This window comes from Fibrobacter sp. (assembly GCF_045112255.1).
Classification (GTDB): domain Bacteria; phylum Fibrobacterota; class Fibrobacteria; order Fibrobacterales; family Fibrobacteraceae; genus Fibrobacter.
The window spans coordinates 1-52,315 of sequence record NZ_JBGUHR010000121.1; the positions used below are offsets into that span (position 1 = coordinate 1).

Sequence of the window (52,315 nt, forward strand, 5' to 3'; positions counted from 1 at the left end):
AGTTGGCGATTTCGGTGTCAACGCTTCGTTTAGTTTCAATGAGGACGGTTCGAAGTCGTTCAATTTAAGTGTGAATGCTAGCATACCGGTATTAAACACGGGTCTGTGGTTTGATGCTGGAATAGGTCTTAACGTGAATACCTATACAGGAGCATCATTCAGCCGCAGTGGCAGCGTGTGTTATGGAGCTTCAAAGGAAGTTACTTGTGCTGGAGTTGAAGTTGGCCAAGGTTTCAGCTGGGATCGCAGCGGCGGATTCAACGGCATGACCGTCTATGCAGAAGCCTACGTGACGTACGCAGGGGTGCGAACATCTGTCGGAGCCGAGGCTGGATTCTTCGGAGCCGAAGGCCGCGGGTTGTATGCTGGAATAGGCGGCTATGGGTTACATGCACAGGTTGCGCAAAACGGTGGATTCAGTTGGGGTGTCAAAGAAAGCATCTATCTTCATGCGGGAAAAATAGGTAAAGTTTCTGAAGATGGAAAAAGTCGTAATGTTGGACTTGAAATATGGATTCCTACATTAGGTGAATATGGACATTTTGGACTTGGTAAAACATATGATGTAAGTCCTGCTGGACTTCAAAAAAAACAACGAGAAGAAATTACCAAATTGTTGTTAGGAGTTGATGACGAACTGCTTGCAAGACTAAATGCAGAATGGGATAGCGATGCTCTTGGTGGTAAACTATCTCATACGAGTGTGGTTCGCTTGAATAAGTGGTTAGTTAATAATGGTTTTGAACGTGTTGACCGTCCTAATTTGTTGCATGGAAAAAACACGCAAAAGCTAACTTGGAGGCATAAAGGGTCAAGTGAATATGGAAATCTTGAAATTATTATGCCAACATGTATTGCAAAGAATCACCCAGAATGGAGTGGTGCTTACTCCAGTTACAATTATGGGAATAACATGATATCGCACTTTTTTATTGATGTATTGTGGTAAAACATGCTGTGTTTTATAAAGTATTCACTGATTCCTATATTACTTGTTGCCTGTGCATCAAGTAACATTGAGCAGTCAAAAGAATTGACAAAAGTCCCCCCGCAAAGTGAATACAGAACGGAGTTAGTTACACCGACTGGTGTGGGCTATTATGTTGATTTTTACGGCCGTATTAGTGACGATGAAATATCGTGGAAAGATAAGGGATTCTATATTCTTTTTGATAAAGATGACCAAAAGAAAATAGGCTTTATCCCATTAGACTCAAATAAAATTCGTATTTATAAGTTCCTTTACTTCCCATCTTGGGATATTGGATATCCAGATATTGGATTATGTGTAGGAGAAAGTTACACTTCCCAGGAATATGAAAATTTTTTCATGGACAAATGTCGTAAAGAATACTCAATAGACTCTATGGATTACAGACTCGTTATGTCTTATTTTTCTGAAAAAAAGATGTCCATTAAAAAAAGAGGAATTCCTCCACGTGAATGTGTTGGTGAAACATTGAATATCATTTACTATGACGGAAAAGAATATCAATATTTCGACATGATAAGTCCCAAGTGCTTTGATAACGCCTTGAGGAAAGACCCTAAATCACTTGAGTATAAACTTTTTTATGAGAAAATAGATGGCATTATGGATGGTGATTTCCAAGAATGCCGATGGGATAAGTTTATAGACCCTGGCGTTGTGGAGAAATGTGTGTCAAAATATAGATGATTCTAAAAGCATCATTGATAATTAGTTGATTCTTACAAAAGTTAATACTTCAACTTACCATACATTTTTCTTACAATTTGCAAATTGCTGATAAAGGCGTCCTGTTTTCAGGACTCCTTTTCTTTTTACTTTATTTTTCTAAATTTGTTCCCATGAATTTTATACGTAAGTACGAGTTGGTTCTTGCTTTGTTGTTTGCTTTGTGCGCAACGGTGTACGCCCAGACAGTTACTCCGCTCCCCATTGCGGATTCCGTTATTGTCAAAAATCTAAATGTCAAGAATACTGAAATTCGTGACTTATTACAAGGAATGGCCGTCCAGTATGGCTTGAATTTGTTCCTTGCGCCAGATGTTCGCGGTCCGGTGACGATCAATTTCAACAATCAGCCGCTCAAGGACGCCTTGCGTTTGCTGTTGCAGTGGAATGGATACGATTATACGGTCGATGGCGGTACAATTCATGTTCGCAAACATGTCGAAAAGGCCCCGGAACCGCCTAAGCCTCCTGAGAAACGTTTCCGCGTCGAAAGTAAAAATGATGCATTGACATTGGATGTCGAAGATGCTCCTCTGGACAAGGTTGTCCGTAAAATTGTCGAGGTAACTGGCAAGAATATTCTTTTGGAACGCGGCGAAAACAAGCGTGTGTCGCTCTTTGTGCAGAATATGCCTTTTGATCGCGCTATTCGCCATGTGGCGGAATCGGCGGAATTGGACTACGAAGAAGATGATGGAGTTATTTCTATCAAGAAGGCTTCGTGGAATTTGGGTAATGGACGCCAGGAGAACAGCGGGCGTTTCAGGGTGCGCCTCGTGAGTGATTCTCTGCTGAACATCGAGGCGATTGATGCTCCGCTTGCTTCTCTCTTGAGTGAAGTCCTGGCACAGACAAAGTTGAATACGATGGTCTATGGTAAAATCGATGGACAGGTGACGGCGCATATTTCTGAAATTCCTGTTCGCGATGCGCTCAAGTTCTTGTTCCGTGGTACGTCTTACACCTTCTGGGAGCGCGATGGCGTTTACTTCATTGGTCCGCACGAAATGCAGACCGCCGATAATTCTCTGTTGATCAAGCTAAAACATTTGCGAGCCGAAGACGTGATAAAGCTTTTGCCCACGACGCTCACAAGGAGTACCCAAATCCAGGTGGTCAAGTCTCAGAACGCTTTGATGGCTGTGGGTAATTACGATGTGCTGGATGCTATTTCGCAGTATGTCGATAAGATGGATTTGCCTGTGGCGCAGATTTTGATTGAAGTTCTTGTAGTCGATATGGATATCGAAAAGGGCCACAGTCATGGGCTGAATTTGCTTTTTGGCAAGGCTTCGCAGCACATGGGGTCTGAAAAGTTATTTCCGAGTATCGACCAGACTTTGAATGCCAAGCAGACTCAGAAAATTTTCAATGGCCTTGGTCTGGGCGAAATTGTCAGCATCCCGAAGGACATGGTGACCAAGATCAATCTCATGGAACAGGAAAAGATTCTGGATGTGAAGGCGCGTTCGCAGATTGCAACGCTGAACGGTGAAACAGCTGTGCTCACGATAGGCCAGACTCAATACTACATGATGTCGTCTGAGGTGGATTACAACCAGGGCGATGCGGTCACGTCCAAGACGACTCAGCGTTTCGAACAAATTGAAGCAAACTCCAATATCACGGTGACGCCTTATGTGACGGGCGAGGGCGAAATCACTTGCGAGATTGTTCCGGATTTTTCGGAACCTGAAGGAAGCTTTAACAGCACTGTTCCGCCAACTCTCAACAAACGCTATGTCAAGTCGTCTGTCCGTTTGCGCGATGGCGAGACGATTGTGCTTGGCGGTATGGTAAAGGAATCGGTGAACGATGTTTATTACCAGGTTCCGTTCCTTGGGTCTATCCCTGTGATTGGCTGGCTTTTCAAGAATGTAGAACGTGTGCATAGCAAGAGTCAGTTGTTGATTTTTGTGACACCGCACATTTATTACGGTCACGAAGGTAGCGTCGATATCGCCGATGAAATTGAAAAGGCAAAACAGCCGCTCGTTCCCAAGAAAGAAAAAGTGAAAAAGGAAGAGCCGGCTAAAGAGCCTGTAGTTGAAGCTCCTGAATTAAAAGCAGAACAGGTCGAAAAGTAGTGGCTACGTCTCTGGGAAAAATGCTCGATGATGTCACCGGACGATTCTGGTGGGTGCTTGTTGTAAGTGATTCTGCTAGTGCGGGCTTGGCTCATATTTTACGTGTGATGCGTGGGCGAGGCGCTGGTCGCTGTTTTGTCGATTTCTCTTTTTCTGGAACATTTGCGGAATGTCGCGAATTCCAGGTGAAAAACGGTGGCGGTGCCGATGGCATTCTGCTTGTCGATTGCAGTACACCTGTAAAAATTGTTTCCGATGAAGTCGGAACGGTCGCGGATTTCCCTGGTTACAAACTCGATAACTTGGATTGCGTGGAATCTATTAGCGGTGATTTTTCTGTAGTTGCGTTGAAGAGTGCCGTTGAAAATTTTGTGGCCGATATAGAAAAGTACGGTTTTAGAATTTTGCGCCATGAGCCGTCGGTTCTGGTTGTGGCTGAATTGCTTGATCTTCCCGGCGATCAGCCGTGCATCTTCACGAATTGCGATGATGGATTTGTGCGCTTGTTGCTTTCTTCGGGCGGAAAAATTGTTGCGGGGTACAAGGTTGCGGGGGAGAATGCTGAGCGCTTATCTAGTTATGTTCGTGAACATTTCTTTTTGAAAGAAACTGTTGAAGAGCATTTTTCGATGGATGCCGAAACACTTGCAAAGGCCGTTGCCGAGGATGCTTGGGCGTTCCGCACCGATGGGGTTCCCGCATTCCACACGTTACCTGATAAGGATGCGCTCAGGCGAATACGCGAGGCTGCTTTTTCACGCCATATTCTAAAATTTTGCCTAGCATTTGTTTCTTTGTCTTTTATGGCTCTGTTTGCGTTCCGCATTGGTGCCTGTATATATATTGACCGTTCGCAATCTAAGATTCAGGGATTCAAGGCGCGGGTGCAAAAACAGAAAGAACTTTCGCAGGTACTTGAACAACTTGAAAGTGATCGTGCGGTTTCTGAATCGTTCTTGAAACATCGAAGCCATATGGCGACTTCTTTGAATAATTTTGTATTAAATGTAACGGATAATGTTTGGGTGACGAATTGGGCAACCTCTCGCGGGAACCATGCTGTGCAAGGGTATGCCATTACGCCTGAAGATCTTTCTGAATTTCTTTCAAAGCTTGAAAAAGAACGCAACTTGGTCAATGTTCGGCTTAAGACGACCGAAAAGACGACATGGAATAAAATGCAAGTTGTCAGGTTTAGCTTGAGTGCGGAGGATGTTCGATGAAAATATTCCTTTCGCAAAAAAAGTATGGGATAATCGCGTTTGCTACAGTCTTGTTTACTTTGTATGCTCTTTTCAGGTTTGTAGTACCGTCTGCAAAGAATGTAGCTGAATCATTTTCTTTGGCTCGTTCCGAAATTAAAATGTCGGAGTCTATGCAGAATGTTGATGCTTCGCCAGATTCTCTAATTGCAGAATACAACAAGGTCTCCGCGCGTATTAAAAAGTACACGGATGTCCAGGTGACTTCTTCGAAGATTCTCTCGTTTGTGCACGAAGTTGCCGGAAAATCGGGAATTGTTCTGAATGATTTGTCCACTGGCGAAATGCGTTATTCTGAAAATGAGACGGAAATACCGGTATCGTTTAGAACAAGAGCTTCGTTTGTTGATGTCCTGAAATTCCTCAAGGAGCTGGAAAACGGAATGTTCTGCATCCGTACCGATGACGTGAACATGGCACGAGAAGAAAAAGGGGTTGTGGCTGCTTCCGTGCGTTTTTCTGTTTTGAGCTTGAATGCGAAAAATACTATGAAAGCGTCCAGTTCAAATAGGGCCGCTTTGAGCCTGGGCGAAATGCTTGCGTTGCTAAAACCGCAAGAAATTACGTTTGAAAATTTGCGCGATCCGTTTAGCTTGCCCAAATCGCTTTTGCCAAAGCCTAAATCCGCTTCTGTTAAGGTTGTAAAGCCTAAAGAACTCCCTCCGCCCAAAGAGCATCCGCCAATCACTCTCGATGCCATTTTGCCTGGGAATAATCCTGTCGCGATCCTCAAATTCCGTGGGGAATCTGCCGTTGTGAGCGTCGGCCAGAAGATTTGGGACGTTACAGTTGTCGCCATCAAGAATGACCGTGTTATTTTGCGCGATGAAATTGGGAAGTTTGAGTTGAAGTACTAGTTTTCAAAACTCCTAAAATTTCACAAACTATCTGTTCATGTAACTTGTTGATTTTCATCAAGTTACATTTTTCTTATGGCAAAAAATTGGCGTTTTTGAACGAATTTCGCCATTTGTGTAAGATTTTGTATGCTTAATGTAAGAAAAATCTTGTCAAGGGATGTTTGAAAAAATACCTGTTGATAACTTGTGCTGATGGTAAGTGATAATTTTGTTACACATGCGTTCGTAAGGGTGGTGTAAATTGGAAAAATATTGACAAAAAATATTTTTTGACGATTTCTGCCTTTTTTGAGCCAAAAACGGACATTTATATTTTTTTTCTATTGGGGTACTTTTTCTTCTGGTATCCTTTCTTATTTTTTGCTTGCTCTTTTATACTCTTGACTGGTTTTTTAGATCGTGGATAATACTGTTTCTTTGTTGGATATTGCGTCGTCGCCCTGGCAACAGGTGCTCGACCGTGTGCGTTCGGAATGTAAGGACTTTTTTGGTGCCGTGATTCTCGACGCTCTTGGTTATGAGGGAATGTGCAATGGCTATGCCTTGCTCACTGTTCCCGACGAGCTTCGCGAGAACTGGGTGAATTCCCACTATGGCGATTTGCTGCGCAAGTCCTTTACGGCTGTATTTGGTAGTGAATTTGTCGATTACCGCATCCGTCAGATTGCTCCGTCGGACCCGATTCCCGAAATCAAGCTCACGATGCCTGTCATTCCGCGTCCCGAGAAGAAGAAGGCCGAAGTCAAGCGCCCGAAGCAGCCGTTGGCTCTTTATGCCCGCTATACTTTTGAAAACTTTGTCGAAGGGGAGTGCAATTCGACCGCTTTCCGCGCTTGCCAGGCGGTTGCTGAAAATCCGGGCGACCCTGCCTTGAATCCGCTTTTTGTCTATGGCGAGAGCGGCCTTGGCAAGACTCACTTGCTGCAGTCCATTGCCGCAAAAATCCAGAAGAGCCGCCCAGAAGCATCCATTGTCTATTGCCACGCTTATGACTTTTTGCGTGATGCGACGGCTATGGCGTCGGCACTCCACAACAAGACGGGCAATGTGCGCGAACTTGCAGAGAAGTTCCGCGAACGCTATGAACTTTGCGATGTGCTTTTGCTCGACGATGTGCAGCTCTTGGAAAAGGGCCTCTGGACGCAGGACCGTCTTGCCATTCTGATTAAGCATTTGCGCGCCGAAGGCAAGCAGGTCGTGATTTCTTGCGACCGCCATCCGAACCTGTTTAGGGTGGTCGATACGGATAACGAATCTCGCGGTTCTTCGAGGTCTTCGATCCCGAGCATTTCCAAGAAGCTCCTTGCTCCGCTGGCCTCTTGTGTGGCTGTGGGCATTGACGAACCGGATCTTGCGACTCGCATGAACTTGATCAGCAAGAAGTCCGAGGACTTGCCGTTTGCAAAGGCTGACCGCGAAGAAATCTGCCGTTACCTCTCGATGCAGCCGCGTAAGAACGTTCGCCTGATTGAAGGTCTCTTGAACTTCCTCGGCGCAATGAACATGTTCTGCAAGGCAGACCTTAACTTGAATGGCGTGAAGCGCCTCGTGGCTCCTTCTGAACATGGCGGCCATGTGGAACTCACGACCAAGAATATTATTGAAGCAGTCGCGCTGGATTACCGTGTCGAAGTTTGTGAACTTTCGTCCAAGCGCCAGTCTGCCGCGATTTCTATGCCCCGCAAGGTGGCGATGTTCCTTTGCCGCGAACTCACGACCGATTCGCTCCAGAATATCGGTGCGATGTTCTGCAGGGACTATGCCACTGTAATCGCCGCCATAAATTCCCTCAAAAAGCAGATGGAAACGGATGCGTCCCTCGCAAGGCGCGTTCAAGATATCCGTTATATGCTGGAAGCCTAGCATGATTGCTCTTTTAACGGGTGGCGCCGGCGTCGTAGGGAAGGCGTTGTGCCGGGAACTAATAGCACGGGGAGTGTGTGTCCGCGTCTTGACGCTTCCGGGCGATTCTTTGGCGAAGTCCTTACCGAGTGAGGTGGACGTTCGTTATGGCAATGTGACCGATTTTGATTCTATCCGGGGGGCGTTCGAGAACGTCGATGTCGTCTATCACCTGGCGGCAATTCTTTTATCGACAAAACGCGGTGCTTTCGAGCACGTGAATACGGACGGCACTCGTAATGTGCTTGAGGCAAGCAGGCTTGCCGGCGTTCGTCGATTCCTCTACGTTTCGAGTATTTCGGTGACTTACCCGGTGCTCACGCCGTATGGCGAAAGCAAAAAGAAGGGGGAAGCTCTAGTGCAGGCCTCCGGGCTTGACTGGACGATTGTGCGCCCGACGCTTGTGATTGGCGATGGGGGCGGTGTCGAGTTCAACATGTTCCGCGATTACGTCAAACGATTCCCGGTCTATTTTATGCCGGGTGGCGGCAAGTGCTTAAAGCGCCCGGTCCGCAGCGTGGACTTGGTCAAGGGTATTGCCGTGGCTGGGCTTATGGCGAGTGCCGTGGGGAAGACTTACGCCCTTGCGGGTTCAACTGTAATGACGATGGCGGAGATGGCGAAGCACGTGTTGACGGATGCCGGAATGCACCACCTGATGGTTCCGCTCCCGTGGTGGATTTCGAAGCGCCTTGCTGTATTGAAAAACTGGATAGGCGGGAAGCGCGTATCTGCCGAACAGGCTTTGGCGGGATTTTTGTATGATGCTGCCCCGTCCATCGAAGATGCCGAACGCGACCTCGACTACCATCCGGGCAGCCCGTTTTGAGTTAAGAGTTCTGAGTTACTAGTTACTAGAGAATTTCTTATTAAGATATTCTATTAACTAATAACTAGTAACTAATAACTAGCTTCTTGATTTTGCTTTACAACACTCTATATAATACATTTCCTCAACAATTTGGCGTTTGGGGACTTTTTCCCAGTGTAAATTGTAAACTTTTATTGGTCTAAATTGGACTAAATAAATTATATTACATACTATGAATAAGAAAAAATTGCTTGCCATTTTGGTCGCCTCCGCATTTTTGTTCTCCGCTTGCGAAGAGGACGACTTCCCGTCTGCCCCGAAAAAAGAAATTTCATCATCTTCTGTAGATGACGATTGCGATTCTGACGAATGCGACGCAAAGTCCTCTTCCTCAAAATCCAATGACAAAAAGTCCTCCGATTCCAAGGACAATCAAAAGAAGTCTTCTGACTCCAAGGACAAGAAGAGTTCTTCAAGCTCCGCTAAGGATGACAAAAAGTCCTCCTCTTCTGTAAAGAATGACGCGAAGTCCTCTTCTAGCGCCGAAGCGCCGAAGTCTTCTTCGTCTTCTGTTGAAGTTCCAAAAGGAACCCGTACGGCAAAGCTTGCGGACCTCGAAAAGAACATGGAACTCAAGCTGTTTGATCAGACTGTCTACCTTTCGACCGGTAGCAAGCAGGGCTTTGTGGCTTTGCGCATCCCGGATGAACTGTGGGTGGTGACCTATACGGATTTTGCAAATGGCGTTGTGTCGTTTAACGATGACAATACAGGCAAGCAATATTCCGAAACTGACGCTGCAAAGAAAATCTTGGGAAAACTCAAGGGTGGTTTCAATATTTCGTTCGTTGTCGATGAAAATGGTACGGTCAAGTACGCTGTCGGCGATTCGAAGGAATATAGCGAAGCTGTAAAGGCAAGCGTTGCTGTTCAGAAGGGCAAGGTCTCCAAGGCCGAAGACATTAAGGACAAGATTTTCGAATGCTCCGATGGCGATACGACAAGGACGTTCACATTCTTTGACAATTCGTTTATCGTTGATGTCTCTGCTGGCAAAAAGCTTGCTTATTGGGTTGCTGGACACTATGATATCCAGCGCAGTACGCTCTTGATGCGCCCGGATTATTTTAGCAAGTCCGCGTATTCTATGTATACCTATTCTGTGGGAACGGATAACTCGATTGCTCCGTCGGATGGCGCGGCTATGAGCTGCAATGCCGAATCCAGCGAATATGAATACGAAAAGGCAAGCGATTTTGTGGGTGAATGGCAGGCATCGAAAGATGGTGTAGATTGGGAGTTCACCTTAAAGGCTGATGGTACATTTGAACTCGCCGCTTTTGAAGGTAACAAGAATGTCGAAGCCAGGGCGGGCTTCTGGGATATTTATGGCTACCATATGATATTGCGTAACAGCGGTTGCCTGCATCCTGAAAAATGCACAAGTGTTCATGGCCAGCTCCAGACGGGGCCTGTCGATCGTGAAACCGGCAAGATCAGTGGCTTCTCGTTTATCCATAATGGCACGGATACGCCAAAGATCCCGACCTCTTTCGATGCTCCGCAGTACGAGTAGGTTGTTTAGTTAAGAGTTCTGAGTTACTAGTTACTAGAGAATTTCGTATTAAGATATTCTAGTAACTATCAACTAATAACTAGTAACTTTAAAAAATGCATCGCTCATGGGCGGTGCATTTTTTTATTTTCTAGTGCAGAGGTTATTCAAATGAAACTTTATGTGGTACAGATGAAAATTTTGCCGGGCAATGTCTCGGCGAATATGCAAACGATGAAGGCCGCTTTTGACCGCGCTAAGGCTGCCGATGTAGATTGCGTTGTGTTTCCACGAAATGCTTTGACGGGGCCTTCGAACAAGGCTCTCCCTGTAGACTGGGCCGAGATCCGCAAGTATGCGGGCAACATGCCGTTCTTCTTGTGCGGAGACGTGCTCGATGATACGCCGCTTTTGAACGTGGCTCATGTGACTCATGGCAGCGACTTTTATGTGGTCGGCCGCCGCGAAGTCGAAAATAAGGAACTGTCGCACTTGGCGAAGGACTGCGCCATGCCGGTCATTTGCCTGAATGGTGTCGGGACTGACAATACTGGTAAGAACATCTATGCGCTTGCAGGCGGCAGCCGCGTGTTTGACTGCGATGGAAGAATCGTCTTTGAAATGCCTCTCTTTAGCGAGGCCGAGGCGGTCGTTGAATTTGTCGATGGCAATGTGCAAGTTTATGCGGAATCATCAAAGCCGTACACGAGTGAAATCGCCGAAATTCACGATGCGCTTGTGTTCATGATTCGCGAGAACTTGAAGATGTTCCATATCTCGCGCATGGTCATTGGCGCAAGTGGCGGTATCGATAGCGCTGTATCTGCAGCACTTTATGCCGAAGCGATTGGACCGCAGAATGTGTATCTCGTGAACATGCCGACGCGATTCAATTCGGACACGACGAAGAATGCGGCCCGAGACTTGGCCGAGAACCTCGGAACGCCGTACATGGTCGCCCCGATTTCTGACATTATTGAATCTGTCTGCCATACGTTGGAGCGCTGCTCCTTTGTGCGCAACGACACTGTAATGAAAATTGCGGGAATCAACCACGAGAACTTGCAGGCGAGGACGCGCTCGGCTTCGATCCTTTCGACGGTGGCATCCGTGGTGGGCGCTGGCGTGACTTGCAATGGCAACAAGAGCGAAGCGATGGTCGGCTACTGCACTTTGTACGGCGACACTTGCGGCGTAATGTGCGCTCTTGGAGACTTGTGGAAAACGCAGGTCTATGCGCTTGCCCGTTACATCAATCGAGATTCCGAAATCATCCCGAAGGCGTCGATCGATATCCCGGCGAGTGCAGAACTCTCCGAAGCGATGAACGTCGATGAAGGCAAGGGCGACCCGATCCTTTACCCGTACCACGACAAGCTCTTTGCCATGTGGGTCGAGAAGGGCGTGAGCCTTGCGCATACCGAAAGGCTTGCGGTGGAGGGTACGCTTTGTGAAACGCTCGGTGTGGATGCTGCCTACTTCAAGGCTCACTTGCCGACGGTCGAAGCGGCTCTCGAGGACATGCGGTTCTGGTACCGTAGGTTCAAGGGACTTGCCTTGGCAAAGCGCATCCAGTTCCCGCCGATTCTTTCGGTGAGTGGACACGCCTTCGGCGGCGAATACCGCGAAAGCCAGGTAAGCTGCTAAGATAATTCGGAATTAGGAAGTAGGAATTATGAATTGTTTAATTTGGCGGCTTTGCCGCGATTATTCTAATTCCGAACTCCGAAATCCTCATTCTTAATTTTTCTACATTTGGGCTTCAAGATTCAACCGCGGGTGCGCTCGCGATTCTAAAGGATATTTATGAAAATTGCAGAAAAAACAGTCGTCCAGATGCATTACACCCTCAAGTCTGACGAAGGTGCTGTCGTCGATTCCTCCGCAGGTCGCGAACCGCTCCAGTACATCCAGGGCATGCACATGATCGTTCCGGGTCTCGAAAAGGCCATGGTCGGTCACGATGTGGGCGACAAGTTTGACGTTGTCGTCATCCCGGCTGAAGGTTACGGCGAATACGATGAACGCATGACTCAGGAAGTTCCGCTGAACGTTTTCCAGGGAGTTGACCATGTCGAAGCTGGCATGATGTTCTATGCCCAGACTCCGAATGGCCCGATGCCGATCCGCATCAAGTCTGTCGGCGAAAAGACGGCTGTCATCGATGCTAACCATGAACTTGCAGGCAAGAACCTCAACTTTGCTATTGAAGTTGTCTCTGTCCGTGAAGCTACCGAAGAAGACCTCAAGCCGTTCGAACACCACTGCTGCTGCGGTGGCCACGATGGCGATCACGAATGCGAATGTGGCGGCCATGGCAACAAGGAAAACTGCGATGGCAATGGCGGTTGCGGCTGCGAACACCATGCCGAACACCACGGCAAGTAACGCCTTGCTTTGGGTCTACGGCCCTCCTTCAAAAAATTTGAAAAAAGACTGGAACCGGACGTACGTTCCGGTCTTTTTTTATTTAATTTAAAGTAAGGAGTTGTAGAATTTTCACTAGAGGTTGGATATGCGCTTTGCAAAAATTTTATCAGTGGCTACTTTGCCAATGTTTTTCTATGCCTGTGGCGGTGACAGTATGCACATTACGCCACCTCCTGGTGACGATAATCCACAGGATCAGCCCAAAGATTCTATTCCTCCAAATATTCCCGATAGCTTGCTGAGTCCCATCACGAGAGACTTTTCTAAAGTTTGGAATGGCGAAGGCACGGCTGAAAATCCTTACCAGATTGCAAGCGAAGAAGACCTTTCGAATCTTTCATTCTATGTGGATGATTCTTCGATGAGCTTTAGGGACAAATTCTTTAAGCAGACGGCGGATATCGTTCTTAAAAAAGCTTGGAAGCCGATTGGCCTTTGGGGCAAGAATCTTGAAGGTCTTTCTAAACGTCCCTTTAGCGGCTCCTTTGATGGTGGTTCCAAGACAATTACAGGCTTGAGCATCTCCGATACGGCAAGCTATAGTGGCTTGTTCGGCTATACTCTTGGTGCGCATATCAGCAATGTTGTTTTAAAGAATGTCAATATGAGCGTGGGAGCCTATGCGGGTTCCGTTGCGGGTAAAGTAGATTCGACAACGATTGAAAATTGTACGTTTGAAAATGTTGAAATTTCTGGAGCTGACCGCGTCGGAGGGCTTGTCGGTGCTGCAGCACATACTAAGATTGTTGGCGTTTCCGGCGCAGGAACCGTTCAAGGTTCAAGTATTGTTGGCGGTCTTGTGGGCTTTGCTCAGGATGGCTCGATTACGGATGCTTCGAATAATTCTAGCGTAACGGGAACATCTACCGTTGGCGGTGTTGTTGGTTCTTTTGCAAGTGTGAGCAGCGAAGGCGTGATTAGTTCTGCATTCAACCATGGCGCTGTCGTTGGATCGAAAGATGTTGGCGGTGTTATCGCCTCGCTTTCTGGCAGCAAATTGGAAAAATCTGGAAACTACGGCACTGTAACCGCAGATGATAATAAGATGAGCAATGTCGGCGGTGTTGTCGCTGTCGCTTCTAACAAGTCCGTCTTGAATGAAATCTTCAATGTTGCTACGGTTACTGCAAAGAAGGCTATGGCCGCTGGTGGCGTTGTTGGCAGCTTGAAATATTCGACCGCTACAAATATGTTCAATATTGGCGAGGTTGCGGGTAGCGTCTATGGAAAAACAATGGGTGGCATTGTTGGGATTGTTGACGGTAGTGATTCCAAGTTGAGTTCTAGCTATAACGCGGGTAAAACGCCTAATGAAAATAATTCTGGAGCTGTTATTGGTAGAGTTTCTGCAACGGAAGACATCAAAGATGTTTATTTTGACAAAACGGTTGGTGCAGGTTGCCTTGAAATCGCCGATCACATGCTGGTAAATGTTCCGAGTGGAATTTCTACCGAAGATATGAAGGCTGCTACGTTTATTGCAACTCTGAATGGTTCTGGAAATGTCTGGAAAGCGGGTTCAGCAACGTTTGGCGGTTATCCTGTCTTTGCTTGGCTTGAGTAATTTCTACATTTAAAACATGGCTAAAAAGAAAAAATTTTGGAAGTCGCCTTCTGCAGAGGCGGCTTTTCGTGGTAAAGAAGACCGTCTTCGCAAGACTCTTTGCGAAATTGTGAACGGACAAAGCCGTTTGTTGCACCGCCCGGACGAATTGTACGAGGCGATTGCGAACGGTCTTGACGATATTGAAAAAATCAAGGATGTGAAGCTCCAGCTTGAACTTTTGGCCTGGACGCTTCGCTGCGACTTCTTGGCGTTCAAGGCTGACGACGAAGAAATGGATACGTGGAACGACTTGTTCTACGATGCCGGAACGTTCTTTGTTGAAGTTGCAAAGACTTATGATGACAAGGATTACATTGCCGACTTGATCCACGATTTGGCTGTGCGCCATGTGGGTGGGGAAGGTCGCGAAGTCGTGTTCCTCTCGATCGAAGACGTGATGCCGGTGGAACGCGCAAAGGCTTTGATTGAAGAACTCCTGGGCGTGATCGATGCGACGGAACTTGAAAATCGCGAAGACGTTCTCGATGCCATTTGCGACATGGCCGATGCCATCAAGGATACTGAAAACTTTGCGAAGGCTTCGCTTTACAAGGATCCGGACAAGAGCAATGCAACGCTCATCGATATCGCAAACTCTTACTTTGTCGCAGGCAACATTTCTATGGCAAAGCAGTGGCTTGGCGATGTGAAAGATCCGGGTGCCGAAGACGAAGAAGCGTTCCTTGATTTGCAGGCCGCCATTGCTGACCGCGAAGGCCGCAAGACGGATTGCCTCAAGTTCGCCACACGCTTGTACGAATGCTATCCGAAGGTGATGAACCTTTCGAGACTCTGCATGCTCAAGGACGATGCTGGCGTCGATAAGCTTTTGTTCGATCACATCAAGTACCGCGATAGCGGTAAGTGCGACACGAGCTTGATGATGCTCCTTGCAAATCTCAAAAAATTCGAATTGCTCGAAAGCTACGTCAAGCACTACGAACGTGATTTGCCGGGCCTTGAGGCCTCTGAGCTGAATGCGATTTCGGATGAGGTGGAACGCGCCGGTGCAACAGAACTTGCAAAGCACATCCGCGAATGGACTGTTGAAGAACCCGAAGACGCCGAACCCCTCGACGATCGGGAATAGGCTGATTTCTTTCGTCTTTCGTCTTTCGTCTTTCGTCTAAAATTCTATTTTTACCTACATGAAAGTCCTTTTATACGATACAACGCTCCGTGACGGTAACCAAGACCGTAAAATAAGTCTCTCCTTAGCTGATAAAGTCCAGATCGCTCGAATTTTGGACCACTTTGGATTTGACTATATTGAAGGCGGTTGGCCGAACCCCAGCAATCCGACCGATGAGGAATTTTTCAAGCTCATCAAGGACGTAAAGCTCAAGCATGCAAAGATTGCCGCTTTTGGCAGTACGCGCCGTCCGGGCATTTTGCCCGAGAACGACCCGCTCTTGCAGGCGCTCATCAAGTCCGAAGCTCCGGTCAAGACGATTTTCGGCAAGAGCTGGGATTTGCATGTGACGGACGTTATCCGCACGACTCTCGAAGAAAACCTCGACATGATCGAGTCTTCTGTCGCTTACCTCAAGGAACATTCCGAAGAGGTGATTTACGATGCGGAGCATTTCTTCGACGGCTACAAGGCTAATCCGGAATACGCGCTTGAAACGCTCAAGGCTGCCGAACTTGGCCATGCCGATTGCATCGTGCTTTGCGATACGAACGGCGGAACGATGCCGTGGGAAATCGAAGAAATTGTAAAGAAGGTTCAGGCTAGAATTTCGACGCCGCTTGGCATCCATGTGCATAACGACAGTGGCCTTGCTGTGGCAAACTCGATTTACGCTGTAAAGGCGGGTTGCGTGATGGTGCAGGGCGTGGTGAATGGCTACGGTGAACGTTGCGGAAACGCAAACCTCACGACGATTGCCGCCGATTTGAAGTTCAAGATGGACTGCGATTTTACGGCTGCAAAGAAGCTCTCGCACTTGCGCCAGCTGAGCAGCAATATCGACCAGATTGTGAACTTGCCGAGCGACGTGCATGCCCCGTACGTGGGCGATGCAGCCTTTGCCCATAAGGGTGGTGCGCACATCGATGGCGTCATGAAGGTCAGCAAGAGCTTTGAACATATCGACCCGCATACCGTAGGTAACGACCGCGTGTTCGTGACAAGCGACCAGGCTGGCGGTTCTCTCGTTGTCGAAAAGCTCAAGGCCATCAAGCCGGGCATCGACAAGAAGGATCCGGTGGTGGCAAGCCTCCTCAAGGAAATCAAGGAACGCGAAAATGCGGGCTGGCATTTCGACTCCGCTGAAGCAAGCTTCAAGCTTTTGGTCTACCGCCACTTGGGAATGGTCAAGGAACCGTTCAAGGTGCTCAACTACCGCGTGATTGAAGACAAGACGCCGCAGGGCGTTTCCGTGTCGCAGGCGACGGTCAAGCTCCAGGTGGGCGACCAGATTAGCCATCAGGTGAGCGAAGGCGATGGCCCGGTGAACGCTCTCGATGCCGCACTCCGCAAGGCACTTTTGCCGTTCTTCCCGTGCATGGGAAGTGTGCGCCTGGACGACTTTAAGGTTCGCGTGCTCGGTTCCAATGTGGCATCCGATGCAACGGTTCGTGTGTGGACAACGTTTGGCGATGAACACGGCTATTGGAACATGGTCGGTGTTTCTAGCAACATCATTGAAGCCTGCTGGACTGCATTTGTCGATGGCCTTACGTACAAGATTTTGCTTGAAGACAACGTTATCCCGAATGCATACAAGCACTTGGATGTGGCGTCTGTGTAAATTCGCTGAACCGCGACAATTTGCCAAACCAAGCCGGGTATAAGAGTTTTAAAAATAGAAGGTCTGTTAAAATGAAAATCGTAAAAGTCACTCCGAAGTCTCAAGAGATTGACAGAATTTGTGGTCGTGAAGTTGCTCCGAGCAAGGAAATTCACGACAAGGTCATGGACATTCTCGCCGACATCAAGAACGGCGGTTATGCCAAGGCTGTGGAATACGCTCAGAAGTTCGATGGCCTCAAGGGTAAGAACCTCCGCGTGTCCGAAGCCGAAATCAAGAAGTCTGCCGCCAAGTGCCCGCCCGAAATGCAGCGCGCACTCAAGCAGGCGATTAAGAATGTTCGCGATTTCCACGTGAACCAGATGGAAGATTCTTGGCTCATGGAAGGTAAGGACGGCGTGGTTCTCGGTCAGCGTATCCGTCCGATGAAGCGCGTGGGCCTTTATGTCCCGGGTGGTGCAGGCATTTATCCGAGTACCGTTATTATGAATGCGGTTCCGGCCATTGTCGCTGGCGTCAAGGACATCGTCGTCGTGACTCCGATTAAGGGCGAAATCAACCGCGCTGTGGCTTTTGTGCTTTGCGAACTCGGCATTACCGAAGTTTATCACATCGGTGGCGCTCAGGCTATCGGCCTCCTCGCTTACGGTGCGAAGGATGGCAAGGGCAAGGTCGTCGTGGAACGCGTTGACAAGATTGTGGGCCCGGGTAACGTTTTTGCCGCAGTCGCCAAGAAGGAAGTCTTTGGCATTGTCGATATCGATATGGTGGCTGGCCCGTCCGAAGTGCTCGTGCTTGCAGACAACACCTGCGATCCGGACTTTGTCGCTGCCGACCTCTTGAGCCAGGCAGAACACGGTTCCGGTTTTGAAGCTGCTATCTGCATTACGGACAACATGGAAACCGCACAGATGATTAGCGAATGTGTGGACATCCAGGTTGAAAACTCTCCGAAGAAGGAACTTTTGACGAAGGTGCTTGACAACTTTGGCCGCATCCTCGTGGTGAAGGATTGGTTCGACGGTGTGGCCATTGCTAACGCCATTGCTCCGGAACACATGGAAATCATGACGGACGAAGCAGAATCTATGGCTGCCCAGATTGAAAATGCAGGTGCTGTGTTTATCGGTCCGTGGTCTTCTGAACCGGTGGGTGACTACTTTGCAGGCCCGAACCACGTTCTCCCCACGAACGGTACGGGTCGTTTCTTCAGCCCGCTCGGCGTCTATGACTTCCTCAAGCGCATGAGCATCATCAAGTACTCTGAAAAGGCTATCAAGAAGAACGCAAAGGCAATCGCTGTCGTGGCTAATGAAGAAGGCTTCATCCACCACGCCGCCGCAGTTCTCAAGAGACTGTAATCGCGATTTGTCACCCCGCACTTGTTGCGGGGTCGCCTTACACAGTTCTATTTACATTTTATGAAACGGCTCCGCATTTTGCGGAGCTTTTTCCGTTTGAAAATATCCTCAAATTGCTATATTTGGGGCGGTAAATATTTAGGCTAAAAGAGGTCAAAATGCTCATTCTTCGTGGTACTCCGGCTCTGTCGGATTTCCGTCTGCAAAAGCTTTCATCTGATTTTAAGGCCGCTGGGATTCCGGTTGCATCTGTGTATGCCGAATTCCTCCATGTGGTGGATCTGTCCGCCGACCTGACCGCTTCCGAAAAGGAAACTCTCGAAAAGGTCCTTCATTACGGCCCGATGCGCGAAGTCAAGGCGCTCGAAGGTGAACTCTTTGTGGTCTGCCCGCGTCCGGGTACGATTAGCCCGTGGAGCTCGAAGGCTACCGATATCGCTCACATTTGCGGCCTCCCTGCAATCAAGCGCATCGAACGCGCCATTGCTTACTATGTGAAGTATGAAGGTGCTGCTCCGGCCGGCGCTCGCGAAAAGATTACGGCCAAGATTCACGACCGCATGACTCAGGCCGTGTTTGCCGACACTGCTTCCCTCGAAGTGCTCTTCAGCAAGGAAGAACCGCGTCCGCTCAATGTGATTCCGGTGCTCACCGAAGGCCGCAACGCCCTCGTGAAGGCTGACAAGGAAATGGGCCTTGCCCTTTCCGCCGACGAAATCGATTACCTCGTCAAGAACTTCACCGAACTCAAGCGCAACCCGACCGACGTTGAACTTTACATGTTCGCTCAGGCCAACTCGGAACACTGCCGCCACAAGGTGTTCGGTGCCGAATGGACCATCGACGGCGTGAAGCAGGACAAGTCCTTGTTCCAGATGATCAAGAACACCTACCAGCTCCACAATTCCAACATCTTCAGCGCTTACAAGGATAACGCCGCTGTGATGAAGGGTGCAACGGCTGGCCGCTTCTACGCTGACCCGCGCAACAACAAGTACGACTTCCACAACGAAGAAGTCGACATCCTCATGAAGGTTGAAACCCACAACCATCCGACTGCAATTTCTCCGTTCCCGGGTGCCGCTACGGGTAGTGGTGGTGAAATCCGTGACGAAGGTGCAACGGGTAAGGGTTCCAAGCCGAAGGCTGGCCTTACGGGCTTCAGCGTTTCGAACCTTAAGCTTCCGGGTGCAGTTCAGCCGTGGGAAAAGGACTTTGGTAGCCCGTCCCGTATTGCATCCGCTCTCGACATTATGATTGACGGCCCGCTCGGTGGTGCCGCATTCAACAACGAATATGGTCGTCCGAACATCCTCGGTTACTTCCGTACGTTCGAACAGGAAGTTTCTTCTGAAAAGGGTACCGAAGTTCGCGGTTACCACAAGCCGATTATGCTTGCTGGCGGTCTCGGCAACATCAAGCACCAGCACATCGAAAAGGGCCACATTGACCCGGGTGACCACTTGATCGTTCTCGGTGGTCCGGCCATGTTGATCGGTCTTGGTGGCGGTGCTGCTAGCTCTGTCGCTAACGGTGCTGGTAATGAATCTCTCGACTTTGCTTCTGTGCAGCGTGAAAACCCGGAAATGGAACGCCGCTGCCAGGAAGTCATCGACCGCTGCTGGGCGATGAACGAAGAAAACCCGATTACGTTTATTCATGACGTGGGTGCAGGTGGACTTTCGAACGCCTTCCCGGAACTCGTGAACGATGGCGGTCTCGGCGGTAAGTTTGAACTCCGCAATGTGCCGAACGACGAACCGGGCATGAGCCCGTTCGAAATCTGGAGTAACGAATCCCAGGAACGTTATGTTATCGCTATTGCTGGTGACAAACTCGACGTGTTCGACGCTATCTGTAAGCGTGAACGTTGCCCGTACGCAGTCGTGGGCGAGGCTATCCCTGAAAAGCACTTGACCCTTACGGACAAATACTTCGGTACGACTCCGATTGACATGCCGCTCGGTGTGTTGCTCGGTAAGCCGCCGCGCATGATTCGCAATGAAAAGTCCCAGAAGCGCCCGCTCTCTTCTCAGGTGGTGCCGGCTGGCGTGACGGTGAAGGACCTTGCACATCGCGTGCTTGCTAACCCGACCGTTGCAGATAAGACGTTCTTGATTTCTATCGGTGACCGTTCCGTGACGGGTATGATTTGCCGTGACCAGATGGTTGGTCCGTGGCAGGTGCCGGTTGCTGACTGCGCCGTGACGAGTGCAACGCTCGACACTTACGAAGGCGAAGTCATGAGTATGGGCGAACGCGCTCCGATCGCTCTCATTTCTCCGGCCGCTGCAGCCCGCATGACGGTTGCTGAATCCCTCACGAACATGGCTGCCGCTTGCGTCCCGGATATGGGCCGCGTAAACTTGTCCGCAAACTGGATGGCTACGCCGAACTACGAAGGCGATGGTGCCGACTTGTACGAAGCCGTGAAGTCCATTGGTATGGAACTCTGCCCGGAACTTGGCATTACGATTCCGGTCGGTAAGGACTCCATGAGCATGAGCACCGTGTGGCAGGACGAAAAGGGTAGCCACCGCGTGACTGCTCCGATTTCTCTTGTGATTAGTGCCTTTGCTCCGTGCGCTGATGTTCGTAAGACGCTCACGCCGCAGCTCTTGCAGAAGAAGGACACGACGCTTGTGCTCGTGGACCTCGCTCGTGGCAAGAACCGTATGGGCGCATCCATTGCCGCTCAGGTTTATAACCTTCTCGGTGACAAGGCTCCGGATGTTGATTCCGCTAAGGAACTCCGCGCCTTCTTCGAAACCATCCAGAAGCTCAATGCCGATGGCAAGATTATGGCTTACCACGACAAGAGCGATGGCGGCCTCTTCACGACGGTTGTCGAAATGGCATTTGCCGGTCACGTGGGTGTAACGCTCGACGCTACAGCTCTTAAGGGCAATGTGATTGACGCTTTGTTCAACGAAGAACTCGGTGCCGTCCTCCAGGTCGCAAACGCTGACCTCGCTGCTGTGAAGGCTGCTTTCGAAGCTGCTGGTCTCGGCGATACCGTTTCTGAAATCGGTAAGCTCAACGATACGTACAACATTGTGATTGGCGACTACGCCGAAGGCCTCTCTGACCTCCGCGCTATTTGGAGCGATACGACTCGCCGCATTGCCGCCCTCCGCGACAATCCGGAATGTGCCGAAAGCGAATACAAGCTCAAGCTCGAACAGGACGATCCGGGTATCACGCCGAAGGTCACGTTTGATCTCGCTGCAAGCGCCAAGGTTATCAAGGATTACGCAAGCCGCCCGAAGATGGCAATCCTCCGTGAACAGGGTGTCAACGGCGAACTCGAAATGGCTGCCGCATTTGCAAAGGCTGGCTTCGAATCCATCGACGTTCACATGACGGACATTCTCTCCGGCCGCGTAAGCCTCAAGGACTTCAACGGTCTCGTCGCTTGCGGTGGCTTTAGCTATGGTGACGTTCTCGGTGCAGGCGAAGGCTGGGCCAAGAGCATCTTGTTCAACCCGAAGGCTCGCGCTGAATTTGAAGCTTACTTCAACCGCAAGGATACCTTCACGCTCGGCGTTTGCAACGGCTGCCAGATGGTCTCGAACCTCAAGGATTTGATTCCGGGTGCTAAGCACTGGCCGCGCTTTGTGCAGAACATCTCCGAACGCTTCGAAGCTCGTTACTGCTCTTTGAAGGTCGAAGATACGCCGGCTGTGCTCCTCAAGGGCATGGCAGGTTCTGTTCTCCCGATCGCTGTTGCTCACGGTGAAGGTCGTGCTGAATTCGCAAGCCGCGAAGCTGCCGAAGCCTGCCTCAAGACAGGTCTCGTGGCTCTCCGCTATGTCGATGGTAAACACGAATACACCGAACGCTACCCGCTCAACCCGAACGGTTCTCCGTTTGGCATCAACGGCCTCTGCTCTGAAGACGGCCGCGCCCTCGTGATGATGCCGCACCCGGAACGCGTGTTTCGCACCTGCCAATACTCTTGGCACCCGGCAGAATGGGGCGAAGATGGCCCGTGGATGCAGCTCTTCCGCAACGGCCGTATCTTCGTAGGCTAATCCCCTTTACTTGTCACCCCGGATTTATTCCGGGGTCACCTTACATGTTTGAAAAATCCGCTTCTTGCTTTACCGCAGGGGCGGACTTTTTGCATTAAAATCGGAAATTCCGATTTTTCTTCTAATGAATTATCAACTAGTTCCATTTTGGAAGTAGTTCAAAAGGAAATATGTTAAAACCTAGTTATCGCAAAATTTGCGACAACTGCAGATGAAAAAAAATCACAATGTCATAATATGACATCGTGAAAGTCTATATTAATTCATGAACAATTTTATGCCGCCTTTTTAGCTTGTAGGCGGTCGGAGGTATTATGAATAAGAAGGATTTATCATTAGATGGTGAAATTATCATGTATCAGCCTGAAGGTGCTATTCAGTTGCCTGTACGAGTAGAAAACGAAACAGTATGGCTGACGATTGATCAAATGGCTCTTCTTTTTGGAAAATCGCGTTCAACTATTAACGAGCATATATTAAATGCCCTATCTGAAGGTGAAATATTAAAAAATGAATCGGTAAGAAAAATCGGAAATTCCGATTTTTCTACCAAACCTACAAATTTCTACAATCTCGATGTCATCATTTCTGTCGGCTATCGAGTAAAGTCTATTCAAGGTACACAATTTCGTCGATGGGCGAACCAAGTTCTCAAAGAGCATTTGCTTAAGGGGTATAGTGTTAACCAACGATTGATTTCTCAAGAAAATAAACTCGAGAATTTGGATTCTCGTGTTGTTAACCTTGAAAAACAGGTGGACTTCTTTGTCAAAGCAAATCTACCTCCTAGTGAAGGTGTTATACCAGCTAATGCTCGTTGGAGTGGTTATGAATTTGCGGTACAGTTAGTTCGCTCTGCAAAAAAAGAAATCATAATCATCGATCCGTTTGCAAATGATTCATCTCTTTCGCTTGTTGCAAAACGTGCTGTAGGGGTCAATGCTATCATTTACTCCGCTAGAATTACGCATGCGATGAAAGATGATGTTGACCGTATAAATCGTCAGTTTCCAACTGTTGAATTGCGGACTATGCGGGAAGTTCATGATAGATTTATCATTGTAGACGAAACAGTATATCATGTTGGTGCGTCGATTATGGATTTAGGCTGTAAAATGACGGCGTTTTCGGTTCTGAACCTTGTGACCAAGGAACAGTTGCTAGGTTTGGTAAAGTGAATCCCTATCTCTAGCCGATTGGTGTAGATTTTTGTATTTTCTAGGCGAAAAAAGCGAAAAAGAAATGAAAAAACTCGTTATTTACGTTCACGGGAAAGGCGGTAACGCCGACGAATCCAATCATTACAAGCCTCTTTTCCCAGATTCCGATGTCATCGGTTTTGATTACAAGTCGGAAACCCCATGGGATGCCAAGCAGGAATTCTCGGCTTATTTTGATTCGGTTGCTGCAAATTACGACGAAGTCGTGCTTATCGCAAATAGCATTGGCGCGTTCTTCTCGATGAACGCTTTGGGCGAAAAACGCATCAAACAAGCGTTCTTCATTTCGCCGATGGTGAACTTGGAAAAGCTCATTTGCAATATGATGCTGTGGGCGAACGTCTCCGAAGATGAACTCCGCGAAAAAGGTGAAATCGCGACGAATTTTGGCGAGACGCTTTCTTGGAAATATCTTTGCTACGTGCGAGAAAATCCCATCAAATGGAATATCCCGACGCATATTTTGTACGGCTCCAATGACAATTTGACTGACCTCGAAACGATGCAAGATTTTGCTCAAAAGGTAGGTGCGTCGCTCACGATTATGCAAGGCGGCGAACATTGGTTCCATACCGACGAACAGATGCAATTTTTAGACAGGTGGATTGAAAAATGTCAGAACAAACATTAACTCGCGAAACCTTAATTGAATTTTTCGGTGAACAAGAATATGAAAAACTCTGCCGCCACGAGGCGGGCCACGCTCTAATCGCGTTCCTGTTCAAGCGCCAGATTGATTACGTCAGAATCAACAATTCCAAGGAAAAGCCAAGTGCTACGCGTATGCCTGGAAGCTCGCTCGATGGTGCCGCTCACATCGCTATTGCGGGCCACATGTCGGACTTTTTGATCCGTAAAAATTTCGCTTGCGATCTCGACACTGTTATGAAAGAACTCCCGATGGAGCTTTACAGGAGTGACCCTGATTACCAGAGTTTCCAGGCTGCTTGCTATTACTACCAACTTGCTGAAACAAACGTTGTCGAACAAGTTTACAATCTCATGATGGCTTGCCAAAAGTCGCTCACTGCAATTGTCGCTGCCCTCAACGAAAAAACGAACTTGAGCGGAGCCGACCTCACCGCCATAATGAGCGGTAAGTAATCCCGTTTCGACCATGTCATCCCGGCCTTTTTGTCATCCCGGACTTGTTGCGCAAGCGCAACGCCCTTCGGCTCAGCTATGTCAAAGATTAAATTCTTTGACGCAGCGTTCGCCTCGTTTGCTTTTCCGGGACGGGATTGTCTTCTTGTATCTACTTTATTTTACGTTCCCTTATTAAATCTCAGTAAGGCTATGTTTTTATATTGTTAGTATGCATAGCCTTTACAAATTCTTTTTTCTCCTCCTTGCTGTAAGCGTTCTGCTCGCTTGCGAACAGAAACGTGATAATGTTCCCGAATATTCGTCGAGGCTCGTAAAAGAAAATGCGAGCTTTGTTCGCGACACAAGCGCTTATGCAATCATCGTTGATACGACTGTTCATGATAGCGTATTTCGCGAAGAAACTGTCCCTGCAGAGCGAGGTGGTTTTGCGGAATATTTTGCAAGCTGGCATCAAAAAAATAATCATGAAACGAAAATTTTTTATGCCTACTCGGATTCTATAAGCTCATTTGTAAGGGATCATTCCAAAAAATCTGCATTTATAGATTTGATCGCTTTGGCCTATGCTAGGCACTATGCTATGGAAATAAATCCAGACGATATTTGGCTTTTGATTTTGGACGGCTTCCGTTTGCATGTAAAGAGCAATAGTGATTCTTTGAAAGACCGTTTTGTAGGGCCAGATGTTGATACGGATATTAAAGTTTTTGCGAATCATCTGACGATGGAATCTACGCACGAAGAATGGTTTGGCGTCATTGCAGATTTTTTCGATAATCTTCAAGAAAAGTTGCCACCAGAAACGGGTGCTCCGTTGCGAACGAAATTTTCGACCACAAGTCCTGTCGATTACAATATTTCACGTTCCATGATCATGGCGATAGCATCTGAATATTATACATATACTGCCTTTACTTTATGTGGTATTCCGAAAATAAAGATAAATGGCACAAAAGAGGATTGGAGCTTGTTGAAGGATTCCTTTAATAAGCTTGCGACTCGCCTTGATATGGAATGGTGGTCGCAACAGCTAAATCCCATTCTTGATGAATTTATTAAAGTCTTCGATGGACAAAGTTCTGTCTCATTTTGGAAAAATATATATAAGCTATATGAACCCGAAGGTTGTGGAAATCCTGAGTTTAATGGCTGGTTCGCCAAGTTCTATCCGTACTTGATGGGATATTCTGATAAAATGAAGTTTGTAAAGCGAACTGATTGGGATAGTGATATTGATTTTGAAATCCTGCCTAACGCTCTTACGTCTGTCGATGTTAAATGGAATTATTTGGGTCAAGAAATCCCTTTGAAACTTTATACAGGATTTATCGGAATCCAGGTGGATACGACTTTGAAAATGCTGAAGGCTGCAAGAGGGTACGCCTTGCGCTCGCAATGTGGCTGGTGCAATATAAAGAATGTTGCGGATACGTTAACCTATATTCCTGGAAAACCGCATCGTATGCTGGAAATGTTGGCCATCTCGGATTCAATGAATATCTATGACAAGAACGGATTGGCATTTGCGACGCATGACCGCAATGAAATTGAAAATTTTATAAAGTCCTCGAACTACGAAGAAGAATATATGGAACCATCTATACGTTCCAGAATAGAAAAAAAGTATAAATCGATTTTGTCGGTCAACCTGTTCAAAGATGGAAAGCTATTAGATCACTTGCAATATTTCGTTGTGCCTGAAGAAAATTCCTCTGGAATCCTTACCCTTCAGGGCGTGGTTGAGATAAATGACAAGAAGAGTATTGAATCCTTTTTTAAGGAACGAAATATCGCTATTGATGGTGAGGTTAAGGAATTTGAAAATGAGAAATCCCTCCCGAAATTGAATTTCGATATTCTTGTGGATACGGTTGTCCTGAAAAAAGGAAATTCTCTTAGAGAAGATCTTGAAATGGGTGAATTTAAAACAGGGATAATTCAAACCTTGAAAAATTCGATGGGGTGGAGACTCAAGAGATTGTTGTATCGCTATTATAATGATGATTTTAATTTATCCGCAGTTGCGGTGATGGGCTATAAAGAAAACGGCCGCGTAGATGAACAGGTGTCCTTGTCTTTAATGCCTGACTCTAATAAAGATTTTGAAATGGAATTGAAGGATATATTGCATTATGGTTATATGCCTCCGGAGGTTCATACGGATGTTGGCAATGATGAAATTGCTCAAGAAATTGTTGATGCGGTAAAATTTCATATAGCTTTTACAAGGGATTACCGCATGGTATGCAAGCAGAATGGGCAAGATTCCAAAGATTCTGTCGATATTGTCGGCGCTCCTGCTACAAAAAAGAGCCTTTGTAGTGAGATTAAGTTCTCTAAAGATCTTGCAACTGGCGGTGTTGTTCGCTATGAATGTATAGAATACAATAAAATAATAGTGCCTAAGAAACGTAAAAAGAAGTTGAACTCTAAAGAAGCTGCACTTGCGGACTCTCTTATGGCTTGGTCCAATGCTTTGTATGTGGAGCCTCGTGAAAGAATTCGTTCCACCTATACTAATGCGTATTTTAATAAGCGTCATGACGTATATGATTCTCGTTATAACCTCCCGATTTCACAAGTCGTGACCCTTAAAATCCCGGCATGCTTTGTTGAAGAAAAATAGATTATGCATTGTTTTTACAAATTCTTTTTCCTCGTCCTTGCCGCATGCGTTCTGCTCTCTTGTGACCAGAAACGCGATGAAGCTTCTGTGGATTTTATTCCCGGAAAGCCACGGCTTTTGCAAGAATCTTTGGCGTTAGCAGATTCTATGGTTGTTTATAACGCACAGGGACTCGCTTACACGACGAATAGCCTGAATGATATCAAAGAATTTGCTAAGGCTTCGGTACTTGATGAAGAAACTGTTGAATATGATAGAAGCCTCAGATATGTTTCTGAAGATGAAGCGAATTTATCTGTTAGCTTGTTTCAAAATGGGATTTTGATTGATTATTTGTTCTACTATAAAAACCCTTATTCTGGGGATACTCTGTTTGATGGGCTTGTGTATTCGTTGCTGGGTTCCGGCAGAATGAAGAAACTGGATTCTGTTTATATGTTTTTCAAGGAACGGAATGTTTCTATAGATGGTAAAACTGTAGAATTCAAAACGCGTCCTAATCTACCCGAGTTGAAAGTGGATATATATGTTGATACATTCGAACTTAAAGAAGGAAAAATTCTTGGTGATACGATGCCACCACGTGAATTTGAAACGGGACTTATTAATAGTGTAAAAAGGCCTTGTCGTTGGCTTCTTGACAGAGCTTTCAAACGATATTATAAGGATGGCTTTAATCTTTCTGTTGATGCTACGATTACGTTTGGCGATAGTGGCCGAGTGTTAAATGTTGATATGAATACGGATCATCCGGAATACGGCGATTTCTTGGAAGAAGTGAAATCTATTCTGTATTACGCATGGATGCCGCCTGAGGTGCAGACTCAGCTGATGCTTAATCCTCCTTGTTTTATATTTACCGATTTTCTCCCTCCAGAATTGCGTTCACGCCGCCTTTTTAGCAAGGTCGCTGCTCAAAATATTGTCAAGTCAGAAAAGGTCCACCTCTCGTTTGCTAGACAATATTTCCAGGAATGTAATGGTGAGGGAAATGAAAAAGATTCGATTGAAATTGTCGGCTATTCTGACGACTTCAAAGAACATTGCGATAAGATTCATTTTACGAAAGACTTGGCTACGGGCGGAATTAACTATTTGCGATGCGTAAAAGGGGTGGCTAAAAGTGATTCGCTGTTCCCTAAAAAGCCTGTTAAACCAGCGCAATCATTTGAGCTGTTTGATCGATATCATGCTATGTACGTCAAAGAAGACCTTTCTTTAAATCAAGTCGTGACACTCAAAATTCCGGCTTGCTTTGTAAAAAATTGAGTTTTTTGCTAACGGTTGTTTGTAGAACAACCTGCGACTCGGTCATGAAAACAAGCAAGCTTGTTTTTCACGACTCTCGTGCTAACGGTTGTTTGCAAAATAAATGAGAAAAAGCCAAACCACTTGCAAATACCTCTTCAAAGACGTAAGTTTGAAAATGATTTGGAATTTTCAAACAATAAGAGTCCTTGACAAATGGTTTATTTTTGGCTAGATTTAATATTAACAGTTCCCACCGCGCCTCTTAACAATGCGTACCACGGTGGGACTTCGTTTTTTTTAGGCTTTGGAGTGGTAAATGAAATACTCGAAACGGCCTATTGATATTCCTGAACAGATTACTGCTTTAATTAATCGCGGATTAGTTATTGAAAATGAAACTTTTGCTCAGCGACAGTTTTCAAGCATAAGTTATTTTCGGTTAGCTTGTTATTGGAAAACGTATGAAATAAATTCGAATACACATGAATTGGTAAAGGGAACTTCGTTAGAGGAAATATTATCCTTATATGCATTTGACCGTGAATTGCGCAGTATTGTTTTTTCTGCTATTCAAGATATTGAGATTGCTTTACGCACTAGGATAATCCATCATTTTTCAATGAAACATGGTGCGTTTTGGTTTATGGATGGTTCTCTTTTTTCTGATGCTGAAATATTTGACAAGTGTTTCTTAAGTCTGCAAAATGAAGTATCGCGTTCAAAGGAGGATTTTTTATTGGAGCATTTCAAAAAATATGATAGTCCTTCGATGCCGCCCGTATGGAAAACACTGGAAGTTGCGTCTTTCGGAACATTGTCCAAATTGTTTTGTAATATGGCTGATATTTCTGTAAAAAAGTCTGTTGCCAAAAGTTTTGGCTTGCCTCAATATAAATATTTGGAAAGTTGGATTCGCAGTATTACTGTTTTACGTAATTGTTGTGCTCATCATGCGCGTATATGGAACAGGCGTTTCCCACTTATGCCTCAGTTACCAAAACATCTATCTTTAGCTTGGATTGATGTTAATGCTGCAAAACCGATGAAACTTTTTGCTCTGCTTTCGACGATTTTGTATCTTGAACAGAATATTGTATCAAATTCGTCTATCAAGGAACGGTTGTTAGCGTTGCTCTTGAGGCAACATCAGTCAAGATTGAAGGCTATGGGATTTCCTGAAAATTGGCGAGAGCAGAGCCTTTGGACAACCATTCAGTAGAACCCACACCTCATTTGACAAATCGTCAACACTTTTAACGGCAAAACTTGGGCTTTTGCCGGGCATAGATGTATATTTAGGTTTGGTGTATGATCTTTCGTTGTTTGGGGATAAAACGCGAATGGCATAGAACCAAAGGATTAACTATGTTGAAACAGCACATTCGCGTTGCTGCTCTTTGCAGCGCGTTTTCTTTTGCATTGGCGTCAAATTCTTTCGCGGCTGATTTGCCGACGGCAAACGAAATGTTTGCCAAGATGGGCTTTGGCATTAACATCGGGAACACAATGGAAGTTCCCCAGAATCCGACGTGGTGGGGCAACAAGTTCCCGACCGAGGCGTACATTGATTCGGTCAAAGCGGCGGGTTTCAGCACGATTCGCATTCCGTGCGCTTGGTACAGTCATTCGAACGCTTTGTCTCGTGATTCTAGCAGGGCGGACATTGTTCCAGGCGGTGGCCCGAACGAGATTGCGTCTAGCTGGATGGATTCCGTGCAGACGGTCGTGGATTACTGCATGCGCGCAGGCCTTGTGACGATTCTGAACATTCATTGGGATAACGGCTGGCTCGAAGGTAACCTGAACGATCAGGAAAAAGACAAGGTGAACGCCCGCCAGAAGGATTTTTGGACGCAGATTGCAAACCGCTTCAAGAACTATAACGAAAACTTGCTCTTCGCGAGCGCGAACGAGCCTGCGACAACGGACGACAATTACAAGCATGAAACTGAAATCCTGATGACGTACCATCAGTCGTTTGTAGATGCCGTGCGTGCAACGGGTGGCAACAATGCTAGCCGTACGCTCGTGATTCAGGGACCTTCGACGAGTGTGGATCGCAGCTGCGAGGTGATGCCTGTGAGCAAGCTTCCGAAAGACGTGATTGCCGATCGCCTGATGGTCGAAGTGCATTATTACGACCCTTATACCTACACGCTGTTGAACGATGTTGTCGATTGGGGCGCTCAAGTCTATCCGCAATATTACTGGGGCACAGAAGACCTCGCAACGGGCGAGGATCTTGTGCATAACTGCGGTTACAACGCTTGGGCGGGTGCCATGGGCGACCCGTGTACGGGCGACCGCATGGATGATCAGTTTGGCAAGATGAAAACGAATTTTGTCGATAAGGGTGTGCCTGTAATTATCGGTGAATTCGGCGCCAATGACCGTGTTGGCGTTCTGACGGGCGACAAGTACGCCAAGCATCGCAAGGGGCGTCTCGCATATTATGATTACCTGATGAAGTCTGCCAAGAGAAACAAGGTTGTGCCGATTGCATGGGATACCGGTCACGAAGGCGAAAACAATATGACGATTATCCGCCGCCAGACGGAACCGGACGGCTCCGTGTTCGATATGGAAGTCTTGAACATCATGCGTCACGCTTATGGTCTTACGGATTACGTGAACAACGGCATTACGCACGTTGAAAATTTCAAGACTGACGACGGTACGATTTCCATTTTCAAGCGCAATCGCCCGGCACAGTCCCGCAGCTTGCGCACCTCCCGCACTTACGACTTGCTCGGTAAGCAGAACCCGCAGGCAAGAGTCGTGAAGGTCAAGAAATAAGTCATCCCTAACCTCATACGTCAAAGGCGGAGCTGAACTCCGCCTTTTCTCGTCATTAAAAAAGCCGCGCTTTTCAATGCGCGACTCTCGTCTTTCGTCTGTAGCCGCTTTGCGGCGTTCTCTCGTCTAACTTAGAATCCTATGCTGGCTTGCACCATGTAGATTCGGTTCTCGTCCTGGCCAGTGTAGTAGCCGCGTTCTTCGCCCCAGGTAGCGGCTTCGACCGAGAAGAATCTCAGGACTTCAAGCCCGACACCCGCAGAAGGGTAACCGCCTCTGAAACCGCCTGCAAGTCGGAGGGTAATAAAACGGAATTCGTTGTTGAGTCCCGGAATTGCAGCGAGTGTTTGTTCAAATTCAAAACCAAAATTCAGGTGGGTAAAGAACTTGTAGTTTCGGTCATTGTTGAACATGTCCGCAAAATCTAGGGCTACATTAAATTTGCGGCCAAATCCTGTATTGCTGTTCATGAATCGGGGACTGTAGTTGACGCCCATCGTAAAATTCGGAGTTAATGTTTCTCCTGCGAGAGACTTGAAATAGATGTCGCGTAGCGATGCGCCGAATCGCACTTCTCGATTGAACTGGTAGAGTACACCTAAATCCAAGCCGAACGAGAATGTTTTGGAATCAAAGAAGTCATCTGTCGCGTCACCAAGCTGGTCCTTAAGTGTATCAACGATGGAACTGTAATTTGCAAGACCTACGGTTACCATGTTGGTCTTATGGCGTTTGACTATCTTTGCGCCGGCACCTACGGAGAGCGCGTTCGGAATGATTTCATAGGCGCCGCCCATTTGTGCAACAGCATCGATCACGAACGTATCTACAACCACATAGGGGAGGATAAGTCCTGCATCAATGTAAGGCGCCACGCTTCCGTTCATCCAGAATGCCGCACCGAAGTTATGGAACGCCAGCTCCGCATCGAACTTGACCCTTGCTTCCATTGTCTTGTGATCGTAAGAACTTATTGTTTTAACGTATTTTGGATTCTTGACAAGAGAATCGAGGATTGCACTTGTTTTGCTGGTTATTTGAGGGTGATCTTTGGTTATGGCGTTGGCTTCATTTTGGGCGTCACGGAACAAGTCCTGGACTTCTTTCACGTCGCTGTATGTCGAAAGGAACTTGAAAATGTCGCCGGCACCGCCAAAGGTCAGGCGCATATCGCCAATCCAGTTTCGTGGATAGTAGCCTTGCTCTGGGCGCTTGTCATAATTACCGAGTCTGTTGATCTGGCTCAATCCAGCGTAGTTGTAATGAACAGCTTCCTTGTCGTCTACGACGGCGACATGGGCGCCGCCCATAGATTCTGCACGGAGAGAAAAGTGTGTCGGCGATTTAGCTGAAGCGACTGACCAAGTAAGAACGAGAACTGCAAATAAGGTTAATTTATTCATTTTGCGTTTCTCCCTTCGAACCACTTGATGAATTGCTCTTCCGTATAGTTGTCCCAGCATCCACCAACCATTTCTTGTCTGTCTTTTAATTTGTATTTGATATTATTTATGTCAGTGTCTTTGCGAATCAATTCTTTTTTTGCAATTAAGGAATCGCGTTTGGCCTGCATATCTTCTTTCATGTTTTCAGGGAATGTTCCGTCTGAAGTAAAATTGAAGTTTATTTTGTTTGAGAATTTCAAACGGTGATTCTTTTTCTCGTCGCGATCATTGGGGTCTCGGAAAATAAATTGCCATTCGTCAAGATCGTCTTGAGTCGTCTTTCCATCCATGTCGATATCGATGGTGTTGTACTTTTCAAGGACGCTGAGGGAGTCAATCTGAGCCTTTGTCAGGTCGTAGGTCGTCGGGTCCTGGCCGATAGACTTGACCTCTTCGATGTTGGTCGGTCTCTTTTTGACGAGGACAATTGAACGGCTGTCGCGGGCGTCTTCGTCGATTTCACCATCGCCATCATTGTCGTAATTGTCGATGACTTCTTCGTCAACGCAGCCATCGCCGTCATCGTCTATTGCGTTTCCGAATTTAAAGAAAACGTCGTTGCGGTCTTTTTCGATTGTCTGTGCTCGGTCATTCATCTGGATGACTGAGTTTGCAAGTCCGACGGTTACGTCTGCATAGTCTTCTTCATCAAAGAACTGGCGTGTGGAGTCTGGCAGATATGCCTTGATGATTTCTGCTGCACTTTCTGGGGAGGACTTGATCGCTTCAGCTGCTGAGGCCATGTCGTTAAGGAACGGCTTGAGGCTGTCGCCGAGATCGTTCAATGCGTCCAGGTTCATCATCATGCCTGCATTGTCGGCAGAGACTATTGATGAAAGCTGAGCCTGTACAGACCTTATGCGAAGAGCCGCTTTCGTAAGCTGGAGGATTGTATAGCTGTCGGCAATGTCGCTAAACCGAATCTTCTTGTCCGTCTTGTCGGTTGTATCTCGGTCGATGAACTTGTTGACGAAGATCAAGACGGAGTCGATCCCTCTCGAAATAGAATCTGCCTTTTCGTTAGTCATGTCGAGAAATCCGTTGGAACTCTTGCCGTCTTTTTCGGTCTTCTGTGCATAGGAGGCGAGTTCAAATACGTCTATGCCTTCCTGCATTTTTAGAACAGTTTTGCTAAGACCGACCCAGGCTTCTGAACAGCCGGAGTCTGCCTGTATGGCTTTGTTGAAAAATTTGCGAGCCGCATCGAAGTTCGATTTTTGAAATTCTATGTAGCCGTCGTGAGTCAGGGCTGCTGCGTCGTCGTTATCAGCGTCACGGCTTCCTGTCGGGTGGAACAGGTTGCATCCTGCGACGCCCAAAGACAATGCGATTGCTACAGACCACATCCATTTACTTTGCGAAATTTTTCTCATGTTGCCGATCCTGAAAAACTATTTCATTACTCTAGGTTATAAAATAACATCATTCTAACCAAAATGAATATTTTGCTTTTTTTTAAGAGCTTTTTTTACGGTAATCTCGTAAAAAAATATATTTGCGCTCGATGAATGCTTATAAAGAGTATTTTCCGACGAAAGCCTACCGCATTGCGGAGTTGCGTCTGTCTGCCTTGCTTCGGACAGAACGGGATCGTCTTGACGAAATTGCCGCTGCTTTGGGGCGTGAATCTGCTATTGGTCCTGATAACTTGCGGGAACAGTTGCCCGAAATACTCAAGTTTACAGAAGCCTATCATACGGCATACGATCAGTATCTTAAAGCGGTCCTCGTGCAACAGCCGCGCCCTATTCAATGCAGACCCGCCTGCGGAAACTGCTGCCACCATTACCCGATGTCGGTGGAGCCGTTCGAATTGATTTTCATGTACAGCGAACTGCGCAAGCGGGACGACCTTCTGTCGTTGATGGAAGCCTGCCAGATGCGCTCGGACAAGTTTGAATCTTTGTTCGAAATGCGCAAGGATGAGGGCCTTTCTGAAGACGATGCCGAAGACAGGGCTTTGCATGATTACTTTGCCTGGTGGCGTTCTTGTCCGTTCTCGAACGGGGTGGGGGACTGTACGGTCTATCCGCTGCGAACGGTCTCCTGCCGTATGTACTTTAGTGAGACGGACCCGAAGTACTGCACTCCAGACATGCTTCAGACGGAAAAGAACGATAGCTATATAGTTTATATGCCAGATGTTGTTGAAGATGCCGTCTATGGAATCTCGGAGCATTATGCAGCGCTCGATTTGCCTGAGAGTTTTTTTGGCGGTCTTTTGGCGCTGAACGGCTATGAAGGAGTGCTTGGCGCGTGAATCCGTTTGCTGAAAACGAGAAAGAACCGCTAGCTTTTGACGGACAACTCGACTTGTTCGGTTTTGTGGGCAATAAGGAGGCTGAAACGAAGGCCCCGTCGCCGGATTGCTCCCAAAACGGACTCGTGCATTTCAAGTACAATCCGCTCCTGAAAAAGAGCATCCGTTGCAAGGGCGGGTTCCTCTTTGGACACCCGGAAGTCCTTTTGCCTGCGTACATGAAGGCTCCCGAGTTTGCTGCGGCCCGTGAACTTGCTGCGGAATGGGCCGAGCATGCCGTACGACGTAAAACGCAAAAGAACAAGGCTGTTATTAAGGATTTGGTCAATCGCTTTTGGCAAACTGTTGACCAGATCTTTACAGATAAAGGTGAAGCTCCGCTTGCAAGTAAGGGGCGCTTGCCGCCGATTCGCCCGCAAGGGGTGCATCATAACCTGACGGATGTGCTTGCGGCTATCAATAACACGTATTTTGATGGTTCGCTTACTTGTCGCATCACCTGGAGCAATCGCGTGGGAGGTCTCAGCTTCCATTCTATTCGCAAGGACCCGGTGACAGGCGAAAGCTTCCATCTGATTAGCATTAGCCGTGGCTACGATGCCGCTAATTGCCCTTTATACGCCATTGCAGGGGTTGTTTACCACGAGTGCCTGCATATTGTTATTCCTGTCGAAGAACGTGGTGGGCGCCGCATTGTGCATGGCCGAGAGTTCCGCCAGCGCGAAAAACGCTATATCTATTACGATGAATGGATCAAGTGGCACAAGGAAGTCCTGCCGCGAAATATCCGCGCCATGAGACACCACAAGGCTTTGTAATAATTAGGAATTCGGAAGTATGAATGAGGAATTGTTTAGTTTGGCGGCTTCGCCGCGATTATTTCAACTCCGAATTCCTAACTCCTAATTAATTAAAAATGTCCTGAATTTTCTGGAAGAATCGGCTCAAGGCTCCTGTGGAGTCTCCGATTCTTTCTATGGCATGTTGCGGCGTGTGAACGACAATTACGGATTCGTTCTTGTCGTAAGGAATCGAAAAGTCGATAGAATTGCTGCGTTCTTCGGTAATGCTTATAGCCGCGATGCAAAGATCCGTCTTTTCGTTGACAAGGGAAGGGATAAGGACATCGAAATTCATATCTGCAAATTTGATGTTCTTGTTCAGCATCTTGCCGATCGTGTACATGATGTCAATATCAATGCCAGAAAGCTCGCCCCACTGATAAAATTCGTAAGGAGCGTAAAGCGCTTCCGTACCGACGATAAGCGTGTCACTTCCAATCCAGTCTTGCTGGATTACTCGAACCGCAGATTTGTTCTTTGACCATTTATCCTTGATTTTCTGTATTTCGCCTTTTTTCTGCAAAACCTTAATGCATGAATCAATGCTTGCCTTAAGCGGACTGTTCTTGCTCATGGCGATGCCAAATTCATCTTTGTTCAGTCGATCCTTTAAAATGGAAAAATCGGAATGATGCTTGAGTATGATTTCTGCAACGGAATAATCCACGGCGATGCCGTCTAGGTTCCTCTGCTCCAGAGCCTTGGTCATTTCGGGAATGTTTGTAAAGTACTGGATGCGCGGAAGCTTGATAAGCTGCTGAACTTGTTCGTCGAGAGTCGTTCCTGTCTGGACGCCGACAAATTTACCCGATAAATCTGCAAGCTTGTAGATTTCGTCAGGTTTCTTGGGTTCGAGATAGGTCATCTGCGGAACCTTGCTTAATGTCGCTTCTTTCGTGAAGTCGTTTTGGCGGATGGCAAAAGCCGTTTTCCCGATGTAATAGGGCTTTGAAAAGTCGATTTCGTTTTGAAGCTTCTTTGTTGGAGTGAATGCAGAAATGATGAGATCGGCTTCGTTGTTCTTGAGCTTGGATACAAGCTTGTTTCGGTCAGTCTTGATAAGAGATGTCTTGATGTTCAGTTTTTCTTCGAGAAGCTTCACGATGTCGATATCGAGGCCGATAATCTGGTTCTCGCTTGTAAAGGAAAAAGGAGGAACATCGGCGGATGTCGCAATCCTTAAAACCTGATCGGAATTGCTTTCCTTGGTGCTGATGAGCGGGTTTGTCTTTAATTTTTCATGCCAGTGCTCGTTGAGTTCGTTTAAGGTCCCGGCTGCGTTTAAGCTGTCGATGAGCCTGTTGATAATCCCTTTTAAATCAGGAATGGTGCTGTGCTTGTTCATGCCGATAACTATTTCTTCGGACATGCCGACGTCGTTTTCGATAAATGTTAGCCCACTCATGCTGTCGTTAAACGTGTGGGTGATGATAATGTCGTTGTAGGCTAAAATATCGATATCGCCGACCTGGAGTGCAAAGTATGCTGTGATCAGGTCGGGATACTGCTTGATTTGGGCGTTGGGAAATTGATTGATTACAGCCTCTTGTGTGCTTGAATTTTCTTCGACACCGATCGTGTACTTTGAGGAATTGCCTTTAGAGGCTAATGTAAGTGGTTCTTGTGAGAAGCCTTTACAGCCGGTACAAATTGCTAAGAATGCACCAAAAACAACGAAGAGTATTGCAAATCGTCTATCCATATACGATAAATGTAAGAAATTAAAATGAAAAAGCAACAAAAAATTGCTAAAACTCCGGATACCCGTCCTTGAGCGCATCATTGTAGTGGGCGCGTTCGCCGCCGATGAACTTGGGGCGGGTGCGGGCGGCAATGATGATCGCCTTGCCGATATGGTTTTGCTTTAAGCGCACGGGGACGGCGACTTCGCGGAGGTGCATACCGATGAGGGTCCCGCCGATATCGATACCTGCGTTTGCCTTGATGTGTTCAAGCGCTACGGGAGCCTTGAAGCTTGCGTAGCAAGCTGTAGCGAAGGAGCCGCCGGCTTTGGGCTGTGGCACGACATTCACGATTTCTGCATTCGGGACGGCTTCATGTTCGATGATGATTGCGCGGTTCAAGTGTTCACAGCACTGGGCGGCGATGTAGATGCCGTTTGCGCCAAAGACGCTTTGGAGTCCGTCGTAAATGGCTTTGCCGACTTCCGGTACGGAGTGGCTGCCGACTTGGTTGCCTAAGGTTTCGCTTGTGCTACAGCCGACAACGACGATATCGCCTTTTGTGAGGTGAGCCGTTTCCACAAGTTCTGCTGCAACTTTCATGGCATCAGACTTGATTTGCTCAACAAGATTTTTGTCGTCAATTTCGTAAGTGATTCCTGCCATTGTAAAACTCCTGCTAAAAGCTTGCTTAAAGATAATTTTTTTTGAGTTTTTGTGCAGAAATAACGCAATTTGGAGGAAAAAAATGGGAAAATTTTTCCAAAAATCACGATAGCAATGTATATTATAAATAAGAATCATATTGGGTTTTTATGAGCGGCGAAACAGACAATTCTTCGAGCGTTATTGGACTCGACCGAAAGAGAATTAAGGAATTCTTTTTGCGCAAGCTTCCTGAGATGAAGGAAGCTGTTATTGATGCTATTATCGAGATATTGCCAAGTGTTCCGCACTATCAAGAGGAAAACGACCATTTCACATTTAGAATCATCATGGGTAACGGTAATCCGCCAATGGGCTGGAACCGGCGTATCTATGAATTTTCTGGTGATGCTCTTGAAAATCTTTTTAAGGAACGCGTCAAAGCGTGTCTGAAAGACGTCATTCATTTTTGCAAAAGCGGCTGTGATTTGATTATCCAGCAAATGCCTGCCCGTGAAAAAGCGGAGGCTTCCATTCAGGTTGGGGTTTTCCAGTCGGACATTGGAAATGCCGGGGAAACGGAACGAGCGCTCCTTGAAAAAGGTTTTTTGCTGATTGAATGTGTCAACCGTTCCAAGATTTGTATAAATTCACATACGTCGTCGGGCGTTAGCGATCATTTGCTTATTCGCTTCGACCTGGATGAAAACGAGTTCTCCGATAATTTAGAAGATCGGGATTTCGAGTCTTACCCGAATGGATTCTGGGCCGGGCTTTTCTCGCAAATCAAGAGGGAAGTCCACGGTACGATTTGCCTGTTTGTCGATCCGTCCTGGAATGGCAATGACGACGAAAATTTTGATGCCGGTAAGATAGTCTTTGACGACTATAAGGAAATGCAGATTAAGCCGGATTCCATGCTTGAAACGCAGACATTCCGTGATCTGTATGAGCAGAATTTTATCCGTAAAATGTTCATTTCGATGCTCAATTACGATGGCATCACGGTGATTGATACAAACGGCTGTGTGCGCGCGTTCCATTGCTTTGTCTCCATTCATCGAGGTAAGTTTACATCGGGTGGCGCAAGGCACCGTGCTTATAGGGCGCTTGCTAATTTGTTCAAGGATAACGAGTGCTACAAGGCGCTTTATTTCCAGTCGCAAGAAGGCAATGTCCGTTTCTATTATAAGTTCCGTGTTTCACCGATGTTTGATTCGACGGTGATGGATAAGTGCGATGCCGCTGAAGTAAATGAAATTGCATCGCTGAAAAATGCAGAACATGTTGATGGTAAGACGGTTTCGCTTGCGTCTGCGGTCAATGCCGGGGTTCAAGAATCTTCTGCTGTGGATGATTCTTCGCCATTGTCGGATTATCTGAATCGCTTACGCGATGCGCATTTGGGAATTGACAACTTCTACAATGAACCGAAGCCTGCTGAAGACCTGTTTAATGCAACGCATGAAATGACGGATAAATCCTGGAGTGAAGTCAATGTGGGTCGTGTGGTCAACGTGCCGCTGATTTGCCTGATTGGCAACTCTTACGGTTATTCGACAAATGCAGAACCGTTCCTCAAGAATTTCCTTGAAGCGATCCCCCTGTCGGTCTGGAAATCCTACATGAGCAAAAAGTGCTTCGAAGATTCTTCACTTTCGGCAACGCTTGGCAGCAAGAATCAGGAAAGCCAGTGGATGAAACTCATGAATGAAGTCGCTGCTGACGATGGCAAGGCCGAAAAGTATGTGACCGACGAACTGGCGGCCCATATCAAGGCCGTTTATAAGAAAGTCTGCAAGCTGTTTGCCCAGAAGTTCGAGGAAGAACGAAACCTCTGGGAAAACCTGTTTAAGGGTTATTAGCTTTTTTCTCGCGATAGAACAGATACACCATCCAAATTAGGCCTGCGATGATCATTATCGAGCAAAGCGTCTGGCCGCGGCTCATGCCAAAGAGGTCTACGCGTCCGAGGTGGGCGTCCGGCTTGCGGAAAAATTCAATGAAAAAGCGGAATAGACCGTATCCCATCAAATAGAGGCATGGCATCTTGTCGTGAAGCTTAGGGATCTTGCGCAGGTTGTACATGAGCGCAAAAAGAATGATGCCTTCGAATAACATTTCGTAAAGCTGGCTTGGATGGTGGAGGATCGGGTTTGCGAGAGTGCTATCGTGAGCTAGCGGGAACCACATGCCGATGGCGCTTGTGGTCGCTTCGCCAAATAGTTCGCCGTTGATGAAATTGCCGTAACGTCCCCAGGTATAGGCGAGAGGCGCAGCAAGAAAAGCGAGGTTGAATGTCTTCCAGACGTCGAGATTGTTTCGTCTTGCTCCGATGTACATGAACAGAAGTCCTAGTACGAGACCTCCGTGATAAGACATTCCTGAAATCCCGACAAAATGGTAGCCGAGATCGTCGTGGACCATGGGAAACAGGATTTCGGATGGGTTCGAAAGATAGTAGCTCGCCTTGTAAAAGAAGACGTAACCAAAGCGTGCTCCGAGGAGGATGCCTGCGATGACCCAAGTGAACAAATTGTCAAGCTGGTCCTTGGTGATCCCCATTTTTTCTTTCTGGTTGATTTTCCACATGGTGATGTAGGCGGTCACGAACGCAAAAATGTACATGATGCCGTACCAGCGCACCGGGAAGTTCCCAAGTTGGAATGCGGTTCCATCAAAATAAGTCGGTATTAAGTTCCACCAAGATAATTCCATAATAAGCCTTTTTCTTTTGTGTTTAAATCTAAATTATTTTTTTTGATTGATGTTCTGGTGCGCCCAGTAATTGATGACCGTTGCGGCTACCTGCGTTGCCGGTTGTGAACGGATTTCCTTGTGCATCTGCATCACAATGACGACGATGGACTTGCTCGGATCGGCTTTGGATTCGGCAAAACCCATGAACCAGTCGTAACGGCCTGCGGGGTCCGTGCCATCGAGAGAGCCTGTTTTTCCGCCGAGACGGAGCGCTTCGAAGTTCTTGCGCGCCATGTTCTTTGTGGACATGTGCTTGTGGGCGGTCCCTTGCGTCACGGAGCGGAGCATCGATTCGCGGAGTCCGTAATACGTATTTTCGCTGAACTTTCCGACATCGAGGGCGAGCGGCTTTTGCGGGGCGAATGGCGCCATGTCACGTGCCCACGGGATTTCTAGAGGTTTCTTGGTAAGGACTGCTCGGACTTGCGCTGCGGCGAGGAGCGGTGTAAGGGTTGTCGAGGTCGTAAAGCCGCAAGCGACTTCGGCAAGACCGTAGCCCGTGTCCGGGGCGGTGTAGCTTGATGCGTTGGGTGCGTTTCCGGGGAAGCGCTTGTTGTAGCCAAGCTTTGCTGCTGCGGCATTGAGCCTTCTGGCACCGACGTTTTTTCCGACGATGGCCATTGGCGGGTTTGCGGAGCGGGCGAATGCTTCGGAAAGTTCCATCGTGGGACCGCTGTACTTTTCGGGAACGCGGAGCTGGTTCAGGTAAAGCGTGTGGTGTCGCCCGATCATCGGGATTGGCGTGTTGAGCGAATAGCGGTTGCTTTCCATGGCGGCGGCAATCGTCACGAGCTTTGCAAGCGATGCGGCGGGGAAGGTGGCGCGTCCGATGTAGTCGGGTTTATTTTGGACTTTCCCGTCACGGCGTTCACCCCAGGCGATGATTTCGTTTGTCCTTGTGTTTACGACGAGGATGATGCCCAAGTCCGGGTGGTAGCGGCGCAGAAGAATGTCGATTTTGTCGGCGAGGAACGGATCCTTTTGCGATTTAATGTGGGCCGTGTCTCGGACGCTCTCCGTGCTTTCGCTTGTGGCATTGGCTGCATTTACAGCGGGGGCGTTGTCGAAGTCTTCATCTTCGATGCCTTTCAGGGCGGCAAGTCCGTTCGGGTTTTCGGTAACGACTGAATCAAAGGCGTTCGTGTCTGCAAATGTGACGGCTTCGGCGATTGAATCTACAGCGGTTGCTGCAGAATGTTCGGTAGTTGCATTCGCAGATTCGGGATCGTCTTTCGAGGAACAGTGAACAATAGCTACAATAATCGAAACGAGGACGGTAATCGCAATGCAGCGGTTGCGCATTCTCTGGGCGTAGGGGAGTCTTTCCATGAGATTACTTGAAGATGGTCTTTCTATAGTAGGCAAGTTCTGCGATGCTTTCGCGGATATCGTTTAAAGCTTCGTGTCGCTTTTCTTTTTGAAAATCTTCGAGGTTCGGATACCAGCGGTAAGAGAGTTCCTTGATGGAACTCACGTCGATATTGCGGTAGCAGAGCCATTCCGAAATTTCGGGCATGTACTTGTACAAAAAACGCCTGTCCTGCGTGATGGAATTTCCGCAGAGGAGGTTCTTTGTTTTTTCGGTAAAAGGCTTGATGAATCGAAGCGTTTCCTGTTCGGCGTCCTTGAGGGAGTATTGAGAACGTCGGCAACGGTCCACGAGACCGCTTTGGTTGTGGTGCCTTGTGTTCCATTCGTCCATGCTTTCGAAAACGTTTTCGGGCTGATGGATGGCGATGACGGGACCTTCGGCTAGAATATTCAAGTTGGCGTCGGTAACAATGGTCGCAATTTCGAGAATGACATCTTTTTCGGGATGTAGACCAGACATTTCCAGGTCCATCCAAACTAAATTTCGAGAACTCTTTGGCATACGCGCGAATAATAGCATTTTTGAAATGGAGCTACTAGTTTTGAGTTACTAGTTACTAGGGAAAGTTGCTTGTTTCAAGTTACATGAATGTCTTAAGATGAAATTCTCTAGTAACTATTAACTAGTAACTGTGCCGAAGGCACTTAGTAACTAATTTCCTACTGAACTGCCGTAAGTATTGTGTAATGAAAATAAAAGAAAATGCTATATATATGGATAAATTCTTCCAAAATTATAAAAAACTTTGCTAAAATGTAATTTTTTGTTACAAATTGTCTTTTTCTTACCGCACTTACGAAAATATTACCGTTTTTTTTGTTATATTTGGCGCATTATGGAAAATGTTGTTATTACAGGTATGGGCTGCGTTTCCTCTCTTGGAAACTCCCCCGAATTATTGTGGCAGAACTTGCTCCAGGGCAAGTCTGGCATCGCTCCCATTCAGCGCTTCGACGCTTCTGCTTACACATCTCGCATGGCTAGCGAAATCCGTGAGTTTGATGCTTCGGAGATCTACAGCACCAGAGACCAGTCCAGGTTCTCCCGCTGCATCCAGTATGCCGTTTACTCGGCATTCCAGGCCTTGAAGATGGCTGGCATTGCTCCGGAAAACGAAAATCCGGAACGTTGCGGTGCTATCATTGGTAGCAGTATCGGTGGTTTGCAGTATTGCTATGATGCCGCAGTTGCTCTCAGCAATCGTGGTCCGTCCCGCGTTTCCCCGTTCTATATTCCGATGGCCATCGTGAATATGCCGGCAGGTGAAGTTTGCAACAAGACTGGCTGGATGGGTCCGTCTTACACGGTCACTTCCGCTTGCGCAACTTCCAACCACTCCATCGCCAATGCCTATGACATGATTCGTCTCGGCCGCTGCGATGTGATGCTCGCCGGTGGTGCCGACGAAACGGTGAACCCGCTCAGCCTCGCTGGCTTTACCAGCATGAAGGCCGTCAGCAAGCGCAACGACGCTCCGGAACAGGCTTCCCGCCCGTTCGACAAGGACCGCGATGGTTTCGTGATCGGTGAAGGTGCTGCAGTCCTCGTGCTCGAAAGCGAATCTCACGCTAAGGCTCGTGGTGCAAAGATTCTCGCCCGTATCGCTGGTGTCGGTGCAAGCTCTGACGCTCACCACATCTCCGCCCCGCGTCCGGATGGTAAGGGTGTGATGCTCGCAATGGCTAACGCTATCAAGGAAGCAGGCATCGAAGCTAAGGATATTAGCTATATTAACACTCACGGTACATCCACACCGCTCGGTGACATTGCTGAATGCTCTGCCATCGAAACGCTCTTCAAGCAGTCTTCTGCATCGGCTCTCGACAACCTCAAGGTCAACTCGACGAAGTCCATGCTCGGTCACTGCCTGGGTGCCGCTGGTGCTCTCGAATCCGTCGTGACCATCATGTCTGTTATGAACCAGAAGATTCATGGTACACTCAACGTGTTCGAACAGGATCCGGAAATTCACCTTGATGTCTGCGCAAATGGTGCCGTCAACCAGAAGATTGACTACGCTATGAGCAACGGCTTTGGCTTCGGAGGCCAAAATGGAGTTATCATTTTTGCGAGGAATTAATGCGTAAGGCCAACAGTTCTGCTATTGGCTCTTTCGCTTCTCGTAAAATAAACGCTAAAATCTGTGCGTTTTTGCTTTTGCTGTCGCTGGTGTTCCCGGCGGCAGCTTTGTCGTCTCCAGGGGATCCGCTCACGTGGCGTGATTCTACCTGGGATTACCGAAGTGAAGATCCCACAAATATCGATCCCGAAATCAAGCCTTTGCGTCTTGCGGGGGTCGCTTCTTTGACGCTGCTTGCTTATGGCGCTGCCTATGGTTTCGTTTTAAAGAAAGGCTGGTGGGATAGCGAAGAACGCGGCTTTCATTTCCAGAACGATTTTGACTATGCCTTGAATTTGGACAAGATTGGGCATTTTGCTGCGGGTGTTGCCATTGGCGAACTCTTTTACGAGGGATACCGCTGGGCGGGGGCTAGTGAGTTTCAGTCTTACTTGTATGGAGGTTTGACCGCTCTTGCGACCCATATTGCGATTGACATCAAAGATGGCTTTGCTCCCTATTGGGGCTTTAGTATTTTTGACGTGCTTTCGGGCGGCCTTGGCGGCTTTCTGCCGATGGCGGAGCGCTATGTTCCTGTATTCAAGTATATTGATTTAAAATGGAGTTATTGGATTAATTCCGACGCTTATTACAATCAGCCTCATCAGGCGTCTGGCGGTATTTTTACCGATGACTATGTGAATCACACGTACTGGCTCTCTTTGAAACCGTACAGGATGTTGCCTGAAGCGGCCCGCAAGTATTACCCGAGCTGGCTTGCGATTGCAGTTGGGTTGAGCATCGATGACCGGGTGTTTAAAAATGAACCTCATCCGCATCGTGAAGTTTATATCGCCCTTGATTATGACTTGGAAGCGTTCCGTCCGCAGAGCAGGCTCGCCCGTACGATTATCAAGGCGTTGAACTACTTTAAGCTCCCGGCGCCGACGATTCAGGTGTATCCAGAGTTCCATTGGTACTTGCTGTACCCGATCAAGTTTTAAATTTGTGTATGAGGTAAATGATGACAGAAAGAGAGAATTTTAAATCTCGCTTAGGCTTTATTCTGATTGCTGCCGGTTGCGCGATTGGGCTTGGAAACGTTTGGCGTTTCCCGTTTATCACGGGGCAATATGGCGGTGCCGCCTTTGTTCTGATTTATCTCTTCTTCCTCTTGATTTTCGGTTTCCCGATTCTCGTGATGGAATTTGCGGTCGGGCGTTCGTCCAAGCGTGGCGTGGGTCGTTCCTTTGCCATCCTTGAAAAGCCTGGTCACAAGTGGCATTACGCAGGTATCCCGATGATTGCCGGTAACTACCTCTTGATGATGTTTTATACGACGGTGACGGGGTGGATGCTCTATTACTTCTACCGCATGGTAACTATGGGCGATCTTATGAACATGTCGCCTGCTGAAGTCGGTGCGGAATTTACGAATATGCTTGGAAATGGTCCGCTGCTCTCGTTCTGGATGGTGGTCGCGACTTTTGCGGGGCTTTCGATTGTGGCGCTTGGACTCCAGCGCGGTGTGGAACGCATTACGAAGACGATGATGTCTGCGCTTCTTATCATTATGCTCATTTTGATGGTTCGCGTGCTCACGCTTCCGGGTGCAGGTGAAGGTCTCAAGTTCTATTTGCTGCCGGACTTTGCAAAGCTCAAGGAAGCGGGTATTGGCGAAGTTGTGTTTGCGGCACTTGGCCAGTCGTTCTTTACGCTGAGTCTTGGCATTGGTTCCATGAGCATTTTCGGTAGCTACATCAAGAAGAAGCATTCGCTCTTGACCGAAGCGGCTCACATTTGCGTGCTCGATACGGGTGTCGCTTTGATTGCGGGCCTTATCATTATCCCGTCTTGCTTTGCGTTTGGGCTTAAGCCGGATGCAGGTCCGGGCCTCATTTTCGCAACACTCCCGAACGTGTTTGCGCAGATGCCGGCAGGTCGTGCTTGCGGTGCGGCATTCTTCCTCTTTATGTCTTTTGCAGCTCTCTCTACGCTTGTGGCGGTGTTCGAAAACATTGTCGCTTACTGGATGGATGTGCGCAATGTGGAACGCAAGAAGGCTGTGAAGTGGAACTTTATTGCGGTTGTGATTTTGTCGCTCCCGTGTGCGCTTGGCTTTAATGTGCTTTCGGGCTTTGAACCGTTTGGCCCTGGCAGCTGCGTTCTGGACTTGGAAGACTTTCTCGTTTCGAATACGCTTTTGCCGCTGGGTTCGCTTATCTTTGTGCTGTTCTGCAACTCACGCTATGGTTGGGGGCAGTTCAAGTTCATCGCCGAAGCGAATTTGGGCGTTGGCATGAAGTTCCCGAAGCTAAAGATTTTGCACCTTTACTTCAAGTGGGGCTTGCCGATTATCATTTCTGTGATTTTCGTGCTCGGTTACATGCAGAAGTTCGCCCCGAGCTTGTACAACAAGATTTTTGAATAAATTGTTGTTGCCCGCCAGAATGAACTGCGCGGGCATCGTCTTTTTTTTATCGATGGCTTGTCATGCCGGCCTCTGTGCCGGCATCACCTTTTTTAGCCGAACAAAACAATAGAGATTAAGCTAAGGCACAGTATAAGTCCGGCATAGATTCCGCCGAGTAAATCATCGGCCATGACTCCCCAGGCTCCGGGGAGTTTTTCCATTTTATGGATGCCGAGCGGCTTGAGAATATCGAAAAAGCGGAACAAACCAAATGCGATGGCGAGAATCCAAGGATTGTGTATAATGACAATGCTCGGAACGAACGCTAGTGACATGAAAATCCCGCAGACTTCGTCAATCACGATCCAGCCGGGATCTTCGGTGCCTGTATCTTTCATGGCTTTTTTCACAAACGGGATGGCCGCGAAAAAGACGAATAAGGCGGCTGCAAGGAAGGTCAGGCTTATGAAAATGCCAAAATTAACGCCACCGATGTAGAGAACTTCATCTTGCCCTAAGTGCGATTGTGAAAAATTTGCCATGGGGTAGGACACAATTGCGGCGGCGAGACTTCCCATGGTGCCGGGCGCTTTCGGGCTCATGCCGGAGCCGAAAAATGTTACAATGAGGGCAGTCAATTTGTCGGTCTTGCGCCATTCGTGCGGAACGCGCTTCTTGCCATACTTTTCTTTAAGTTCTTGTTTGTTCATGGTTGTTAGTTATTGGTCAATGGTCATTAGTCATTGGTTTATGGGGCCGTTATTTTTTTTCGTCATGCTGAGTGTAACGAAGCATCCAGTTAAGGTTATTTCTATCTCAATTATTTGTTTACTATAGTCTCAAAAGTATAAGTGCGTTTTGAACTGCATGGATCCCCTCCCTGGCGGTCGAGGATGACTGTGGTCGCGATGCTCGTCTCTTGTCTTTCGTCTCTCGTCTGTAGGCGCTTAGCGCCGTTCTTTCGTCTAATTTGGCCATGGAGCTTCGGCGAGTTCCTTTTCTTTGGCTTCGGCGTCAGCGCGTTTTTCGTGCCAGCGTTCGAGTTGTTCCTTAAATGCGGCGCGGAGTCGTTCCATGCCGATGTTTTCCTTCGCGCTGATTTGGATCGCTTCAGGATAGTTCTGCAAGAGTTCTGTGCGGCGCGCTTCGCTTGCGACTTCGACTTTGTTGAAAACGCGGAGGCGAGGCGTATCCTTGTCGATGATGCTTTCGAGCGTCTTGTGCGTGACTTCGAGATGGTCGCGGTAGTCCGGGGCGCTTCCATCAACGACTTCCAAGATGCAGTCTGCATGCGCGGCCACGCCAAGCGTACTCTTGAACGTTTCAATCAAGTTGTGCGGGAGCTTGCGGATGAATCCGACCGTATCGGAGAGGATGATGTTTTCTCCGTCAAGGAAAAGCTTTCGCGTGGTGCTGTCAAGCGTTGCAAAGAGCTTGTCTTCAACATAGACGTCGGCACCTGTCAAGCGGTTCGTGAGCGTAGACTTGCCGGCGTTTGTGTAACCGACGATGCCGACCTGGAAAATATCGTTTCGCTTGTCTGCTTGTTGTTCGCGAGCGTCTTCGATTTTCTCGAGCTTTTTCTTGAGTTCCTGGATGCGCTTGCGGATCATGCGGCGGTCCGTTTCGAGCTGCGTCTCACCCGGCCCCTTGGTGCCGATGCCGCCATTGTGCTGGCGGCAAAGGTGCGTCCACGCACCGGTGAGACGCGGCATCATGTACTGCAATTGCGCGACTTCGACCATCAGGCGGCTTTCGGCAGTAACCGCATGCTTTGCAAAAATGTCGAGGATAAGCCCCGTACGGTCGAGAACCTTGATGCCGGGCATGCGTTCTTCGAGATTGCGGACTTGCGAACCCGAGAGGTCATCGTCAAAGACGACCATCTTGGCGTTGTCCTCTTCGAGAGCGCGTTTGACTTCGTTCACCTTGCCTTCGCCAATGAGCGTTGCTGGGCTGAAGTTCTGCACACGCTGCAAAAAACTGCGTGTGACGAATGCCCCCGCAGTTTCGGCGAGGCGTCCGAGTTCGGCGAGCTGCTCGCCTGCAAGCCATGGGCGGATTTTGGGTGTTGCGATGCCTACTAGAATGCACCGTTCCTGTTCTTTCTTGTGCTCGACTGGCTTGAAGCCTTTTTTTCTTGGTTGTTCCATGTTTTCTTTCTGATAAAGACCCGGTAGAAATATATCAAAAAATGACAATTCATTAAGCTTGCCTATGCTTGGAAAATCTTTTTTCTCCTGTAAAAAGTTGTAATAGATTTTTTACTTAACGAAATTCGTTGAGGCAATCTCAATGCCTTAAAAATGCGCTATTTTGAGTGCTTTACATTGTTTATTTGTATATAATTTGCTTATTTGTAATATTTCATTTATTGTTAGACATGATGAAAATAAAAATTTATACTAAATTTTAGGGCACAAAAAATAGGGTAGAGTATGAGAAAAAAAATCATATTGGGGCTGGGGATGACGCTTGCTTTATCTGTGGGCGTCAATGCTCAAGAATACAAAATCAATAAAGTCGGGAGCGATGAACAGAAATCGTTTGATGTCCTGCTGAATCAAAAAACGGTATCAGAAGCTTCCGCTGGTTCCTGGCTTTATGTTAATCCGATTGTTCCCAACGGAAAAGTCTTTAAGGGATTTACCGTTTATGACCAATATGGAACATCTCAAAGTGAACGAAAAGTCTCGAATACCGAAACAAAAGACTTGCAGTTCCTGATGCCAGATCATGATGTTTATGTGACGGCTTCTTACGAATCCCTACGCTATTATCTTACTGTAAAGAATACGGATAACGGAAGTGTTTCGCTGTCTTTCAGTGATCGCTATAGGGATCGTACAAAACCTGGGGTGAAGGTTACGGTAACCCCGAATGCGGCAGACGGCTTTAAAGTTGCATCTGTCATCGTGAGCAAGTACCTTGATGCAAAAACGACGGTAACATGTACGAATGTTGATGCTGCTGGTACTGGCGGTGAAATGCCGGGCGTGGATGAAAACGCTGTTGATGGCCGTTGCACGTTTGAAATGCCGAATTTTGATGTCGAAGTGTCGGCTGTGTTTACCGCTGAACATGCTCCAGATCAGAGAAACGGAAACAATCGTTTCAACGTATTCTATGAATTGAATGGCGGTGCTCTTCCGGATGCGTTTACGCAGTCCTTCTCCTGCGATTCGACCGCAAAACTCCCTGTTCCAACGAAGAATGGTTATGATTTTATCGGCTGGTCTCTGGAAAATAAGCTTGATAATGTCTACTATGCCTTGGATCGTCTGGATGGCTCTTCTTGTGTGGATAAGCGAGTCTATGCCATCTGGACAGAAAAGGGCGTTTGCCCGGAACAGAAGGCGATTGCTGTTGATGGAAAATTGCCTCAGTGTACTTCGAGTTTGAATTGCGCCTTGTTCCATAGCAATTCAGCAAATCAGGATTCTGTCTGCAATGGGGTGATGTGGGTTGCTTACGTGGCTAGCGTTTCTAGTTCCAGTGCAGTGACCTTATCTAGCAGCTCTGAAGATGAAGATGCGGTAGAACTGTTCTCTTCGAGCGATGTCGCTGTTGCATCCAGCAGCTCCAAGGACGAAGAGGCTGTAGAACTCTACTCTTCTAGTGTTGAAGCTGCTTCTTCTAGCAGTGTTCTTGCTTCTAGTTCCAGTGTTGCTCCTGTATCAAGCAGTGTGGCGGTTTCGTCTAGCTCAAGCGCTGCTCCGGTTCCTGCAAGCAGTAGCGTAGATGCAGTCTCTAGCTCCAGTGCGGTACAGGCTTCTTCGAGCAGCGAATCGCCTAAGTCCAGCAGTGCTGTTGCTTCTAGTTCCAGCGCTAAACCTTCTTCCAGCTCTTCCGAAAAGGCTTCGTCGTCGAGCGCCAAGCCAGCTTCAAGCAGCGCTGTTAAATCGTCTAGCTCTAGCGCAAAGCCTTCATCGTCTAGCAGCCAAAAGGCTTCTTCCAGCTCAAGTGCAAAGTCTGTTTCGTCTAGTAGCAAAAAGACATCGTCATCGAGTGCAAAGCCGACTTCCAGTTCTAGCGAAATGGTTGTTGAAGCTGTGGGCACCGAAGAAGATATGCCTAGCTGCACTGCTAAGCGCGAAAATATGACATTCTATGTAACCACATTGAAGACCGTCTTTGTTTGCAAGAGCAGAATGTGGACAAAGTTTGATCCGAGCCTGAAGCTTGCCGATGTTGTTCTGGTGCCTAAGTTCTCTGCGTTTGTGAATGGTCGCAGTCTACAGGTCTCTGGCGCAAGGATTGGCGCAAATGTTAATTTGCTCGATATGCAAGGTCGAGTGATATACAACGGTCGCGTCATTACATCAAACTTCTCGATGAATGTTCCTCGTAGCGGATCCTATGTGCTTCGCATTGGGGCACAACAGAGAATCGTGAATGCTCGGTAAGTGAATTGTTTTAGGACTCCCTGAGTGAATGAGACCCTGCGCAAGCGGGGTCTTTTTGTACTAAAATTTCTCTCATCTTTCGTCTCTCGTCTCTCGTCTAATTTCTATATTTGTTTCCGTCAGGGCCTATCATCCAGGTAGGTTCCTAGTCCGGCCAAAACACGCCCATCGGGCACGGCCGATAAAGGATACATAATGGCAAAGAAAGTTCAGGATGCCCTCAAGGACATCATCTCCCTCTGCAAACGCCGCGGCTTCATTTTCCCCGGCTCCGAAATTTACGATGGTCTCGCCAATACTTGGGACTACGGTCCGTATGGTGTGGAACTCAAGCGCAACATCAAGAATCTCTGGTGGAAGAAGTTCGTGACTTCCCGCCACGATGTGCTTGGTCTCGATAGCTCTATTCTTTTGAACCCCCGCGTTTGGAAGGCTTCTGGCCACGTGGGTAACTTCTCTGACCCGCTCGTGGACTGCCTCGCTTGCCACGAACGTTTCCGCGCTGACCAGCTCCTCGAAGAAAAACTCGGCGAAGGCTGCTGCGCTGGCAAGAATTTTGACGAAGTTCACCAGATGATGGTGGACAACAAGATCGAATGCCCGACTTGCGGCAAGACTGAATGGACAAAGCCGCGTGCTTTCAACCTCATGTTCCAGACTGAAATCGGCGTGATTGAAGGTGAAGGCAACAAGGTCTATCTCCGTCCGGAAACCGCTCAGGGGATCTTCGTGGACTTCCGCAACATTGTTGATAACGTCCGCCCGCGCATCCCGTTCGGTGTCGGTCAGATTGGTAAGTCTTTCCGTAACGAAATTACTCCGGGTAACTTCATCTTCCGTACTCGCGAATTCGAACAGATGGAACTTGAATTCTTCTGCGAACCGGGTACCGAACTCGATTGGTACAACTTCTGGCGTAAGTACTGCTTCGAATGGCTCGTGAACGACCTCGGCGTGAAGCGTGAAAAGCTCCGCCTCCGCGAACATGCCAAGGAAGAACTTTCTCACTACTCCAACGGCACCACCGACGTCGAATACGAATTCCCGTTC

The 52,315-nt window shown here is 47.7% G+C and carries 39 protein-coding genes; 30 read left to right on the forward strand and 9 right to left on the reverse strand.

The genetic code is table 11. The annotated features are described in order from the left end of the window. The 22 genes from ACJMM9_RS15790 to ACJMM9_RS15895 all read left to right on the forward strand — a co-directional run. Nucleotides 1-949 (forward strand): hypothetical protein (locus ACJMM9_RS15790; protein WP_405329083.1); only part of this gene is annotated, 949 nt, incomplete at its 5' end. Between the two features lie 3 nt (nt 950-952). Continuing rightward, nucleotides 953-1,678, forward strand: coding sequence for a hypothetical protein (locus tag ACJMM9_RS15795; RefSeq protein WP_405329086.1), 726 nt, complete (start codon nt 953-955; stop codon nt 1,676-1,678). A gap of 152 nt (nt 1,679-1,830) precedes the next feature. Further along, entirely contained in the window at nt 1,831-3,804 is a 1,974-nt protein-coding gene (locus ACJMM9_RS15800) for a secretin and TonB N-terminal domain-containing protein (RefSeq protein ID WP_405329089.1), read from the forward strand. Beyond that, nucleotides 3,804-5,027: a PilN domain-containing protein gene (locus tag ACJMM9_RS15805; RefSeq protein WP_405329092.1), complete on the forward strand. Its 1,224-nt coding sequence runs from the start codon at nt 3,804-3,806 to the stop codon at nt 5,025-5,027. The genes ACJMM9_RS15800 and ACJMM9_RS15805 overlap by 1 nt, the downstream gene beginning before the upstream one ends. A gap of 152 nt (nt 5,028-5,179) precedes the next feature. Beyond that, nucleotides 5,180-5,923 (forward strand): GspMb/PilO family protein, encoded by a 744-nt coding sequence (locus tag ACJMM9_RS15810; protein WP_405329095.1) that lies wholly within the window; start codon nt 5,180-5,182, stop codon nt 5,921-5,923. A 402-nt stretch (nt 5,924-6,325) separates the two neighbouring features. Then, nucleotides 6,326-7,789, forward strand: coding sequence for a DnaA ATPase domain-containing protein (locus ACJMM9_RS15815; RefSeq protein WP_405329098.1), 1,464 nt, complete (start codon nt 6,326-6,328; stop codon nt 7,787-7,789). A 1-nt stretch (nt 7,790) separates the two neighbouring features. Next, on the forward strand, nt 7,791-8,657 hold the full coding sequence (locus ACJMM9_RS15820; RefSeq protein WP_405329101.1) for an NAD(P)H-binding protein: 867 nt from the start codon (nt 7,791-7,793) through the stop codon (nt 8,655-8,657). A 214-nt stretch (nt 8,658-8,871) separates the two neighbouring features. After that, nucleotides 8,872-10,215: a hypothetical protein gene (locus tag ACJMM9_RS15825; RefSeq protein ID WP_405329104.1), complete on the forward strand. Its 1,344-nt coding sequence runs from the start codon at nt 8,872-8,874 to the stop codon at nt 10,213-10,215. A 150-nt stretch (nt 10,216-10,365) separates the two neighbouring features. After that, nucleotides 10,366-11,841, forward strand: a complete 1,476-nt coding sequence (nadE, locus tag ACJMM9_RS15830; protein ID WP_405329107.1) for an NAD(+) synthase — start codon at nt 10,366-10,368, stop codon at nt 11,839-11,841. Between the two features lie 159 nt (nt 11,842-12,000). Continuing rightward, nucleotides 12,001-12,582: a peptidylprolyl isomerase gene (locus ACJMM9_RS15835; RefSeq protein WP_405329109.1), complete on the forward strand. Its 582-nt coding sequence runs from the start codon at nt 12,001-12,003 to the stop codon at nt 12,580-12,582. A 196-nt stretch (nt 12,583-12,778) separates the two neighbouring features. Further along, nucleotides 12,779-14,188, forward strand: coding sequence for a hypothetical protein (locus ACJMM9_RS15840; protein WP_405329112.1), 1,410 nt, complete (start codon nt 12,779-12,781; stop codon nt 14,186-14,188). Between the two features lie 16 nt (nt 14,189-14,204). Continuing rightward, entirely contained in the window at nt 14,205-15,320 is a 1,116-nt protein-coding gene (locus ACJMM9_RS15845) for a hypothetical protein (RefSeq protein ID WP_405329115.1), read from the forward strand. A 58-nt stretch (nt 15,321-15,378) separates the two neighbouring features. Continuing rightward, nucleotides 15,379-16,986: a citramalate synthase gene (gene cimA, locus ACJMM9_RS15850; protein WP_405329118.1), complete on the forward strand. Its 1,608-nt coding sequence runs from the start codon at nt 15,379-15,381 to the stop codon at nt 16,984-16,986. Nucleotides 16,987-17,057: 71 nt separating this feature from the next. Further along, nucleotides 17,058-18,347: a histidinol dehydrogenase gene (gene hisD / locus ACJMM9_RS15855; RefSeq protein WP_072830444.1), complete on the forward strand. Its 1,290-nt coding sequence runs from the start codon at nt 17,058-17,060 to the stop codon at nt 18,345-18,347. Nucleotides 18,348-18,505: 158 nt separating this feature from the next. Beyond that, entirely contained in the window at nt 18,506-22,381 is a 3,876-nt protein-coding gene (gene purL / locus ACJMM9_RS15860) for a phosphoribosylformylglycinamidine synthase (protein ID WP_405329121.1), read from the forward strand. A 314-nt stretch (nt 22,382-22,695) separates the two neighbouring features. Continuing rightward, a complete protein-coding gene (gene rhuM / locus ACJMM9_RS15865) occupies nt 22,696-23,559 on the forward strand; it encodes a RhuM family protein (RefSeq protein ID WP_405329124.1) in 864 nt (287 codons plus the stop codon). Nucleotides 23,560-23,623: 64 nt separating this feature from the next. Then, nucleotides 23,624-24,232: an alpha/beta hydrolase gene (locus ACJMM9_RS15870; protein ID WP_405329126.1), complete on the forward strand. Its 609-nt coding sequence runs from the start codon at nt 23,624-23,626 to the stop codon at nt 24,230-24,232. Next, nucleotides 24,214-24,705, forward strand: a complete 492-nt coding sequence (locus ACJMM9_RS15875; protein ID WP_405329129.1) for a hypothetical protein — start codon at nt 24,214-24,216, stop codon at nt 24,703-24,705. Before ACJMM9_RS15870 ends, ACJMM9_RS15875 begins: the two co-directional genes overlap by 19 nt. Nucleotides 24,706-24,916: 211 nt before the next feature. Beyond that, nucleotides 24,917-27,334 carry a DUF4419 domain-containing protein gene (locus ACJMM9_RS15880; protein WP_405329132.1) on the forward strand — a complete coding sequence of 806 codons (2,418 nt, stop codon included), beginning with the start codon at nt 24,917-24,919 and terminating at the stop codon, nt 27,332-27,334. Nucleotides 27,335-27,337: 3 nt separating this feature from the next. After that, nucleotides 27,338-28,603 carry a hypothetical protein gene (locus ACJMM9_RS15885; RefSeq protein ID WP_405329135.1) on the forward strand — a complete coding sequence of 422 codons (1,266 nt, stop codon included), beginning with the start codon at nt 27,338-27,340 and terminating at the stop codon, nt 28,601-28,603. Nucleotides 28,604-28,901: 298 nt separating this feature from the next. After that, nucleotides 28,902-29,804, forward strand: a complete 903-nt coding sequence (locus ACJMM9_RS15890) for an Abi family protein (protein WP_405329137.1) — start codon at nt 28,902-28,904, stop codon at nt 29,802-29,804. Nucleotides 29,805-29,950: 146 nt separating this feature from the next. Next, nucleotides 29,951-31,381 (forward strand): glycoside hydrolase family 5 protein, encoded by a 1,431-nt coding sequence (locus tag ACJMM9_RS15895; RefSeq protein WP_405329140.1) that lies wholly within the window; start codon nt 29,951-29,953, stop codon nt 31,379-31,381. A 131-nt stretch (nt 31,382-31,512) separates the two neighbouring features. Here ACJMM9_RS15895 and ACJMM9_RS15900 read toward each other — a convergent pair whose 3' ends face one another. Beyond that, nucleotides 31,513-32,784, reverse strand: a complete 1,272-nt coding sequence (locus ACJMM9_RS15900; RefSeq protein WP_405329143.1) for a hypothetical protein — start codon at nt 32,782-32,784, stop codon at nt 31,513-31,515. Then, entirely contained in the window at nt 32,781-34,199 is a 1,419-nt protein-coding gene (locus ACJMM9_RS15905; protein WP_405329146.1) for a hypothetical protein, read from the reverse strand. The genes ACJMM9_RS15900 and ACJMM9_RS15905 overlap by 4 nt, the downstream gene beginning before the upstream one ends. 131 nt (nt 34,200-34,330) lie before the next feature. Here ACJMM9_RS15905 and ACJMM9_RS15910 point away from each other — a divergent pair, with 131 nt between their 5' ends. Both ACJMM9_RS15910 and ACJMM9_RS15915 read left to right on the forward strand, forming a co-directional pair. Beyond that, nucleotides 34,331-35,086, forward strand: a complete 756-nt coding sequence (locus ACJMM9_RS15910) for a hypothetical protein (protein WP_405329149.1) — start codon at nt 34,331-34,333, stop codon at nt 35,084-35,086. Next, nucleotides 35,083-35,904, forward strand: a complete 822-nt coding sequence (locus ACJMM9_RS15915; RefSeq protein WP_405329152.1) for a hypothetical protein — start codon at nt 35,083-35,085, stop codon at nt 35,902-35,904. The genes ACJMM9_RS15910 and ACJMM9_RS15915 overlap by 4 nt, the downstream gene beginning before the upstream one ends. An 88-nt stretch (nt 35,905-35,992) precedes the next feature. On the opposite strand, the gene ACJMM9_RS15920 is transcribed toward ACJMM9_RS15915, so the two are convergent. Next, nucleotides 35,993-37,630, reverse strand: coding sequence for a transporter substrate-binding domain-containing protein (locus ACJMM9_RS15920; RefSeq protein WP_405329155.1), 1,638 nt, complete (start codon nt 37,628-37,630; stop codon nt 35,993-35,995). A gap of 46 nt (nt 37,631-37,676) precedes the next feature. Then, complete coding sequence (locus tag ACJMM9_RS15925) at nt 37,677-38,276, reverse strand: TIGR01440 family protein (protein ID WP_405329158.1); 600 nt, start codon at nt 38,274-38,276, stop codon at nt 37,677-37,679. 149 nt (nt 38,277-38,425) lie between these two features. On the opposite strand from ACJMM9_RS15925, the gene ACJMM9_RS15930 reads away from it, so the two are divergent. Further along, entirely contained in the window at nt 38,426-40,120 is a 1,695-nt protein-coding gene (locus tag ACJMM9_RS15930) for a hypothetical protein (protein WP_405329161.1), read from the forward strand. On the opposite strand, the gene lgt is transcribed toward ACJMM9_RS15930, so the two are convergent. From lgt to orn, 3 genes are read right to left on the reverse strand one after another with little or no spacing between them, the layout of a single operon-like run. Next, on the reverse strand, nt 40,107-40,973 hold the full coding sequence (lgt, locus tag ACJMM9_RS15935; RefSeq protein ID WP_405329164.1) for a prolipoprotein diacylglyceryl transferase: 867 nt from the start codon (nt 40,971-40,973) through the stop codon (nt 40,107-40,109). The two genes, ACJMM9_RS15930 and lgt, sit on opposite strands and share 14 nt — an antisense overlap. A 33-nt stretch (nt 40,974-41,006) precedes the next feature. Continuing rightward, on the reverse strand, nt 41,007-42,344 hold the full coding sequence (locus ACJMM9_RS15940; protein WP_405329167.1) for a penicillin-binding transpeptidase domain-containing protein: 1,338 nt from the start codon (nt 42,342-42,344) through the stop codon (nt 41,007-41,009). Between the two features lie 4 nt (nt 42,345-42,348). Beyond that, a complete protein-coding gene (gene orn / locus ACJMM9_RS15945) occupies nt 42,349-42,888 on the reverse strand; it encodes an oligoribonuclease (RefSeq protein WP_088639818.1) in 540 nt (179 codons plus the stop codon). A 334-nt stretch (nt 42,889-43,222) separates the two neighbouring features. Here orn and fabF point away from each other — a divergent pair, with 334 nt between their 5' ends. From fabF to ACJMM9_RS15960, 3 genes are read left to right on the forward strand one after another with little or no spacing between them, the layout of a single operon-like run. Beyond that, the gene (gene fabF, locus ACJMM9_RS15950) at nt 43,223-44,467 is read left to right on the forward strand and encodes a beta-ketoacyl-ACP synthase II (RefSeq protein WP_173354572.1); all 1,245 of its coding nucleotides are present in this window, start codon (nt 43,223-43,225) and stop codon (nt 44,465-44,467) included. Beyond that, nucleotides 44,467-45,450, forward strand: a complete 984-nt coding sequence (locus ACJMM9_RS15955; RefSeq protein ID WP_088639816.1) for a hypothetical protein — start codon at nt 44,467-44,469, stop codon at nt 45,448-45,450. The genes fabF and ACJMM9_RS15955 overlap by 1 nt, the downstream gene beginning before the upstream one ends. A 20-nt stretch (nt 45,451-45,470) precedes the next feature. After that, nucleotides 45,471-46,877, forward strand: coding sequence for a sodium-dependent transporter (locus ACJMM9_RS15960; RefSeq protein WP_405329183.1), 1,407 nt, complete (start codon nt 45,471-45,473; stop codon nt 46,875-46,877). Between the two features lie 92 nt (nt 46,878-46,969). Here the strand turns inward: ACJMM9_RS15960 and ACJMM9_RS15965 are convergent, their stop codons facing one another. Both ACJMM9_RS15965 and hflX read right to left on the reverse strand, forming a co-directional pair. Beyond that, a complete protein-coding gene (locus ACJMM9_RS15965; protein WP_405329172.1) occupies nt 46,970-47,569 on the reverse strand; it encodes a phosphatidylglycerophosphatase A in 600 nt (199 codons plus the stop codon). A gap of 255 nt (nt 47,570-47,824) precedes the next feature. Next, entirely contained in the window at nt 47,825-49,012 is a 1,188-nt protein-coding gene (hflX, locus tag ACJMM9_RS15970; RefSeq protein WP_405329175.1) for a GTPase HflX, read from the reverse strand. Nucleotides 49,013-49,297: 285 nt separating this feature from the next. Here hflX and ACJMM9_RS15975 point away from each other — a divergent pair, with 285 nt between their 5' ends. After that, the gene (locus ACJMM9_RS15975) at nt 49,298-51,265 is read left to right on the forward strand and encodes an InlB B-repeat-containing protein (protein ID WP_405329178.1); all 1,968 of its coding nucleotides are present in this window, start codon (nt 49,298-49,300) and stop codon (nt 51,263-51,265) included. 195 nt (nt 51,266-51,460) lie between these two features. Beyond that, nucleotides 51,461-52,315, forward strand: an 855-nt coding sequence (locus ACJMM9_RS15980; protein ID WP_405329180.1) for a glycine--tRNA ligase, incomplete at its 3' end; no start/stop codon positions are given.

What these genes read in the sequence shown, in the direction of transcription:
- ACJMM9_RS15910 (WP_405329149.1), top strand. Translation starts at nt 34,331, where the DNA reads ATGAATGCTTATAAAGAGTATTTTCCGACGAAAGCCTACCGCATTGCG.
- ACJMM9_RS15900 (WP_405329143.1), bottom strand. Translation starts at nt 32,784, where the DNA reads ATGAATAAATTAACCTTATTTGCAGTTCTCGTTCTTACTTGGTCAGTC.
- ACJMM9_RS15925 (WP_405329158.1), bottom strand. Translation starts at nt 38,276, where the DNA reads ATGGCAGGAATCACTTACGAAATTGACGACAAAAATCTTGTTGAGCAA.
- lgt (WP_405329164.1), bottom strand. Translation starts at nt 40,973, where the DNA reads ATGGAATTATCTTGGTGGAACTTAATACCGACTTATTTTGATGGAACC.
- ACJMM9_RS15870 (WP_405329126.1), top strand. Translation starts at nt 23,624, where the DNA reads ATGAAAAAACTCGTTATTTACGTTCACGGGAAAGGCGGTAACGCCGAC.
- nadE (WP_405329107.1), top strand. Translation starts at nt 10,366, where the DNA reads ATGAAACTTTATGTGGTACAGATGAAAATTTTGCCGGGCAATGTCTCG.
- ACJMM9_RS15835 (WP_405329109.1), top strand. Translation starts at nt 12,001, where the DNA reads ATGAAAATTGCAGAAAAAACAGTCGTCCAGATGCATTACACCCTCAAG.
- ACJMM9_RS15940 (WP_405329167.1), bottom strand. Translation starts at nt 42,344, where the DNA reads ATGGAAAGACTCCCCTACGCCCAGAGAATGCGCAACCGCTGCATTGCG.
- ACJMM9_RS15955 (WP_088639816.1), top strand. Translation starts at nt 44,467, where the DNA reads ATGCGTAAGGCCAACAGTTCTGCTATTGGCTCTTTCGCTTCTCGTAAA.
- orn (WP_088639818.1), bottom strand. Translation starts at nt 42,888, where the DNA reads ATGCCAAAGAGTTCTCGAAATTTAGTTTGGATGGACCTGGAAATGTCT.
- purL (WP_405329121.1), top strand. Translation starts at nt 18,506, where the DNA reads ATGCTCATTCTTCGTGGTACTCCGGCTCTGTCGGATTTCCGTCTGCAA.
- ACJMM9_RS15820 (WP_405329101.1), top strand. Translation starts at nt 7,791, where the DNA reads ATGATTGCTCTTTTAACGGGTGGCGCCGGCGTCGTAGGGAAGGCGTTG.
- ACJMM9_RS15875 (WP_405329129.1), top strand. Translation starts at nt 24,214, where the DNA reads ATGTCAGAACAAACATTAACTCGCGAAACCTTAATTGAATTTTTCGGT.
- ACJMM9_RS15890 (WP_405329137.1), top strand. Translation starts at nt 28,902, where the DNA reads ATGAAATACTCGAAACGGCCTATTGATATTCCTGAACAGATTACTGCT.
- ACJMM9_RS15920 (WP_405329155.1), bottom strand. Translation starts at nt 37,630, where the DNA reads ATGGATAGACGATTTGCAATACTCTTCGTTGTTTTTGGTGCATTCTTA.
- ACJMM9_RS15930 (WP_405329161.1), top strand. Translation starts at nt 38,426, where the DNA reads ATGAGCGGCGAAACAGACAATTCTTCGAGCGTTATTGGACTCGACCGA.
- ACJMM9_RS15880 (WP_405329132.1), top strand. Translation starts at nt 24,917, where the DNA reads ATGCATAGCCTTTACAAATTCTTTTTTCTCCTCCTTGCTGTAAGCGTT.
- ACJMM9_RS15795 (WP_405329086.1), top strand. Translation starts at nt 953, where the DNA reads ATGCTGTGTTTTATAAAGTATTCACTGATTCCTATATTACTTGTTGCC.
- ACJMM9_RS15840 (WP_405329112.1), top strand. Translation starts at nt 12,779, where the DNA reads ATGCACATTACGCCACCTCCTGGTGACGATAATCCACAGGATCAGCCC.
- cimA (WP_405329118.1), top strand. Translation starts at nt 15,379, where the DNA reads ATGAAAGTCCTTTTATACGATACAACGCTCCGTGACGGTAACCAAGAC.
- fabF (WP_173354572.1), top strand. Translation starts at nt 43,223, where the DNA reads ATGGAAAATGTTGTTATTACAGGTATGGGCTGCGTTTCCTCTCTTGGA.
- ACJMM9_RS15965 (WP_405329172.1), bottom strand. Translation starts at nt 47,569, where the DNA reads ATGAACAAACAAGAACTTAAAGAAAAGTATGGCAAGAAGCGCGTTCCG.
- hflX (WP_405329175.1), bottom strand. Translation starts at nt 49,012, where the DNA reads ATGGAACAACCAAGAAAAAAAGGCTTCAAGCCAGTCGAGCACAAGAAA.
- ACJMM9_RS15975 (WP_405329178.1), top strand. Translation starts at nt 49,298, where the DNA reads ATGAGAAAAAAAATCATATTGGGGCTGGGGATGACGCTTGCTTTATCT.
- ACJMM9_RS15885 (WP_405329135.1), top strand. Translation starts at nt 27,338, where the DNA reads ATGCATTGTTTTTACAAATTCTTTTTCCTCGTCCTTGCCGCATGCGTT.
- ACJMM9_RS15905 (WP_405329146.1), bottom strand. Translation starts at nt 34,199, where the DNA reads ATGAGAAAAATTTCGCAAAGTAAATGGATGTGGTCTGTAGCAATCGCA.
- ACJMM9_RS15825 (WP_405329104.1), top strand. Translation starts at nt 8,872, where the DNA reads ATGAATAAGAAAAAATTGCTTGCCATTTTGGTCGCCTCCGCATTTTTG.
- ACJMM9_RS15895 (WP_405329140.1), top strand. Translation starts at nt 29,951, where the DNA reads ATGTTGAAACAGCACATTCGCGTTGCTGCTCTTTGCAGCGCGTTTTCT.
- ACJMM9_RS15810 (WP_405329095.1), top strand. Translation starts at nt 5,180, where the DNA reads ATGCAGAATGTTGATGCTTCGCCAGATTCTCTAATTGCAGAATACAAC.
- hisD (WP_072830444.1), top strand. Translation starts at nt 17,058, where the DNA reads ATGAAAATCGTAAAAGTCACTCCGAAGTCTCAAGAGATTGACAGAATT.
- rhuM (WP_405329124.1), top strand. Translation starts at nt 22,696, where the DNA reads ATGAATAAGAAGGATTTATCATTAGATGGTGAAATTATCATGTATCAG.
- ACJMM9_RS15845 (WP_405329115.1), top strand. Translation starts at nt 14,205, where the DNA reads ATGGCTAAAAAGAAAAAATTTTGGAAGTCGCCTTCTGCAGAGGCGGCT.
- ACJMM9_RS15800 (WP_405329089.1), top strand. Translation starts at nt 1,831, where the DNA reads ATGAATTTTATACGTAAGTACGAGTTGGTTCTTGCTTTGTTGTTTGCT.
- ACJMM9_RS15960 (WP_405329183.1), top strand. Translation starts at nt 45,471, where the DNA reads ATGACAGAAAGAGAGAATTTTAAATCTCGCTTAGGCTTTATTCTGATT.